This window comes from Comamonas sp. B21-038, from assembly GCF_022387135.1.
GTDB classification, from domain to species: domain Bacteria; phylum Pseudomonadota; class Gammaproteobacteria; order Burkholderiales; family Burkholderiaceae_C; genus Comamonas; species Comamonas sediminis.
In genome coordinates this window covers 1440343-1495567 of sequence record NZ_CP092462.1, presented here as the reverse complement: position 1 = coordinate 1495567, position 55225 = coordinate 1440343, and the positions used below count along the sequence as shown (strand labels likewise).

54 protein-coding genes and 1 pseudogene (1 of these 55 cut by a window edge) are annotated in these 55225 nt (G+C 63.7%); 13 read left to right on the top strand and 42 right to left on the bottom strand.

Going from position 1 to position 55225, the window contains the following annotated elements; translation table 11 throughout:
• Positions 1-65: 65 nt before the first annotated feature.
• Complete coding sequence (locus tag MJ205_RS06720; RefSeq protein ID WP_239811747.1) at positions 66-803, top strand: SDR family oxidoreductase; 738 nt, start codon at positions 66-68, stop codon at positions 801-803.
• 60 nt (positions 804-863) lie between these two features.
• Here the strand turns inward: MJ205_RS06720 and dgoD are convergent, their stop codons facing one another.
• The 11 genes from dgoD to MJ205_RS06665 all read right to left on the bottom strand — a co-directional run bounded on the left by dgoD (position 864) and on the right by MJ205_RS06665 (position 11862).
• Positions 864-2012: a galactonate dehydratase gene (gene dgoD, locus MJ205_RS06715; protein WP_239811746.1), complete on the bottom strand. Its 1149-nt coding sequence runs from the start codon at positions 2010-2012 to the stop codon at positions 864-866.
• A gap of 48 nt (positions 2013-2060) precedes the next feature.
• Positions 2061-3098 carry an L-idonate 5-dehydrogenase gene (locus MJ205_RS06710; protein WP_239811745.1) on the bottom strand — a complete coding sequence of 346 codons (1038 nt, stop codon included), beginning with the start codon at positions 3096-3098 and terminating at the stop codon, positions 2061-2063.
• Between the two features lie 37 nt (positions 3099-3135).
• On the bottom strand, positions 3136-4161 hold the full coding sequence (locus tag MJ205_RS06705; protein WP_239811744.1) for a DctP family TRAP transporter solute-binding subunit: 1026 nt from the start codon (positions 4159-4161) through the stop codon (positions 3136-3138).
• Positions 4162-4273: 112 nt separating this feature from the next.
• Positions 4274-5554 carry a TRAP transporter large permease gene (locus MJ205_RS06700; RefSeq protein ID WP_239811743.1) on the bottom strand — a complete coding sequence of 427 codons (1281 nt, stop codon included), beginning with the start codon at positions 5552-5554 and terminating at the stop codon, positions 4274-4276.
• Entirely contained in the window at positions 5551-6132 is a 582-nt protein-coding gene (locus MJ205_RS06695; protein WP_239811742.1) for a TRAP transporter small permease, read from the bottom strand. The genes MJ205_RS06700 and MJ205_RS06695 overlap by 4 nt, the downstream gene beginning before the upstream one ends.
• A 147-nt stretch (positions 6133-6279) precedes the next feature.
• Positions 6280-7293: a TRAP transporter substrate-binding protein gene (locus MJ205_RS06690; protein WP_239811741.1), complete on the bottom strand. Its 1014-nt coding sequence runs from the start codon at positions 7291-7293 to the stop codon at positions 6280-6282.
• A gap of 65 nt (positions 7294-7358) precedes the next feature.
• Complete coding sequence (locus MJ205_RS06685) at positions 7359-8606, bottom strand: enolase C-terminal domain-like protein (protein ID WP_239811740.1); 1248 nt, start codon at positions 8604-8606, stop codon at positions 7359-7361.
• Between the two features lie 14 nt (positions 8607-8620).
• A complete protein-coding gene (locus MJ205_RS06680) occupies positions 8621-9391 on the bottom strand; it encodes an SDR family oxidoreductase (RefSeq protein WP_239811739.1) in 771 nt (256 codons plus the stop codon).
• Between the two features lie 135 nt (positions 9392-9526).
• Entirely contained in the window at positions 9527-10228 is a 702-nt protein-coding gene (locus MJ205_RS06675) for a FadR/GntR family transcriptional regulator (protein WP_239811738.1), read from the bottom strand.
• A 194-nt stretch (positions 10229-10422) separates the two neighbouring features.
• On the bottom strand, positions 10423-10881 hold the full coding sequence (locus MJ205_RS06670) for a carboxymuconolactone decarboxylase family protein (RefSeq protein WP_239811737.1): 459 nt from the start codon (positions 10879-10881) through the stop codon (positions 10423-10425).
• 54 nt (positions 10882-10935) lie between these two features.
• Positions 10936-11862 carry a VOC family protein gene (locus MJ205_RS06665; protein WP_239811736.1) on the bottom strand — a complete coding sequence of 309 codons (927 nt, stop codon included), beginning with the start codon at positions 11860-11862 and terminating at the stop codon, positions 10936-10938.
• Between the two features lie 132 nt (positions 11863-11994).
• Between MJ205_RS06665 and MJ205_RS06660 the strand changes: the two genes are divergently transcribed.
• A complete protein-coding gene (locus MJ205_RS06660) occupies positions 11995-12738 on the top strand; it encodes a GntR family transcriptional regulator (RefSeq protein ID WP_239811735.1) in 744 nt (247 codons plus the stop codon).
• 435 nt (positions 12739-13173) lie between these two features.
• Here the strand turns inward: MJ205_RS06660 and MJ205_RS06655 are convergent, their stop codons facing one another.
• Positions 13174-14307, bottom strand: coding sequence for a thiolase family protein (locus MJ205_RS06655; RefSeq protein WP_239811734.1), 1134 nt, complete (start codon positions 14305-14307; stop codon positions 13174-13176).
• A gap of 21 nt (positions 14308-14328) precedes the next feature.
• The gene (locus MJ205_RS06650) at positions 14329-15126 is read right to left on the bottom strand and encodes an SDR family NAD(P)-dependent oxidoreductase (protein ID WP_239811733.1); all 798 of its coding nucleotides are present in this window, start codon (positions 15124-15126) and stop codon (positions 14329-14331) included.
• 118 nt (positions 15127-15244) lie between these two features.
• Here MJ205_RS06650 and MJ205_RS06645 point away from each other — a divergent pair, with 118 nt between their 5' ends.
• Complete coding sequence (locus MJ205_RS06645) at positions 15245-16189, top strand: GlxA family transcriptional regulator (protein ID WP_239811732.1); 945 nt, start codon at positions 15245-15247, stop codon at positions 16187-16189.
• Here the strand turns inward: MJ205_RS06645 and MJ205_RS06640 are convergent.
• Complete coding sequence (locus MJ205_RS06640) at positions 16186-17517, bottom strand: aminotransferase-like domain-containing protein (RefSeq protein ID WP_239811731.1); 1332 nt, start codon at positions 17515-17517, stop codon at positions 16186-16188. The genes MJ205_RS06645 and MJ205_RS06640 overlap by 4 nt on opposite strands.
• 60 nt (positions 17518-17577) lie before the next feature.
• On the opposite strand from MJ205_RS06640, the gene MJ205_RS06635 reads away from it, so the two are divergent.
• A complete protein-coding gene (locus tag MJ205_RS06635; RefSeq protein ID WP_239811730.1) occupies positions 17578-18297 on the top strand; it encodes a TSUP family transporter in 720 nt (239 codons plus the stop codon).
• A gap of 338 nt (positions 18298-18635) precedes the next feature.
• Here the strand turns inward: MJ205_RS06635 and guaA are convergent, their stop codons facing one another.
• From guaA to guaB, 5 genes are all read right to left on the bottom strand, one after another.
• Positions 18636-20252: a glutamine-hydrolyzing GMP synthase gene (gene guaA, locus MJ205_RS06630; RefSeq protein ID WP_239811729.1), complete on the bottom strand. Its 1617-nt coding sequence runs from the start codon at positions 20250-20252 to the stop codon at positions 18636-18638.
• A gap of 46 nt (positions 20253-20298) precedes the next feature.
• A complete protein-coding gene (locus MJ205_RS06625; protein ID WP_239811728.1) occupies positions 20299-20745 on the bottom strand; it encodes a type II toxin-antitoxin system VapC family toxin in 447 nt (148 codons plus the stop codon).
• A complete protein-coding gene (locus MJ205_RS06620) occupies positions 20742-21002 on the bottom strand; it encodes a type II toxin-antitoxin system Phd/YefM family antitoxin (RefSeq protein ID WP_230777299.1) in 261 nt (86 codons plus the stop codon). Before MJ205_RS06620 ends, MJ205_RS06625 begins: the two co-directional genes overlap by 4 nt.
• Before the next feature lie 381 nt (positions 21003-21383).
• Entirely contained in the window at positions 21384-21842 is a 459-nt protein-coding gene (locus MJ205_RS06615; protein WP_239811727.1) for a DIP1984 family protein, read from the bottom strand.
• 59 nt (positions 21843-21901) lie between these two features.
• On the bottom strand, positions 21902-23377 hold the full coding sequence (gene guaB, locus MJ205_RS06610) for an IMP dehydrogenase (protein WP_239811726.1): 1476 nt from the start codon (positions 23375-23377) through the stop codon (positions 21902-21904).
• 144 nt (positions 23378-23521) lie between these two features.
• Between guaB and MJ205_RS06605 the strand changes: the two genes are divergently transcribed.
• Entirely contained in the window at positions 23522-24082 is a 561-nt protein-coding gene (locus MJ205_RS06605) for a DUF4124 domain-containing protein (RefSeq protein ID WP_239811725.1), read from the top strand.
• Between the two features lie 65 nt (positions 24083-24147).
• On the opposite strand, the gene MJ205_RS06600 is transcribed toward MJ205_RS06605, so the two are convergent.
• Positions 24148-24528 carry an RnfH family protein gene (locus MJ205_RS06600; protein WP_446715062.1) on the bottom strand — a complete coding sequence of 127 codons (381 nt, stop codon included), beginning with the start codon at positions 24526-24528 and terminating at the stop codon, positions 24148-24150.
• Positions 24521-24961: a type II toxin-antitoxin system RatA family toxin gene (locus tag MJ205_RS06595; RefSeq protein WP_239811724.1), complete on the bottom strand. Its 441-nt coding sequence runs from the start codon at positions 24959-24961 to the stop codon at positions 24521-24523. The genes MJ205_RS06600 and MJ205_RS06595 overlap by 8 nt, the downstream gene beginning before the upstream one ends.
• 137 nt (positions 24962-25098) lie before the next feature.
• Between MJ205_RS06595 and smpB the strand changes: the two genes are divergently transcribed.
• The 3 genes from smpB (at position 25099) to MJ205_RS06580 (ending at position 26536) form a co-directional block, all read left to right on the top strand.
• Positions 25099-25572 carry an SsrA-binding protein SmpB gene (gene smpB / locus MJ205_RS06590; RefSeq protein WP_021027262.1) on the top strand — a complete coding sequence of 158 codons (474 nt, stop codon included), beginning with the start codon at positions 25099-25101 and terminating at the stop codon, positions 25570-25572.
• Between the two features lie 86 nt (positions 25573-25658).
• Positions 25659-26036, top strand: coding sequence for a DUF4259 domain-containing protein (locus MJ205_RS06585; RefSeq protein WP_239811723.1), 378 nt, complete (start codon positions 25659-25661; stop codon positions 26034-26036).
• Positions 26037-26125: 89 nt separating this feature from the next.
• Positions 26126-26536 carry a COG4315 family predicted lipoprotein gene (locus tag MJ205_RS06580; RefSeq protein WP_239811722.1) on the top strand — a complete coding sequence of 137 codons (411 nt, stop codon included), beginning with the start codon at positions 26126-26128 and terminating at the stop codon, positions 26534-26536.
• Positions 26537-26626: 90 nt separating this feature from the next.
• On the opposite strand, the gene MJ205_RS06575 is transcribed toward MJ205_RS06580, so the two are convergent.
• The 7 genes from MJ205_RS06575 to MJ205_RS06545 all read right to left on the bottom strand — a co-directional run bounded on the left by MJ205_RS06575 (position 26627) and on the right by MJ205_RS06545 (position 34859).
• Positions 26627-28591, bottom strand: coding sequence for an oleate hydratase (locus MJ205_RS06575; protein WP_239811721.1), 1965 nt, complete (start codon positions 28589-28591; stop codon positions 26627-26629).
• Positions 28592-28714: 123 nt separating this feature from the next.
• Complete coding sequence (locus tag MJ205_RS06570; protein WP_239811720.1) at positions 28715-29809, bottom strand: enoyl-CoA hydratase/isomerase family protein; 1095 nt, start codon at positions 29807-29809, stop codon at positions 28715-28717.
• 82 nt (positions 29810-29891) lie between these two features.
• Positions 29892-30923: an acyl-CoA dehydrogenase gene (locus tag MJ205_RS06565; protein ID WP_239811719.1), complete on the bottom strand. Its 1032-nt coding sequence runs from the start codon at positions 30921-30923 to the stop codon at positions 29892-29894.
• 16 nt (positions 30924-30939) lie between these two features.
• Positions 30940-32097 (bottom strand): acyl-CoA dehydrogenase family protein, encoded by a 1158-nt coding sequence (locus MJ205_RS06560; RefSeq protein WP_239811718.1) that lies wholly within the window; start codon positions 32095-32097, stop codon positions 30940-30942.
• Between the two features lie 15 nt (positions 32098-32112).
• Positions 32113-33090 (bottom strand): Bug family tripartite tricarboxylate transporter substrate binding protein, encoded by a 978-nt coding sequence (locus MJ205_RS06555; RefSeq protein WP_239811717.1) that lies wholly within the window; start codon positions 33088-33090, stop codon positions 32113-32115.
• 66 nt (positions 33091-33156) lie between these two features.
• Positions 33157-33594: a MaoC family dehydratase gene (locus MJ205_RS06550; protein WP_446715078.1), complete on the bottom strand. Its 438-nt coding sequence runs from the start codon at positions 33592-33594 to the stop codon at positions 33157-33159.
• Between the two features lie 62 nt (positions 33595-33656).
• On the bottom strand, positions 33657-34859 hold the full coding sequence (locus MJ205_RS06545; protein ID WP_239811715.1) for a CaiB/BaiF CoA transferase family protein: 1203 nt from the start codon (positions 34857-34859) through the stop codon (positions 33657-33659).
• Positions 34860-34965: 106 nt separating this feature from the next.
• On the opposite strand from MJ205_RS06545, the gene MJ205_RS06540 reads away from it, so the two are divergent.
• Entirely contained in the window at positions 34966-35862 is an 897-nt protein-coding gene (locus tag MJ205_RS06540; protein ID WP_239811714.1) for a LysR family transcriptional regulator, read from the top strand.
• A gap of 68 nt (positions 35863-35930) precedes the next feature.
• Here MJ205_RS06540 and typA read toward each other — a convergent pair whose 3' ends face one another.
• The 7 genes from typA to MJ205_RS06505 form a co-directional block, all read right to left on the bottom strand.
• Positions 35931-37760: a translational GTPase TypA gene (gene typA, locus MJ205_RS06535; RefSeq protein WP_239811713.1), complete on the bottom strand. Its 1830-nt coding sequence runs from the start codon at positions 37758-37760 to the stop codon at positions 35931-35933.
• Positions 37757-38749, bottom strand: a complete 993-nt coding sequence (gene truB, locus MJ205_RS06530) for a tRNA pseudouridine(55) synthase TruB (RefSeq protein WP_239811712.1) — start codon at positions 38747-38749, stop codon at positions 37757-37759. The genes typA and truB overlap by 4 nt, the downstream gene beginning before the upstream one ends.
• A gap of 4 nt (positions 38750-38753) precedes the next feature.
• Positions 38754-39131, bottom strand: a complete 378-nt coding sequence (gene rbfA / locus MJ205_RS06525; RefSeq protein WP_021027862.1) for a 30S ribosome-binding factor RbfA — start codon at positions 39129-39131, stop codon at positions 38754-38756.
• Between the two features lie 6 nt (positions 39132-39137).
• Positions 39138-41996, bottom strand: coding sequence for a translation initiation factor IF-2 (infB, locus tag MJ205_RS06520; RefSeq protein ID WP_239811711.1), 2859 nt, complete (start codon positions 41994-41996; stop codon positions 39138-39140).
• Between the two features lie 23 nt (positions 41997-42019).
• Positions 42020-43504 carry a transcription termination factor NusA gene (nusA, locus tag MJ205_RS06515; protein ID WP_230776252.1) on the bottom strand — a complete coding sequence of 495 codons (1485 nt, stop codon included), beginning with the start codon at positions 43502-43504 and terminating at the stop codon, positions 42020-42022.
• Positions 43505-43573: 69 nt separating this feature from the next.
• Positions 43574-44173 carry a ribosome maturation factor RimP gene (gene rimP / locus MJ205_RS06510; protein ID WP_239811710.1) on the bottom strand — a complete coding sequence of 200 codons (600 nt, stop codon included), beginning with the start codon at positions 44171-44173 and terminating at the stop codon, positions 43574-43576.
• Between the two features lie 195 nt (positions 44174-44368).
• Positions 44369-44743, bottom strand: a complete 375-nt coding sequence (locus tag MJ205_RS06505) for a thioredoxin family protein (protein ID WP_239811709.1) — start codon at positions 44741-44743, stop codon at positions 44369-44371.
• Positions 44744-44930: 187 nt separating this feature from the next.
• On the opposite strand from MJ205_RS06505, the pseudogene MJ205_RS06500 reads away from it, so the two are divergent.
• Positions 44931-45892, top strand: a pseudogene (locus MJ205_RS06500) (DnaJ C-terminal domain-containing protein).
• 2 nt (positions 45893-45894) lie between these two features.
• Complete coding sequence (locus MJ205_RS06495) at positions 45895-46215, top strand: MerR family transcriptional regulator (RefSeq protein WP_239811708.1); 321 nt, start codon at positions 45895-45897, stop codon at positions 46213-46215.
• A 128-nt stretch (positions 46216-46343) separates the two neighbouring features.
• Here the strand turns inward: MJ205_RS06495 and MJ205_RS06490 are convergent, their stop codons facing one another.
• On the bottom strand, positions 46344-46514 hold the full coding sequence (locus MJ205_RS06490; protein ID WP_239811707.1) for a hypothetical protein: 171 nt from the start codon (positions 46512-46514) through the stop codon (positions 46344-46346).
• A gap of 221 nt (positions 46515-46735) precedes the next feature.
• Here MJ205_RS06490 and MJ205_RS06485 point away from each other — a divergent pair, with 221 nt between their 5' ends.
• Positions 46736-47338, top strand: a complete 603-nt coding sequence (locus MJ205_RS06485) for a lipocalin family protein (protein ID WP_239811706.1) — start codon at positions 46736-46738, stop codon at positions 47336-47338.
• A 232-nt stretch (positions 47339-47570) separates the two neighbouring features.
• Here the strand turns inward: MJ205_RS06485 and MJ205_RS06480 are convergent, their stop codons facing one another.
• The 4 genes from MJ205_RS06480 to MJ205_RS06465 all read right to left on the bottom strand — a co-directional run bounded on the left by MJ205_RS06480 (position 47571) and on the right by MJ205_RS06465 (position 51951).
• A complete protein-coding gene (locus MJ205_RS06480; RefSeq protein ID WP_239811705.1) occupies positions 47571-48323 on the bottom strand; it encodes an ABC transporter ATP-binding protein in 753 nt (250 codons plus the stop codon).
• Positions 48320-49105 carry an ABC transporter ATP-binding protein gene (locus tag MJ205_RS06475; RefSeq protein ID WP_239811704.1) on the bottom strand — a complete coding sequence of 262 codons (786 nt, stop codon included), beginning with the start codon at positions 49103-49105 and terminating at the stop codon, positions 48320-48322. Before MJ205_RS06475 ends, MJ205_RS06480 begins: the two co-directional genes overlap by 4 nt.
• 70 nt (positions 49106-49175) lie before the next feature.
• Positions 49176-50813 (bottom strand): ABC transporter ATP-binding protein, encoded by a 1638-nt coding sequence (locus tag MJ205_RS06470; RefSeq protein ID WP_239811703.1) that lies wholly within the window; start codon positions 50811-50813, stop codon positions 49176-49178.
• A complete protein-coding gene (locus MJ205_RS06465) occupies positions 50806-51951 on the bottom strand; it encodes an ABC transporter permease (protein WP_446715077.1) in 1146 nt (381 codons plus the stop codon). Before MJ205_RS06465 ends, MJ205_RS06470 begins: the two co-directional genes overlap by 8 nt.
• 164 nt (positions 51952-52115) lie before the next feature.
• On the opposite strand from MJ205_RS06465, the gene MJ205_RS06460 reads away from it, so the two are divergent.
• Entirely contained in the window at positions 52116-52589 is a 474-nt protein-coding gene (locus tag MJ205_RS06460) for a DUF2127 domain-containing protein (protein WP_239811702.1), read from the top strand.
• A 52-nt stretch (positions 52590-52641) separates the two neighbouring features.
• On the opposite strand, the gene MJ205_RS06455 is transcribed toward MJ205_RS06460, so the two are convergent.
• Positions 52642-53667, bottom strand: a complete 1026-nt coding sequence (locus tag MJ205_RS06455; RefSeq protein ID WP_239811701.1) for a microcin C ABC transporter permease YejB — start codon at positions 53665-53667, stop codon at positions 52642-52644.
• Between the two features lie 134 nt (positions 53668-53801).
• Positions 53802-55225, bottom strand: partial view of an extracellular solute-binding protein gene (locus tag MJ205_RS06450; RefSeq protein WP_239811700.1) — the 3' portion only. The gene runs 415 nt beyond the window's last position; the window shows 1424 of its 1839 coding nt (coding positions 416-1839); the start codon falls outside the window, past its right edge; it ends in the stop codon at positions 53802-53804.

The window sequence follows — 55225 nt, the reverse complement described above, 5'->3', positions numbered from 1 at the left end:
GGCAATGATATTTTGAATGGAATAGTGAAAAATCCAGCCATTCCATCAACGACAGGAAAACAGACATGACGAAGCCCACATCCATCGCCCTGATCACTGGCGCATCGCGCGGCATCGGCGCCACCATTGCCCGCCGCCTGGCCCAAGAGGGCCATGCCATCGCCATCAACTACGCCAGCAACGCGCAAGCGGCCGAGGCACTGGCCCAGGCGCTGGTGCAAGAAGGTGGCCAGGCGATGGCCATCCGTGCCGATATCTCGCAGGCAGAGCAGATGCAGGCTATGTTCAGCGCCGTCGAGCAACAACTAGGCAAGATTGATGTGCTCGTCAACAACGCCGGCGTGCTGACCACCAGCCCCCTGGCCGAAACCAGCGACGCGCTGTTTGCCAAAACCTTTGCAATCAACACCCAAGGCGTGTTCAACACCCTGCGCGAGGCAGCCACGCGCCTCAACGACGGCGGGCGCATCATCAACCTCTCGACCACCGCACTAGCGCTGAACATGCCCGGCTACGCCATCTACAACGGCAGCAAGGCAGCGGTAGAGGCTTTTACCCGCGTGTTTGCCAAAGAGCTGCGCGGCCGCCAGATCACCGTCAACGCGGTGGCCCCGGGCCCGGTCGCGACCGAGCTGTTCTTTGCCGGCAAGAGCGAGGCCCAGATCGAACACTTTGCCAAGATGCCCCCGCTGGAGCGCCTGGGCGAGCCCGAAGACATCGCCGCCGTGGTCGCATTTCTGGCCAGCAAGAACGCCGGCTGGATCAACGGCCAGGTGCTGCGCGCCAATGGCGGTATTGCTTAAGCCCCAGCGCCCGCACTCACTGCCGGCCGGTCAGCACGCCCGTGGCTGGGGCAGCGCAGATCACCACTCCGCCACACTGCCATCCGCATGGCGCCAGACCGGGTTGCGCCAGCGGTGGCCTTCCTTTGCGCGCTCCACCACATAGGCCTCGTTCACCTCGATGCCCAGGCCGGGGCCACCGGGCATGGCCACATAGCCGTCCTGGTAGTCAAAGGCATCGCGGTTGTGCACATAGTCGAGCAGGTCATTGCCCTGGTTGTAGTGGATGCCCAGGCTTTGCTCCTGGATGAAGGCGTTGTAGCAGACCGCATCGATCTGCAGGTTGGCGGCCAGTGCAATCGGGCCCAGCGGGCAATGCAGCGCGACGGCAACATCGTAGGCCTCGGCCATCGCGGCGATCTTGCAGGTCTCGGTGATGCCGCCGGCGTGCGAGGGGTCGGGCTGGATGATGTCGACACCGCCCTGCGCAAACACGCGCTTGAAATCCCAGCGCGAGTAGAGGCGCTCACCCAACGCGATGGGTGCGGCGCCGATGGCGGCCAGCTCGGGGATCACCTCCAGGTGCTCGCTGAGCACCGGCTCCTCGATGAACATCAGGTTGAAATCGCGCAGCTCGCGCATCAGCACCTTGGCCATGGGCTTGTGCACCCGGCCGTGGAAGTCCACACCAATGCCGATGTGCTTGCCCACCGATTCGCGGATCATCGCCACATTGGCGACGGCCTGCTCCACCTTGGCGTGGCTGTCGATGTACTGCATCTCTTCGGTGCCGTTCATCTTCACGGCGGTAAAGCCGCGCGCCACCGCCGCTTGCGCCTGGGCCGCCGTGTCTGCCGGGCGGTCACCCCCTATCCAGGAGTAGACGCGGATGCGGTCACGCACCTTGCCGCCCAGCAGCCCATGCACAGGCACGCCCAACGCCTTGCCCTTGATGTCCCACAGCGCCTGATCCACGCCGGCGATGGCGCTCATCATCACCGGGCCGCCCCGGTAGAAGCCGGCGCGGTACATCACATTCCACAGGTCCTGCACATTGCGCGGGTCGCGGCCCACCAGGTAGTCGGACAGCTCCTCAACCGCAGCGGCTACGGTGTGGGCACGGCCTTCGACGACCGGCTCGCCCCAGCCGACGACACCTTCGTCGGTGTCGATCTTGAGAAAGCACCAGCGCGGGGGCACGATAAAGGTGGTGAGCTTGACGATTTTCATGGGAAGAAAGAAGAAGAATGGGTGGGGATCAGCGGATGCGGCGGGAGTTCATTCGAAGTCCAGCAGCACCTTCATCGCCTGCGAGCGGTCGGCCGCCAGCGCAAAGGCGCGGGCTGAATCGCGGTAGGACAAGGTGGCCGATATCAGCGGCTTCACATCGACCAGGCCCTTGTTGAGCAGCGCCACGGCAGTGGCGAACTCCTCATGGAAGCGGAAGGAGCCACGCCAGTCGAACTCCTTGGCCACCAGCGTGTTGATCGGCAAGCTCATCTCGGCACCGGCCAGGCCCAGCTGCACGATGGTGGCGCGCGGGCGCAGCACATCGAAGGCCCCGCGCAACGCGTGCGGGTTGCCGCTGGCCTCGAACAGCACATCGAACTGGCCCTTGTCGGCCGCGTAACGCGCCAGGCCATCGGGCGATTCGCCCACATGCACGACCTCATCAGCGCCCACCTGCAAGGCCTTGGCCAACGGATGCGCGCTCATGTCGGTGGCCACAATGTGCTCGGCGCCTGCGCGGCGTGCCGCGATGATGGCCAGTGCGCCAATTGGCCCACATCCGGTCACCAGCACCTTGCGGCCCAGCAAGGGCCCCGCCCGCTGCACACCATGCAGGGCCACGGCCAGCGGCTCGGCCATCGCGCCCTCGGCATCGCTCACCTGGGGGGCGATCAGATGGGCCTGGTGCGCCTCGATGACGATCTGCTGCCGAAACGCCCCTTGCACATGGGGGGTGCGCATGGCGCTGCCGTAGTAGCGCATGTCCAGGCAGTGGTTGTGCAGGCCCATCTGGCAAAAGCGGCACTGGCCGCAAGGCCAGCTGGGGCTGACTGCAATGCGCTGGCCCGCAGCGAAGCCCGTCACACCAGCACCCACGGATTCGATGACGCCCGAGACCTCATGGCCCAGCACCATCGGCTCCTGGATGCGCACGGTGCCAAAACCGCCGTGCTGGTAGTAATGCAGGTCAGAGCCGCAGATGCCGCCGCAGCGCACCCGCACCTGCAATTGGCCAGGCCCGGGCGCAGGCGTGGGGACGGATTGCACCCGCAAATCGCCGGGTGCGTGGATTACAAGCGCTTCCATGTCAGAAGTTCCTAATTGGCTTGGATAAGGGAGGGGCTCAAGGCTTGGTCTTGCGGTAGCTGGCCAGCGCCGCATAAAACGACTGGGCAAACTCCGCGCCCACCGTCGCCTGGTTCTTGTCGATCACTGGCTGCACCGCCGCGCGGATCTTCTCCAGCTCGGCCGGCGGCATCTCGCCCACCTGCATGCCATGCGACCTGAGCTGGGCGACCACCTCGCCGGCCTGGCGCAGCTCTTCGCTGCGCTGCAGGCTGCGGGCCTTCTCGGCGGACTGCTGCACCGCATGCTGCTGCGCGGGTGTCAAGGCCGACCACCATTTGTCCGACGCAATCAATGCCACCGGCGTGTAGACGTGGTTGGTGATGGTCAGGTATTTCTGCACCTCATACATCTTGTTGGCATACATGTCGACCACCGGGTGCTCATAGCCGTCCAGCGCCTTGATCTCCAGCGCCGGGTAGACCTCGGAGAAGGCCATCGGCACGGCGTTCATGCCCATCGCATTGAAGCTGGCCAGCGCCATCGGGCTTTGCATCACGCGCACGCGCAGGCCCTTCATGTCCGCCAGCGAGGCCAGCGGGCGCTTGCTGTTGGACATATTGCGGAAGGCGCCGCCCGCCCAGACCAGACCGCGCATCTTCATGTCGGCAATGCCGTCCAGCATCTGGCGGCCGATGGGGCCATCGAGCACATGGGCGGCCTCGGCGTCGCTGGCAAACAGAAACGGAAAATCAAAAATCTGCAGCGCCTTCTTGCGCGCAGCGATGGGCGAGAGCGCGCCCATGTACAGGTCCTGCGTGCCGCTTTGCACCGCAATCAGCATCTTGTCTTCGCTGCCCAGGGTGGCGCTGCTGTACACATCGATCAGCACCTTGCCATCGGTCGCCTTGGCCACATCGGCGGCAAACTGCTTCATTGCGATGGCGCGCGGGTGCGAATCGGCAAAGGAATGGCCCAGGCGTGCACGCTTGCCCTCCTGGGCTTGCGCGGGCGCCAGGCCCAGCGCCGCCAAGGTGGCGAAGGCAAGGCCTGCAACGAGGCTTCGGCGTTGGATCAGTGTCATGGTTGGCTCCTTATTTTTTTTGGGCAAAGCCCAGCCCGGCGCTTGCAGGTACAGGGTATTTGCATGCGCCCAGGGCTCTTCAATGGATAGGGTTAGGGGGTAGCGGCTGGGGCTAGCGGCTCATCATCTCCAGCGGCCACATGACGATCTGCGGGAACACGACCAGCAGGAACATCACAATCGTCTGGGCGACCATGAACGGGATCACGCCCTTGATGGCACCGCTCATCGGTATCTTGGCGACCCCGCAGACGACATTGAGCACGGTACCCACCGGGGGCGTGACGAGGCCAATGGCGTTGTTCATGATGAACAGCACACCGAAGTAGACCGGGTCGATGCCTGCCTGCTTGAGCACCGGCATCAGCACGGGCGTCATGATCAGCACCGTGGGCGTGAAATCCAGCGCCGTGCCCACCAGCAGCACCAGCATCATCAGCGCAAAGGTCAGCAGCATCTTGTTGTCCATCAGCGGCTCGACCAGCGCGGCCAGCTGCTGCGGGATATTGGCCGTGGTGATGAGCCAGGCCGATACACCGGCAGCCGACACCAGAAACATGATGATCGCCGTGGTCTCGGCAGCGCGGTAGACCAGCGCAAACAGCTGGTTCAGCTTGATCTCGCGGTAGATGAACATGCCCACGACCAGCGAGTACATTGCGGCAATGACGGCAGCCTCGGTCGGGGTGAACCAGCCGAACTTCAGGCCACCGATGATGACCACCGGCAGCACCAGCGCCCACAGCGACTGGCGTGTGGCTCTCAGGCGCTCGGCCATCGTGCGCTTGGGCTCGGTGACGATCGGGTCGCGGCCAATGCACCAGCGCCAGGCCAGCAAGATCGCCAGCCCCATCAGCAGGCCCGGCACAATGCCGGCGATGAACAGCTTGGTGATGGAGACGCCGCCGGTCACGCCATACAGAATCATCGCGATCGATGGCGGAATCACCGGCGCAATGATGCCGCCGCTGGCAATCAGGCCGCAGGAGCGGTTCACGTCATAGCCGGCCTTGCGCATCATCGGCACCAGCACCGCAGCGAGCGCGGCGGTATCGGCCACGGCCGAACCCGACAGCGATGCCATGATGACCGCTGCACCCACGGCAACATAGCCCAGGCCGCCACGGATATGGCCAATCCAGGACATGGCCATCTGAATGATGCGGCGCGTCATGCCGCCGGCGTTCATGAACTCCCCCGCCAGCATGAAGAACGGCACGGCCAGCAGCGGGAAGCTGTTGGCGCCATCCCACATGTTCTGCACGACGATCTGCGGATCGGTAAAGCCCATGTAGTACATCAGCGCCAGGCCGCAGCCGATCAGCGCAAACGCAATGGGCATGCCCAGCGCCATCAGCCCCAGCAACGACGAGATGAAAATGAAGATGGTCATACGCGGCCTCCCTGGGGTCCGGACTGCGCCTGCATCGCATGCTCGGCTTCGCGCGCCTCTTCCATGCCCTCTTCCTGCACGTCGATCAGTTCGTCATCCGCTACCCTGCCCAGCACCAGGCGCACCAGGTTGGACAGGCAGATGATGCCGATGGCCGCGCCGGTGAAGTAGCTCACGCCATAGACCCAGACCATGCTCAGTTGCGCCACCGGCGAGGCGTTGCCGGCAATGATGTCGTGCTGCAGCCAGGTGCCGTAGACGATGTAGATGCAGCACAGCAGCATGATGGCCTGGCTCAGCCCCCAGCAAACGCGGCGGCCGGCCAGCGGCATCATCTGCACCATCAGGTCCACCCCCAGGTGGGCGCGCTTGCGCATGCCCACGATGGCGCCCAGAAAGGTCAGCCACACAAAGGCAAAGCGCGGCACCTCTTCCGACAGATCAATGCCGGTATTGAAAAACAGCCGCAGCATCACATTGCCGAACACCATCACCAGCATGACGAGCATGCACAGCACCATGACGATTTCCAGCGCGCGCGTCAGCCCGTCGGCGAGCATTTTGAGTACCTTGCCCATGGCAACACCTTTCCCGGCAGCATGGTCTCGTGCCGTGCCACCACCTGAAGCTTGTAGGTCGATGCCGGCAGCGCCGCGCGATGGGGCGCTGCCAGAACGTTGAAACGAAGGAAACGGGCCCGGCCTCACCGGGCAGGCCCGCTGCCGTTACTGGGCCTTGCGCGCCTGTTCGATCTCGGCAAAGAAGCCCTTGACGAACTCATCGCCGATCTGCGGTGCGAACTTGGCCAGCACCGGCTTGACCTTGTCCTGCATGCGCGCCAGCTCGGCCGCAGGCATGCTGTCCACCGTCACGCCCGCCTTCTTGAAGTTGTCGATCGCCTGGCTGTCGCCTTCATCGAGCAGCTTGCGCTGCAGCAGCCCGGCCTCCGTCGCCGCCTTTTGCACGCCGGCCTTGTCGGCGGCCGAGAGGCTGTCCCAGAACTTCTTCGAGGCCACCAGCGCCGACGGCGTGTACACATGGTTGGTGATGGTGATGTACTTCTGCACTTCCTGCATCTTGTTGGCCCACATGTGCTGCAGCGGGTTCTCCTGGCCGTCCAGCGCCTTGATCTCCAGCGCCGGGAACACCTCGGCAAAGGCCATCGGCGTGGCGTTGGCGCCCAGGGTCTTCCAGGTGTCCAGCGCGACCGGGTTGGTCATCACGCGGATCTTGAGCCCGCTCACATCCTCCGGCTTGGCCACGCGGTGCTTGCTGTTGGACAGGTTGCGGAAACCCATGCCGGTCCAGGTCAGGCCCACCAGGTTGGCCGGTGCGATCTTCTCGAAGATCTTCTTGGACGAGGCGCCATCGAGCACTGCATAGACCTCGGCCGAGTTGCGGAACATGAACGGCAGATCCCAGACCTGCACTTCCTTGACCCGCGAGGACAGCGGCGCCAAGGTGCCGATGTACAGATCCTGGGTGCCCGACTGCACGGCCTGCAGCTGCTTCTCATCGCTGCCCAGCACGGCGCTGTGGTAGGCCTGCACCTTGACATTGCCATTGGTGTAGGCCGAGGTCAGCTCGGCGAACTTGTTCATCGCCATCGCTTGCGGGTGGCTCTCGGGCATCGCATGGCCCACGCGTGCCTTGACTTCGGCATAGGCCGTGCCAGCGCCCATGGCCGATGCGGCCACCGTGGCCAGCAGGATGCGGCGCAGTTGGAATTGAGGGGTCATCTGTCTGTCTCCGTCTTTGTTGTGAGTGGAAAAAAGCCGGCGCCGCTGGCCCGGCACGCTGGGAATCAGGGGGTTTGCAGGCTCCCATCGGTCAGGCGGGTCTGCGTCCAGGTGGTGACGGCGCTGCTGCAGGGGTACTTGGCTGCCTCGCGCTCGTCAATGTCCACGCCAAGACCGGGCAGCTCATTGGCGTAGACATAGCCATTGCGGAACGTGGGCAAACCGGGGAACACGGCCAGCAAGGCATCGCGCGGGCCGTTGAGCGCCTGGATCACAAAATTAGGCGGCTCGGTGCCCGACCATTCCTGCACGCCAAAATTGCGCGAGGCCAGGTCGATATGGATATTGGCCGCATGTGCCAGCGGCGACATATCGCCCGGCCCGTGCCAGGCGGTGCGCACGCCGTACTGCTCGGCAAACAGCTGCAGCTTGCGCGCCGGGGTGATGCCACCCACCTGGCTCAGGTGCACGCGGATGAAATCGATCAGCCGCTCGGCGATGATGCCGCGCCATTCAAACGGGTGGTTGAACAGCTCGCCCTGGGCCAGCGGCACATTGGTCTTGCCGCGCAGCTGGCGCAGCCAGTCGCCCTCTTCCAGCGCAATCGCGTCTTCCAGAAAGAACAGCTCGTAGGGCTCGAGCGCCTGCGCAAAGCGGATCGCGTCTGCCGGCTTCAGGCGCTCATGCACATCGTGGCACAGCTCCACCTCAAAGCCGATGCGGCTGCGGAGGGTGTCGAACATCTTCAGCGTCTCGCGCATGTACTTGCGCGCATCGAGGTAAATGCCATTAGCAGCGCCTTGGGGGGCCGTACCGGGCGCCGCGCCAAAGCCGCCACCGCCATAACCACCGCTTTGACAGCGGATATGGGTGATGCCCTGCTCGCGGTACTTCTGGATGTTGTCGCAAAGCTCCTCCAGATCGCGCCCATCGGCATGGCGGTAGATGGGCACGCCCTCGCGCAGCTTGCCGCCCAGCAACTGGTACAGCGGCATGCCGGCCTGCTTGCCCTTCAGGTCCCACAGCGCCATGTCCACGCCCGAGATCGCATTGTTCTCGATGGGGCCGTTGCGCCAGTAGGCGTTCTGGTGCATCAGCTGCCACAGCTCTTCAATCTGGCTGGCATCGCGGCCGATCAGCAGCGGGCGCAGGTACTGCTCCACCAGACATTGCACCGCCAGATGGCGGTAGGCAAAGGTGGCGCAGCCCAGGCCGTAGAGGCCGGGCTGGTTGGTCTCGATCCTGACGACCAGGAGGTTGATGCCCTCTGGCGCCGTCGCGATGACTTTGACGTCGGTGATCAAGGTGGCCATGGTGACACGCCCGCCTACAGTACCGCCAGCCAGCCGCCATCCACATAGATGATCTGGCCGTTGACATAGTTGGAGGCGCCCGAGGCCAGGTAGATGGCGGTGCCCACCAGCTCATCGGGGCGGCCCCAGCGCTGCGTGGGGTTGCTGGCCTTGACCCAGGCGTCAAACGCCACGTTGTTGACCAGGGCCTCGTTCATGTCGGTAAGGATGTAGCCCGGGCCGATGGAGTTGGCCTGGATGCCGTGCATGGCCCACTCGGCCGCCATGGCTTTGGAGAGCATCTTGATGCCGCCCTTGGCCACCGTATAGGGCGCGACCGTGGCGCGTGCCGCCTCGCTGGTGAGCGAGCCGATGTTGATGATCTTGCCGCCGGTGCCGCGCTCGATCATGCGGCGCGCTGCCGTGCGGCCCACCACAAAGGCGGCCGTCAGGTTGGTGTTGATGACGCGGGTCCAGTCCTCCAGCGACACATCGAGCAAGGGCTGGCGGTGCTGGATGCCGGCATTGTTGACGACGATGTCGATCGCCAGGCCCTGGGCATCCCACGCAGCAAAGGCGGCCTCCACCGCGGCCTGATCCGCCACATCGAATGCTGCCCCCTGGGCCTGCAGGCCCATGCCCTGCAACTGCGCCACCGCCGCATCCACCGCAGCCTGCTGGCGGCTGTTGACCACCACGGTCGCCCCCGATTCCGCCAGGCCCTGGGCCAGCGCCAGCCCAATGCCGCGCGAGGAACCGGTAATCAGCGCTGTACGGCCCGACAGATCAAACAGGGAACGAGACATGGAATGGCGACCTGGAGAATTTCAGAAGTCGCCATCATCGGTTTATTTGTATGATGATTAAATCCGAGCAAACCCTAGACTTCCGCCGCCCCTGCGCTTTGCGTGACAGCCGTGCCATACCTGGATTGGCAGGCCTTAAGCGGGTGCGCCCCAGCGGGCAATCGTGTCTGCCAGCAGCGCCCGCATCCACAGCTGCGCATCATCGGCGCTGCGCCGCTCAATGGCCGCCAGCACCTTGCCATGCATGAGCAAGCCATCGTTGAACTGCCCGGCCTGCTGCGCGTTGACGGTGAGCAAGGATTCCAACGCCGACGCCACAATGCCGCCCAGCGAGATCAGCAAAGGGTTGCCCGTGGCCTGCAGAATGCTCTGGTGAAACGCCAGATCGGCGACGACCCACTCATCGATCGAGGTCGCCGCCTCCATCGCGGCGAAGGCCTGCTGCAGGCTGAGCAGCTGCGCCTCGGTGTGCATGCGCGCGGCCAATGACGCGGCGGCCGGCTCCAGAATGCCGCGCATCACCATCAGGTGCCGGCCCAGTTGCTGGTCCACCCCCTGGCTGCAGAGCCAGCCCAGCACATCGGCATCAAACAGGCTCCACTGCGCTTGCGGCCGCACGCGGGTACCGGTGCGGGGCCGCGCCTCTAGCATGCCCTTGGCGCTCAGCGCCTTGATCGCCTCGCGCACCGCAGTGCGGCTCACCCCCAGGCGCTCGCACAGCTCCTCCTCATTGGGCAAGGTGGCCCCTGGCCCATACTCGGGGCTGGCAATCAGCCGGCCCAGACTGTCCATCACCTGGTGGTGCAGACTGCTGCCGGGCTGTGACGATAAAGACATGGCAATCGGTGGTGGTGCAGATTCATTCATCATACAAAACAAAAGGGCTTGGGGCCAGCACCGGCGCTTTGCCGCTGCCCTGGGCCGATGATGCCCGCCTTCTGCAACCGAGCGCCGCACTCACCTTTGCTGCCGGGCGGGAACGCCTGCTGGGTACCTCAGGCTTTTTGCATGCTGCCCCCAGCGCCAAGGTGCTATGCCGCGTGGTCAGCCCCTGCCGCCCGGCTCTCGCGGCCAGCCACACGCACCAGAATATCGGCGCCCCGGTTGGCAGCGGGCAGTCCACGGAACAGAAAACACAGGTTGATGACCGCCTGCAACTCGGCCCAGCCAGCGCCGGCACGGCGTGAAGCGATCGCATGGGTTTCCGCCGCGTCGTTGCCATCCATCAGCAGCATGCCAAACAGCATCAACTGGACGGTCTTGGCATCGATATGCGGGGTGGTCATGGCATGGTTGCGCATGCGCTCTTGCAGGTTGAGCATCTGCGAATCCAGCCCTCCGGTGAAGTTGAGCCGGGACTCCACCCGGTGCGGCAGAAATCCCAGCAAATTGCGGTAGGTATGGGCATGGGTGCATACGGCCGTTTGTGATGCGAGAGAATCCAGGCCCGCAAATTTGGCCAGCGCAGCGGTGTCAAGACTTGAGTTCATATGCAACTGCTTTCAATGGGGAGAGATAAAGGCGGCATGGCGCGGTGCCGGCGGTCATGCCTTGCCGGTCTGCATGCCCTGGTAGCGCTGCACGCCATCCGGAAAAGCCCACTCCGCAAAGGCCTCGGCACTGGGGACAAACTGCCGGGCCACCCAGCTGTCATCGCAGATATCTGCGTCAAAGTCGTATTCAGCAGCGCCCCCGCAGGGGTTTTTGAAGTACCAGAAATAGGCGGAGGACACCGGATGCCGACCCGGCCCAATGTGGGTCTTCCAGCCCCGGGAGGTCATGAAGAGCCCGCCGCCGAAGACCTCATGGATGTCGCGTACATCGAATGCCAGATGGTGAAAGCCCACCGCATCACCGCGCTGGAGCAGAAACAGGCTGTGGTGGTCTGCCGAACCGGCGGGCCGCAGAAACACGCCGCTGCCGGTATACGAATCGGTGACCCGAAAGCCCAGGCGCTTTTCGTAGAACTCCGCCGTCTCCTGCAGGTTCTGCACCGCATACACCACATGGCTCATGTGGCTGGGGTAGGCACGCGGATAAATCTGCGCCGCAGCATTGATGCGCATCGCATGGCCCGGGGTGTTGAAGACGGTAGCCGGTTGCACCATGGGCTCAACACAGCTGAGCTCGAAGGCAATCGCGTGCCCGGCGGGGTCGGTGGCGAGCACCCGTCCGGCCTCATCGGTACGCATGCTGGCGTCCTGGCCGAGCTCTGCCGCGATGGCATCCAGCGCGCGCTGGTTTTGCACACCCCAGACCACCTGCCGCACCGTGGGGCCTGCCACCGGCGCGGGCGCCAGCATCGGATCTGCGAGGCGCCGCACATGCACCTGCGAGCCCTCCGGCGTGCAAAAGATGATCTGGTCGGGTGCATCCATCACGAGCTGCAGTCCGAAATCAGTCCAGTAGCGGCGCGCCACATCGAAGTCCTCCACACCGTACACCACAGAATTCAACCCAACGATATGCATCACAACACCTCCATCGATTGCAAATAATTATTATCGATATTTTGGCATTTCATCGACATTTCTTGAGATACCGATGGTGTCCATAAGTATCGGTATTGCTAGAATGCGGCCCTTCTTGTTCTGAGGATTCCCATGGAAAGCCTGCCCCTGCTGAAGACAGACAACGAAGGCAGCACCCTGGCCCATTCGCTGGCAGTCCGTTTGCGCACAGCCATATTGAACGGTGACATTGCGCCGGGTGAGCGTCTGCACCTGAGCGCGTTGAAAGCCCGCTTTGGCATCAGTTTCAGTCCGCTGCGTGAGGCGTTGACAGGCCTGGCGGCAGAAGGCCTGGTCGTGGCAGCAGGCCAGCGCGGCTTCCATGTGGCCCCGGTGTCTGCGGAGAACCTGGACGAGCTCATCCGCCTGCGCTGCATGGCCGAAACCACGGCCATCCGCGAATCGATCCGGTGGGGAGACGAGCAATGGGAAGAAGCCCTGGTCGCCGCGCACTACCGGCTTGGCCGCGTTGCCGCAGCGCCCGTCAATGCGCAAGCCCAGCAGACCTGGGAAGCCGCACACCGCAACTACCATGCGGCGCTGGTGTCCGCCTGCCGCATGCCGCTGCTGCTGAAGTTTTGCAGCACCTTGCATGACCTGAGTGACCGCTACCGGCGCCTGTTCCTCACCCAGGCGCCGCGCGACAACAAGGTGCCCACAGAGCACTTGCAGCTGTATGAAGCGGCCTTGGCCCGGGATGCAGACAAAGCCGCCGCCATCCTGGAAGCACACATCCGCCGAACGGGCGAGAACGTCAAGCGCGCCGTGGTGCCATCGCAGGCATCCGCCAGTCCTGCCGCAAGCAGCAAAGAGCTCCGCCTTTCGAGGGCCAGATAAGGACATGGATCAACGTCGTGGCTGACCGAGCGCGTTGCGGACTACAAAACTCTGCCGATGTGCCTGCCATGCATCCAGCCAGCTGGCCTCCGGCAGCCACCGGCCTCCGGGCAGTAGTGGCTTCCCGCGTCACCCGCGCCCCAAATATGGCCTGCCCCACCCCACGCGCAGCACGGTGGCCCCAACGATCGATACCTGCCCGGCGAACAGCTGCCGACCGCGAACGCCAGGAACGGGCGTTACCGCACCCTGCTGGTGTCGCTGGTGGCGGCGCCAAGATCGGATGTCATGCACGGCAAGGCCGGCAGGATGGCGCTGGCGGACACCACCCCCAACGCAGCCCGGCGAGCATGGCCAGCACAGGGCCGCTCAGTAGCTGGGCGTGGAGCCGACCGGCGAGATGGCCATGGAAGTGGGCGTGGGCGTGGTCATCGTTCAAGCTCTCTCCAGCACCGTAGCGATGCCCTGTCCCCCGCCTATGCATTGCGTGGCCAGCGCGTAGCGTCCTTGCTGGCGCGCCAGCAGGGCCGCAGCCTTGCCGGTGATGCGCGCGCCGGTGGCACCCAGCGGGTGGCCGATGGCCAGGCCTCCGCCGTCGATGTTCACGGTCGCCATGTCAAGGCCCAAGTCGCGGATGCAGGCCAGGGCCTGCGATGAGAAGGCCTCGTTGATTTCCACGACGTCCAGGTCGGTGACGGCAAGGCCGGCGCGCGCCAGTGCCTTGCGCGTGGCCGGGATCGGGCCAATGCCCATGATGGCCGGGTCCACCCCCACAGTGGCAAAGCTGCGGATGCGCGCCAGCATCTGCAGGCCGTGGCGTTCGGCAAAGTCATCGCTGGTGACCAGCAGCGCTGCCGCTCCATCGGTCAGTGGCGACGAAGTGCCCGCCGTGACCACGCCATCGGCCCGGAAGGCCGGCTTGAGCCCCGCCAGCGCCTCCAAGGTGGTACCAGGGCGGATGCAACCGTCGGCCTCCACCACCTCGCCATCGGGCAAACGGATGGGCACGATCTCCTCGGCCAGCAAACCTTGGTCGCGGGCAGTTGCGGCTTTCTGGTGGGACTGCAGTGCGAGCAGCTCCTGGTCGGCACGGTTCACGTTCCAGCGCTGCGCCACGTTCTCCGCCGTCTCTCCCATGGAGATGTAGGCATCGCTCGTCGCCTGCAGCTCGGGATGGGGCGAGAAGTTGAAGCCGCCCTGCGGCACCATCGTCATCGACTCCACGCCCACGCACAGGAAAGCATCGCCCATGCCAGCCTCGATCTGCGCCGCTGCGATGTGCACAGCCTGCATCGACGAGCCGCAGAAGCGGTTCACCGTCATACCGCCCACGGCCTGGGGCAGGCCGGCCAGCAGGCCGACGATGCGCGCCAGATTGTTGCCCTGCGCGGCTTCCGGGTAAGCGCAGCCGAGGATCACGTCCTCCAGCAGCACGGGATCCAGATCGGAGCGCCGGAGCAGGCCCTGCACGACCTGGGCGGCCAGCGTGTCGGGCCGCACTTCGGCCAGACGGCCCTTGCGGGCAAAGTGGAATGGCGAGCGCGTATAAGCGCTGATGACGGCTTTCATGGCGGAGGCTCCTTGCAGTGGTCAGTACACGGCATAGCGGGGCGCGACGGCACTGCTGGACAGTTGGCCTGCCATCGCCTGGCGTGCGGCCTCGTACGCATCCCATTTCTCGCCGGCATGCAGCGAGGGAATGCTGACCTTCTCGCCGCGCTCGAAGCCCAGCAGCGCGGCATCGACCAGATCCTCGGTGCGCATGACGATGCGCTGATCCAGATGCTCGACCGGTAACCCGCCAATGGCCCAGAAATCGGTGGCAGTGGCACCAGGCAGAACCGCCTGTACCTGCACGCCCTTGTCGGCCAGCTCATGCTGCAGCGACTGGCTGAAGGCCAGCACAAAGGCCTTGCTGCCACCGTATACGCCATTCAGCGTCTCTGGCGAGATGGCGACGATGGATGCGATGTTGATGATCGCTCCGTGTCCACGTTCCACGAAGCCCGGCACGGCGGCATAGGCCAGCCGCATCGGTGCGGTGACGTTCAATTCGACCATGCGCGTCATCTGTTCCACGTCGCTCTGCAGCAACGGCGTGTGCGTGCCGATGCCCGCGTTGTTCACCAGCAGGGTGATGCTGGCGTCCTGGCGCAGCTTCGCCTCGACCTGCGCCAGGGCGGTACGGTCGTTCAGGTCAGCGGGCAGCACTTCCACCGCGCGGCCTGTGCGAGCGCTGATGTCGCTCGCCAGCGCATTCAGCCGCTCGCGGTTGCGGGCGACAAGGATCAGGTCGTAGCCGCGCTGCGCGAGTCGCTGCGCGTACAGCGCACCGATTCCGCTGGATGCGCCGGTGATGAGGGCGGTGCCGAGATGGGTCTGTGCCATGGTGAAACTCCTGGAGGGTTGAGAGATGCTGTCCATGGCATGAATGGTCCTCTATGCAGACAATGTCGTAAATGACGTATATAGTTATAAAAAAGGACATATCCCCAGGACACCCTCTATGCACCGCATTGGCTACATACTGCCCGAAGGCTTTCAGGTCATGGCGCTGGCCACCCAGGCCGTGTTCGAGCTGGCCAATCTGCTGGTGGGCCAGCCCTTCTATGCCGTGGAAACCTATGCGCTGGACGGATCGGCACGCGCATCGACAGGCCTGGTGCTGCAAGCCAAGCCGCTCAGCGCGCACCGCAGTGCTGATACGTGGCTGGTAGCAGGCACCATCAAGCCCATGCCTTCGGCCCCTGAATTGATCCGGCTGCTGAGCAAGATCGCCGCGCGCGCGCGGCGCATCGCAGGCTTGTGCACGGGTGCCTTCATTCTGGCCGAGGCGGGTCTGCTCGACGGGCGTCGCGCCACGACGCACTGGTACTGGGCTGAAGTGCTGCAGGAGCGCTATCCCCATATCCAGGTCGAGGCCGACCGTATCTACATAGCCGATGGACCGGTGTGGACGTCAGCGGGCATGACGGCAGAGATGGACTTGGCCCTCGCCCTCGTCGAGAAAGATCTCGGTGCCGACATTGCGCGCTCCGTGGCACACCGCTTGGTCATGCACCAGCGCCGCTCGGGCGGGCAATCACAGCATTCCGAGATGCTCAAGCTCGCGCCAAAGTCCGACCGCATCCAGCAGGCGCTGGAACATGCGCGGCGCAACCTGGCGCAGCCATTGAGCGTCGAAGAGCTGGCCGAAGCCGCCAGCCTGAGCCCGCGCCAGTTCAGCCGCGTCTTCACCGCAGAGACCGGCCAGTCACCCGCCAAGGCCGTGGAAGGACTGCGGCTCGAGGCCGCGCGGCTGATGATCGAAGGCAGCCGGCATCCCCTTGAAGTCGTAGCGAGGGAAACGGGTTTTCGCGACCGGCGCCATATGCGCGAGGCCTTCCTGCGTGGCTTCGGCATGCCGCCACAGGCCTTGCGGCGTGAAGCGCGGATCGCACCACCGGCCTAATAGCTGAGACTGGCCACCGCACGGGCAACAGCCTCCAAGGCCAGCTTCAGCCTGGCATGGGAGATGGAGCCCAGGGCCAGCCGAATGGCATGCGGAGGCTGGCCCCCCATGGCATAGGGCGCCGCAGTCGATACCAAGATGCCTTCGCGTTCAAGCCGCATGGCAGCTGCATCCGCCCGCACTTCATCAGGCATGGGCAGCCAGACAAAGTAAGACGCCGGATGGCGGATGGTCCTGAATCCTGCGAGCGCCTTGGCCGCGATGGCCTGACGCGCGCCGGCATCGCGGCGCTTTTCCTGCTCCAGCCGCGCCACGGTGCCGTCCTGCAACCAGTTGCAGCACAGCGAGGTCACGAGAGTGGGCGTATTCCAGACCGTGGCACGTATGGCGCGGCTGATCCTGGGAACGAAGGCAACTGGCGCGCATAGGAATCCGAAACGCAAGCCTGCCGCCACGCTCTTGGACAGGCTGGAGACGTAGACGGTGATGTCGGGCGCCATCGCAGCCAGCGGTGGTGGCGCCTGCCTTTCCAGAAAGGCATAGGTGCCGTCCTCCAGCAGCAGCAGGCCATGGCGCCGGGCCACTTCTATCAGCGCAAGACGCTGATTCACCGTCATGACCCAACCCAACGGGTTATGCAGCGTGGGCATGCAGTACATCGCACGCACCTTCCGGGCAAGGCACAACGCTTGCAGTGCATCCAGGTCGGGGCCAGCGCCGCTTAGCGGGATGGCAACCAGTTCCAGCCGACACTGCTCGGCCACGACCTTGATGCCGGGGTAGCTCAAGGCATCAACGGCCACCACGTCGCCCGGTTGCAGCAAGGACATGGCTGCCGTGGCGAGCCCGTGGATGGCACCACTGACGATGAGCACGGCATCGGCAGACACCGGCAGGCCTCGGCTCTTCAGGTGCTCGGCCACAATGGCCCGTTCGTGGGGACGGCCTCCATGCGGCTGGTAGCGCAGAACCGACTCCAATTCACCTGCCGAGGCAAGCTGCTTGAGCGCCGTGCGCAACATCTCCGTCTGCGTGGGCAAGGCTGGATAGTTGAAGGTCAGATCCACCAGATCGTCGCTGGCCGCGTGCATCGCAACCTCCCCGCCCATCGAGATGGGCTCGCGAACAAAGGTCCCGCGGCCCACCTCACCAGCGACCAGCCCCATGGCCTGCAGTTCGGCATAGGCGCGCGTCGCCGTAGCCAGGGAAATGCCCTCCACAGCCGCCAGCTTGCGATGGGGTGGCAGCACCGTTCCGGGCCTCAACCGCCCTTGCCGGATGTCGTCAGCAAGCCGGTCCACCAGTTGCTTGTATCGCGCTTGCGGCATACGAAATTGTATCTATGACAATAATTTGATTGTACTGACAATTGTCCCTAGGATGCCGGCATGGAACTGACTGCCACCACCATCCTCATCAGCTTTGCCGGTGTCTTCTTGATCTGCTTCATGAAAGGTGCGTTTGGCGGCGGCTTTGCCATCATCGGTATCCCATTGCTGTCGCTTGTGATGGATCCGGTCACTGCAGGCGGCCTGCTGGCGCCGCTGTTCATCGCGATGGATCTGTACGGCCTGCGCTACTGGAAGCCGTCTACCTGGTCAAAGCCCGATCTGCTGATGCTGGTACCGGGGCTGGTGGTCGGTATCGGGACTGGCTATCTGCTGTTCCAGAACATGGCCACGCCGCGCGGCGCCCGCACGGTGCAGGACGAACGCGAGGCGTTCACTCGGATGATGTGGGACACCTGGGCGCCGGCCGGCTGGTACGACCGGGCCGATTTCGACGAGGCGGCACGTGCGTTCCAGGGGAAGGACTGGGCCGAGGTCGTGCTGCATTCTTACCGCCACCGCTGGGGCTTCGCCGAAGGCGATCCGGCCTATGCCGAGGACGAAGCGCGCCTCTACCCAGCACCGGTGCTGCAGGTGCCAACGCTGGTATTGCACGGCGGCGCCGACACCTGTAACCACCCCGATAGCTCAAAGGGGCGGGAAGCCTTCTTCCAGGGCGGCTACGAGCGGCAAGTGCTCGATGGCGTGGGGCATTTTCCGCAGCGCGAGGCGCCGCAGGCTGTGGCTGATGCGATTCTGCGGTTCTGCGGTTCTGCCTGAAGCAAGCAGCGGGCATCTAGGACGCGCAGCAGCCAAAGCCATTGAAACGGTAGTTGTACCGCAACGCTCCGGCTTCAGTTGGCAACACCGCTACGAACATGCCGTCGCGGTCCACCACGTGGAATATTCTTTTTGAGCGCCAAGGCCCCACGTGCTCGATCGGTCAGCAATCAGCATCTCATGTGATTTGCCGCCGCAAAAAGATACCGTCACGACAACCGTCAAATGCGCCGGCTTAGGCAAACTGGGTGAGACACCCAGAGACGCCTAAGCCTTTATTGCATTTGGAATTTCCGTGATTTTCAAGCCTGTTTGAGGCAGCGTGAGACGACGCTGTTTCACTCCCACTCGATCGTCGCAGGCGGCTTGCTGGACACATCATAAGTAACGCGATTGATCCCGCGCACTTCATTGATGATCCGGTTCGAGACACGCTTGAGCAGCCCGTAAGGCAGTTCCGCCCAGTCGGCGGTCATGAAGTCACTGGTCTGCACGGCGCGCAGCGCCACGACGTAGTCGTAGGTACGGCCATCGCCCATGACGCCCACGCTCTTGACCGGCAGGAAGACGGTGAAGGCCTGGCTGGTCAGGTGGTACCAGGTCTTGCCGGTGACGTCGTCTACCCAGTTGTTCAGCTCTTCGATGAAGATGGCGTCGGCGCGGCGCAGCAGGTCGGCGTATTCCTTTTTCACTTCACCGAGGATACGCACACCCAGGCCCGGGCCGGGGAACGGATGGCGGTAGACCATGCCACGGGGCAGGCCCAGGGCCACGCCCAACTCGCGCACTTCGTCCTTGAACAGGTCACGCAGCGGCTCCAGCAGCTTCAGGCCCAGTTGCTCTGGCAGGCCGCCCACGTTGTGGTGGCTCTTGATGGTGACGGCCTTCTTGCTCTTGGCACCGCCCGACTCGATCACGTCGGGGTAGATGGTGCCCTGGGCCAGGAAGGTGGCGCCCTTGTGGCCGCCGTCGCCAGCCTTGAGCTTGGCGGCCTCGGCCTTGAACACGTCGACAAACAGGCCGCCGATAATCTTGCGCTTGGCTTCGGGATCGCTCACCCCAGCGAGCTTGCCCAGGAACAGGTCGGAGGCATCGACGCGGATGACCTTGGCGTGGAGCTTGCCTTCGAACATCTCCATGACCATGTCGCCTTCGTTGAGGCGCAGCAGGCCGTGGTCCACAAACACGCAGGTCAGCTGGTCGCCAATGGCGCGGTGGATCAGCGCGGCAGCGACGGACGAATCCACGCCGCCGGACAGGCCCAGAATCACCTCTTCGTCACCGACCTGCTCGCGGATCTTGGCAACCGCTTCTTCGATGTAGTCACCCATGATCCAGTCGGCCTGGGTGGCGCAGATGTCGAGCACAAAACGGTTGAGCAAGGCCTGGCCTTGCACGGTGTGCGTTACCTCGGGGTGGAACTGCACCGCGTAGTAGCGGCGCGCTTCGTCGGCCATGCCGGCGATCGGGCAGGATGGCGTGGACGCCATGACCTTGAAGCCTGGGGGCAGTTCGGTGACCTTGTCGCCGTGGCTCATCCAGACCTTGAGCATGCCGTGGCCTTCGGGGGTGACGAAGTCCTCGATGCCCTTGAGCAGTTCGGTGTGGCCATGGGCGCGCACTTCGGCGTAGCCAAACTCGCGGCTGTTGGAGCCTTCAACCTTGCCGCCCAGTTGGGTGGCCATGGTCTGCATGCCGTAGCAGATGCCCAGCACGGGTATGCCCAGCTCGAAAACGGCATCCGGCGCGCGGTCGTCCACTTCGTAGACGCTGGCGTGGCTGCCGGACAGGATCACGCCCTTGAGCTTGCCGTCAGCGGCAAACTCGCGCACCCATTCGCTGCTCACATCGCAGGGATGCACTTCGCAGTAGACATGGGCTTCGCGCACGCGGCGGGCGATCAATTGGGTGACTTGGGAGCCAAAGTCAAGGATGAGGATCTTGTCGTGTTGCATAGCAGGATCGTTGGGTTTGGATGGAGAAAAAACGGGGGGTGATGGGTCAAAAATCGTCGGCGGCCAGCACGGTGATTCCGCATTGCCGGGCCGCTGCCACCTGCGCGGCATCAAAACTGGCCAATGGCAGGCGCAGCGACTGCGCGAGCCACAGATAGGCGGCATCGTAGACCGGCAGGCCAGTGGCCAGCGCAACATCGAGCACAGCCTTGTGCTGGGCAGGAGCCAGCTCATGCAGCTCCACTCTGTGGCGTATGGCGTCGAGCACGCCCCAGAGGCCTTCGACGCTGCCCAGCGGGATACGGCCGCTGTTGGCGCCGGTGGCGACCAGGTTGCTGCATTCCCAGAACCACAGGTTGGGCGCTTGCGGGTCGACCTCATGGCGGCGAATGCGGGCGTAGAGGCGCTGGGTATGGCTGCTCGCCGCTTCGGGCAGCAGCCAAGCTGCGGTGACCGAGGCATCGAGCACAAAGGCGCTGAAGGCGGCGCTCATGCAGCGCTCCTGCCGCGGCGGCGCAGTTGCGGCACCGAATCTGCCTCGGGCGGCGGCGCAATGCTGGCCTGCAAGGCCTCGATCTGCGCCAGCTCACGGGCGATCTGCTCGTCGGTGATCACCGGTTTGCGCCGCATCGGCAGCATGCGCACCACCTCTTTGCCGTGGCGTGTGATGCGCACTTCCTCGCCCTGCTCGACCAACTCGACCAGCGCTGAAAAACGGGTTTTGGCTTCGTAGATACCGACGCTGTGCATGGAAGTAGGTGACAAAAAAATCTGGCCTGATCATCAATTCAGACCAGATTCTATCATTCAGACCAGTTTTATGCCAACAGACCAGAATCAATGGGGTTTTGGCTGTGGCCTCTTGTGGCGCGACAGCGCAGCAAGGGCTGTTGTCACAACAGGGAGGAGCGCCGCGTCAGTGCAAGGTAGTGAGGTATACGCTGTCAAAGGTACAGGGTGCGTGGTTCCGGGCTGATGGGTAAGCCGTGTATTGAGCACGTTTGCGCTGCCCTCCGCGCATCCAGAGGGACCCAGTATGTTTTCAACCCCCTGGCTCCCGGCCGGGGTCTTTGCACTCGCCCGTGGCGCTCCAAAAACTAGCTAATCATCCCTTGTTGAATTCTTGAACGGTTAGGCCGCCACATCGACCTGCCAATTGGCCGATTGCAGCACCACATTGGTCTCGCGAATCCGGCGCGACAGGTCATCGGCCTGCTTTTGCAAGCTGGCCACGTTGATCTGCGGCAGCCATTTGATCTCGCGCTGGCTGTAGCGGTCCACATCCTTGTGGGTGGCGGCGATGGTGGCAACCAGCAGCGAATGCTGGGCCACCAGCGTATCGCGCTCGGCCAGGATATCGGCCAGCAGACGGCCATCGGCCAAGCGGGCCGTCTCATTGGCGGTGTTGATGGCGCGCACCAGCTGCTGCTGCGCCAGCAAGGTCGAGGTGGCCTCGGCCAGCAGGTCTTCGACCCGCTCCTTGGGCTGCTCGCCCTCCTGCACGATGGCATTGCGCGCAATGCGTTCGCGCAAGGAGAGCAGCTTTTTCTTGTGGTCGGCGCGGAGCAACAGGGCTTCGGCAAGCTTCATCGGCATTCCTTCGCAGGGTTCGAAAAAATGGCTGCCAGCGGCAGCCATTCTCTGGACCATCAGTCAGCGCGGTAGTTTGGCGCTTCCTTGGTGATCTGCACGTCGTGCACATGCGATTCACGGATACCGGCTGCGGTGATTTCCACAAACTCGGCCTTCTCGTTCATCTCGGCAATCGATGCGCAACCGCAGTAGCCCATCGACGCACGCACACCGCCTGCCATCTGGTAGACGATGGCTACCATCGAGCCCTTGTAAGGCACGCGGCCTTCAATGCCCTCGGGCACCAGCTTGTCGGCATTGGGGTTGCCGGTGCTCGATTCCTGGAAGTAGCGGTCGGCCGAGCCTTGCTGCATCGCACCGATCGAGCCCATGCCACGGTAGCTCTTGTACGAGCGGCCTTGGTAGAGGATCACTTCGCCAGGGGCTTCTTCGGTACCGGCAAACATGCCGCCCATCATGATGGTGGATGCGCCAGCAGCCAGGGCCTTGGAGATATCGCCGGAGAAGCGGATGCCGCCGTCAGCGATCAAGGGCACGCCGGTGCCTTGCAGCGCCTGGGCCACGCTGTCGACAGCCATGATCTGGGGCACGCCCACACCGGCCACGATACGGGTGGTGCAGATGGAGCCGGGGCCGATACCGACCTTGACGGCATCCGCGCCCGCCTCGACCAGTGCCAGTGCAGCTGCGCCGGTGGCGATGTTGCCGCCGATCACATCGACTTGCGGGTAGTTTTGCTTGACCCAGCGCACGCGCTCGATCACACCACGGCTGTGGCCGTGGGCCGTATCCACCACCAGGGCGTCGACACCGGCCTTGACCAGCAGGTCCACGCGCTCTTCGGTACCAGCGCCCACGCCCACGGCTGCAGCGACGCGCAGACGGCCCGCGCGGTCACGGGCGGCATTGGGGAAGGTGGTTTGCTTGGTGATGTCCTTGACGGTGATCAGACCCTTGAGTTCAAAGGCATCGTTCACCACCAGAATGCGCTCGAGCTTGTGCTTGTTGAGCAAGGCCTTGGCAGCGGCGGGCGTGGTGTCGTCCTTTTCGTTGACGGTCACCAGCTTCTCGCGCGGCGTCATGATGTCGCGCGCCTTGACGTCGTAGCGGGTCTCGAAGCGCAGATCGCGGCTGGTCACGATGCCAACCACCTTGCCGCCGTCGCAGACCGGGAAGCCGGAAATGCCCCGTTCGTCGGACAGCTGCATGATCTGCAGCACCGTGTGCTCCGGCGTGATGACCACCGGGTCGTGCACAACGCCCGATTCATGGCGCTTGACCTTGGAGACCTCGGCAGCCTGCTGCTCGGCGGTCATGTTCTTGTGGATCACACCAATACCGCCCTCCTGGGCGATGGCAATCGCCAGTCTGGCTTCCGTTACCGTGTCCATGGCGGCAGACACCAGGGGCAGGTTCAGGCGGATATTGCGGGTGAATTGGGTGGCGAGAGAGACGTCCTTGGGCAGGACTTGGGAGTATGCGGGCACCAGCAACACATCGTCGAAGGTGAGCGCTTTTCCGATCAGGCGCATTGTGAAGGCTCCAAAAAAAGGATTCTACCGTCTTTTGTAAGCAGCTTGCAGGGCGGCGGTATGACAGCCCCTCCAACGCAGGTTGTTATCTCCAACCAACAACTTCGCGCGGCACCGACAATCGGCACGCTACACTCGCCTTCTATGAAACTCATCAAGCTGCTCTTGCTCTCGGTAGCCATTGGCATTGGCGCGCCCGCCATGGCCCAGTGGCAGTGGATCGACAAAGATGGCCGCAAGGTCTTCAGCGACCGACCACCGGGGCTGGAGGTGCCGGAGAAGAACATTGTCAAGCGCCCCAAGGGTTATGGCGCGCTCAAGGGTGTGCAATCCTCGGGCACAGGCCCTGCACTGCGCGATGCCAGCCCTGCCCCGCAAGAGGGCGAGGCCAGCGATGCGGCAGCGGCACCAGCCCCTGCAGCGGCCGCCCCTGCTGCCAAGGCAGCCGCCGGCAAGGACAAGGAGCTGGAGGCGAAAAAAGCCGCAGACGCCAAGGCCAAGGCCGATGCCGAAGCTGCTGAGAGGGCCAAGCAAGCGGCGGCCAGGGCGGACAACTGCAAACGTGCGCAGCAGGCCAAGGCGATGTATGACACCGGCAAGGCCGTCCGTGCACCGAATGAAAAGGGAGAGATGGTGTTCCAGAATGCCGAACAGCGCGCCTCCGAGATCAAGCGCACCGATGAGGCCATCTTCAACAACTGCTGATCACCCGCGCCACCCGCCAAAAAGCCAAGCAGATGCTTGGCTTTTTTCATTCAAGGCGCGCGGCGTCAAGCGCCATAGCCGGCTTTGGACTGCGGCCTGCGCCGGGCAAACAGGCCTGTACCGCGGGCGCCCTGCTTGGCAAAGCGCTCAAGGCGGGCCTTTTTCGGATCGACCTTGAGTGGCTGGTACAGCTCCACCCGGTCGCCATCTGCCAGAAGCTGGCTGCGGGAGCGCAGCCGGCCCCAGATGCCAGCGTCCTGCGTATCGGCAAACACCTGGCCGGTTTGTGCGCTGGCAGCAACCAGGGCCTGGGCCAGGCTGGCACCGGCGGGCAGCCGCAGTTGCACGCTGTGGGGTTCACCATTCTCGGCCCAGACCACTTCGATCTGCATCAGGCCTGCAGCCGCCACAGCGGGCGCTGCTGCCGCCGTGTCTGCATCAGCCATAGATCTTCTCGGCACGCTGGATGAACGCGTCCATCATCGTCGCGGCGATCTTGTCGAAAATGGGGCCGACCACGGCGGCCAGCGCCATGCTGTCAAAGCCGTAGCTCAGGCTCAGCGATACCTTGCAGGCGCGCTGGCTGCCGTCGCCCACCGGCTCAAAGCGCCAATCACCCTGCAGTTGCGAGAACGGCCCTTTGACCAGCGCCATCTGCAGGCGCTTGCCCGGCTCGTAGGTGTTGCGGGTGACAAAGGATTTTTTGATGCCCGCCAACGCAATGCCTACCTCGGCGGTGACGCCATCGGCGTGCTGCTCCAGCACATGCGCGTGGTCACACCAGGGCAGAAAATCTGGGTAGCGTGGCACATCGGCCACGAGATCGAACATCTCCTGTGGGCTGTACCAGATCAGGACGGACTTGTTGACAGTTTTCATGCAGACAGGAGAGCGGGCTGCAGCAGCAAACCGGCTGCCGCCCAAAACATTCATAAAATCATAGACCAGAACAAAAAGCGCTGCATCCAGCAGCCCTAAGGGCTTGGGAAAGCCGTTTTGCCCCTAATATTGCAATTATGTCGAAGACGAACAACACCAACAGCCGCATAGCCGATAACAAGAAGGCTGCATTCAACTATTTCTTTGAGGAACGCTTCGAAGCGGGCATGGTGCTGCACGGCTGGGAAGTCAAGGCACTGCGCGAGGGCAAGGCCCAGCTGACCGATGGCTACGTGCTCGTCAAGAACGGCGAGCTCTTTCTGATGGGCTGCCAGATCAACCCGCTCAAGACTGCCTCGACCCATGTGAGCCCGGATGCCGCGCGCATTAAGAAGCTCTTGATGAAAAAGGATGAGATCAAGCGCCTGATCGGCAAGGTCGAGCAAAAGGGCTACACCTTGGTCCCCATCAACCTGCACTGGAAGAACGGCCTGGCCAAATGCGATATTGCACTGGCCAAGGGCAAGGCAGAGCACGACAAGCGCGACGTGATCAAGGACCGCGAAGGCAAACGCGAGGTCGAGCGCGCGATGAAGGTGCACAACCGCTGACAGGCTACCATTTCCGCGTAACCGTCAGGGGCCACCATCACTAGTGGCCCTGTTTTTTGCTCTCTATCTCTTGTAGCGAGGTCCGCATGGGAACTTGGTCACACGGCAATTTTGACAACGACGCAGCACTGGACTGGCTCGGCGGCACCACCGGCCAGCTGATTGCAGAGATCCAGGAAGCGATGGCATCGCCGGACAGCATGCAGGCCGATGAATGGGATGGCGATATCGTGCCGTGCCGCATCGAGCTGCTGTGCGTGATGGCAGAAAACGGCATGGCGCCGCGCTGGCCTGATCTGCAGGAGCTGCAGCAGTGGAAGCTTATCTATTTGCGCGAATGGGACGGCAGCATCGACGAGCTGGACCCGGATGAGGACTACCGCCAAAACCGCCGCGACACCCTTGCCGCCACCTTTGACCGCATACTGAAACTGGCTGCCGCCAGCGCTGACGCCGGGCGCTGAGGGCTGCGATATAGCGCGCCCGTCTGACACGGCACTACATCAGCGCGCACTATATTGGTCGGCACCATCAACCAACCTGGATGCTGTCTATGTTCTCCAAGCTCGCAGTACTGGCCATTCCGCTGTCGGCCGTCCTTTTGACCGCCTGTGGCTCGATGCACCACAAGGACCACAAGGAAGCCGCCACCAGCACCCCGGTGCGTTCCGCCGATGGCGTGCTCGTCGGCCCCGATGGCCGCACGCTCTACACCTTCACCAAGGACACTGCTGGCAGCGGTGCCTCCACCTGCTACCAGCAGTGCGCCACCAACTGGCCGCCACTGGGCGTGGCCCCAGGCGCCAAGCCGATTGGTGATTTCAGCATCATCACCCGCACCGACAACACCCAGCAGTGGGCCTACAAGGGCTGGCCGCTGTACTACTTCGCCAAGGACAGCCAGGCGGGCGACAAGCGTGGCGACGGCATGGGCGGCGGTGTGTGGAAGCTCGCCACGCCTTGATCGGCCAGCGGCCCTGACCGTCAGCGCATACAACAAGAGGTGGCCCTGCGGCCACCTCTTTGCATGGGGGCATGCCGCCCCGCACGCCAATTATTTGGATTTATCGCGCAGATTGCTGCTGTAGCGCTCCAGCCAGGCGGACAGCTTGCCGAAAGCCTGGCCGCCCTTGCCCAGCAGCTGCGCCAGCTCCGATTCAGCACGCTCGCGCAGGGTCTCGTCGTTGTCGGGCAACGGCGGCAGAATGTGGGCGAAATAGGTCTTGCCCAGCACGCGGTGCAGCAAACGTTCACCGACAAAGGGCTGGTTGCCATTCAGCGCCCGCGCACCCTTGATGATGTTGCGGATGTCGTATTGCGTGGGGCTGATGTCGGGCACCTGCTTGGGCAGGCCCAGCAGGGTGTAGACGCCGATGCGCGCCGTGCGCACCGAGCTCTCCATCGTGAAGATGACATCATTGCTGGTCTCGACAAACTGGCCCAGCAAGGCCAGGTTGGTGCAGCCCTCGGGCACCACACGGGGCCGGTCGCCGGCGGCGCGCGGCATGAACTGCGCGGTGATGTAGGGCATCAATGCCAGGCGTACCTTGGTATTGGCCGCCACCGCATCGATCTGGTCGGCAATGCCCAGGTGGTAGCACAGCTCGGCCAGAATCTCGCGGCCCGTGCATTCAGGCATGGTCTTGGGCACATGGTTGCCCTTCTTGTCCATCAGCAGTGCGTAGACCCACAGCACCAGCACGTCGCCGGGCTGGTCGGGGAAATGCGGCTGGCGGTTGCAGGTAAAGCTCATCACCCAGTTCGAATCGGTGAAGGTGATGACGCCGCCGGTCACCGTCTTGCCCGAGTAGGGATCGTTGACCGACAGTTCCTTGAGCTTGTCGATCAGTGGCGAGGGTTTGCAGGTCAACGTGGCCGACTCCCACATCGAGCCCTTCACATCGCCATAGAACTTTTCGGGCCGGCCAAACACCGGCGACTTGGCTGCCAGGCGCTTCCACAAGGTCCAGTCGCTGTCATCGCCCGGCTCCTCATTGCCTCGCGCCAGCACCGGCACCGTATCCAGATCACCATATGCCGTGCCCTCGGTCATCGAGCCGGTCAGCGCAAACACGACATCGTGGGGACCGACGTCAATCTGTACCTCCTGGCCCGCCGACCGGCAGCGGATCGCGGTGACCGTGCGGCTGCCCGCTTCTTCGCGCATGTCCAGGTCATAGGCGCGGGTGTTGAACTGCACCTTCACGCCCTTGTCCTTGAGCATGCGCGTCAGCGGTACGACGAAGCTGTCGTACTGGTTGTACTTGGGGAACACCAGCGCCGACATGTCGGTCAGCCCATCGATGGCATCGAGAAAGCGGTGCATGTAGAGCTTCATCTCCAGCAGGCTTTGCCAGTTCTCGAAGGCGAACATCGAACGCCACAGGTACCAGAAATTGGTCTCCAGAAAGCTCTTGCTGAAATAGGATTCGATGCTGATGTCGTCCAGCTCCTCCTTGCGCTTGAGCAGCAGCTTGACGATCTCCCACTGGTGCGCCTTGGTCAGGCCCAGGGTGGAGAAATCGCGGATCTTGCCTTGCTGGTGCATCAGCCGGGCCTTGGACCAGTTGGGGTCGTTGTCGTTAACGTAGCGGTACTCGTCGAGCACGCTGTAGCCCTCGGGCAGCTCCAGCGCCGGCACGTCCTGGAAAAGGTCCCAGAAGTTGTCGTAGTTCCAGTTCATCTCGCGGCCACCGCGCACGATATAGCCCTGCTCGGCATTGCCCGCACCATCGAGCGAGCCACCCGCCACATCCAGGGTATCCAGAATGGTGATGTCTTCGCCAGCCATGCCGCCGTCACGGATCAGGTAGAAAGCTGCGGCCAGGCCGGCGATGCCGCTGCCGATGATCCAGGCCTTGCGCCCCGCAACCGGCGCCCCCAGCACCGGCCGGTTGCGCATATAGGCGCCCGTCATATCGGGTGGCGGCAGGCTGTCTTGGGGGCCCTTGCGCCAAAAGCCTTCACCAATGTTCGCCTCAACGCGCAGCGAGGAGGTCCGGGAGTCTGCATGCTTCATGCTGTTGCCTTTCATGGATAGCTTGACGATCAGACGTCAAGGTATAGCACACCGGCTCCCACCCGCTATTGATGAGCGGCAAGCGCCTACGCATCCACTTAGCCGCTTGCGCTGTCCTGTCGCTCAGTTCAGCGCCAGCAGCGGGTGCGCCTCCACAGGCCAGGGGCTGGCAAACATCTGCGCCACTTCCTGCAGGTTCACGTCTTCGATGCGGGCGGGGCTCCACTGGGGGGCGTGGTCCTTGTCCACCGCCAGTGCGCGGATGCCTTCGAGCGTCTCGCTCTTGCGGTCGGGCCGCAGGTAGAAGCAGTGGCGCACCATGTCGCGCTCCATGCGCAGGTCGTCAGCCAGGCGCATGCCGCGAGCGCGGCGGATCTGCTCGAGCACGACAAACAGCATCAGCGGTGAGCGCTTGCGCAAGGTCTCGGCGGTGGCGCGGGCAAAGTCGCTGTTGCCGGCCTCCAGTGCGGCGACGATGGCCGGCACATCGGCCAGGCCAAAGTACTGGTTGATCTCTGCATCGGGGTTGGCTGCACGCTCTGGCGCAGGTGCCAGGCCGGCTTTGACAAAGGCCTGCACCGCGTCGCCGTTGGCAAAGCTGCCGCTGGCCAGCCCGTCCCACAGCGCCTGCTGCTGCGCGCTGGGCAGGTAGCCATCGGCCAGCCGGTAGGCCAGTGCATCGGCCGCGCCAATCATCTGGCCGGTCAGGCCCAGGTACTCGCCCACATGGCCGGGGCAGCGGGACAGGAAGTAGCCGCCGCCCACATCGGGGAACAGGCCAATGGCCGTCTCGGGCATCGCCATCTTCGTGCGCTCGGTGACGATGCGCAGGCTGCCACCCTGGCTGATGCCCATGCCGCCACCCATCACGATGCCATCCATGAAGGCGATATAGGGCTTGCCGAAATGGTGGATCAGGTGATTGAGCGCATACTCCTCGGTGAAGAAATCCTCCAGCTCGGGGTTGCCTGCCATGCCGGCGGCATGCAGAAAGCGGATATCGCCACCAGCGCAGAAGGCGCCAAACGCGCCCTCCTTGTTGCTGCCCCGGATGGCGACGGCCAGCACCTTGTCGTCCTGCTGCCAGCGCAGCAGCACATCACGCAGCTCGCGCACCATCGCCAGCGACAGCGCATTCAGCGCCTTGGGCCGGTTGAGCGTGATAAAGCCCAGCTGGCCACGCACTTCGCTTTGCACATCTTCGGTGTAGACCGACATAAGACTTGACTCCTTGTTCTTCTGAAAACAACCCCCACCATAGCCGAAAAACGGCGCTGACTGCGGTCAATCAGGTGCCAAATCAGGCTACGGGCGCACTGCTGTCCGTGATCTGGCGGATCACATCGAGCGCCATGCCATCGGCCGCCAACAGCGCTTGGCCCGCCTGCAGCTGCCAATAGCTTTCGCTGCCGGCCGTCTGGCGCCACAGGTGCAGGCGGCGGGTGGAGAGCTGCAGGTCAAACTCGGTGGTAAAACCGATGGCGCCGTGGACCGAGTGTGCGAGCGAGGCCACCTCGACAGCCGCCTCGCTGCTGCGCGCCTTGCCCACCGCCACCTTGAGCGGGTCCGCCACCACGCCATCGGCCTCGCAGGCGATCTGTGCGGCCATGCGCGCGGCGCTCACATGCTCGGCCATCACCGCCAGCTCATGCTGGATCGCCTGGAACTTGCCAATCGGGCGGCCGAACTGCTGGCGTTCGTTGGCAAAGTTCAGGCTGCTCTCCAACACCGCCAGCAGGCTGCCCGCCAGCAAGGCCGAGACCAGCCCCGCCTGCGCGACCAGCAAGGAGGCGAAGGCCGGCACGCGCGTTGCAGACGCCAGTGCTGCTTCGGGCCAGAGCAGATCCGCATCCAGCACAAAAATGCTGGCACTGGCCTGCGCCGCAGCCACCGGCAGCAGCAGCAGATCGGCGCCCTGCTGGCCCAGCACCCATTGCGCCACGCGGGCGCCGCGCACACCGGTGGCCCGCACGCCACCCGCCGCCACTGCCAGTTGCGGCGCCAATGCAATGGCGCCATGCGGCAATGGCACACCGGCGGTTGCCAGCCAGGCCCGCGCCAGCATGGTGTCTGCCAGCGGCAGCGGCATCGCATGCTGGCCCAGCACATCCCATACGCCAAAGGCATCGCGCAAGGCCAGGCCTGCGCCGCCAGCGGCCTCGGGCAGCAGCAGGTCGGCAAAGCCGGTATCTTCAATCTGCTGCCACAGGGCCGCAGCAGCCGGTGAGGCGCCAGAGCTTGCTGCCGCTTCGCTCTCTATTGCGCGTACTACAGCAGGCGTGCATTGGCCGGTCAGCAGATCGCGCAGGGCCTCGGTAATCAAATGGTCCATGTTTTTCTCCTTGCGCTCAACGCAGGCCCAGGCCGCGCGCGATCATGCCGCGCAAAATGCTGCGGGTGCCGCCGCGCAGCGTGTAGCAGGGCGAGACGAGTGTGAGGTAGTTCAGGGTCAGCAGCAGTTCATGCGGCACGGCCTCGCCATCCAGCGCCATCAGGTCATCGGCAATCGCGGCCGGAATGTACTGCTCCAGCACGGTGCCCTGGTCCTTGACCAGCGCGGCCTCGACGATGGGGCTCTGGCCCTGCACCAGCTTCTCTTGCACCGCTACCGACAGCGCGCGCAGCGGTGCCAGGCGTGTCAGGATCTGGCCGGCCAGCTTCAGCGATTCGGCGCGTGGCGCCGCCTGACTGCGCAAAAAGGCCAGCCACTGGTCCAACAGCACCACCGACGAGAACAGGCGCTCCGGGCCGCTGCGCTCATAGGCGAGCTCGGCGGTGACCTGCTCCCAGCCCTGCCCTTCGGCGCCCACCAGTGCATCGGGAGCGAGCTGCACGTTGTCAAAGAAGACCTCGCAGAAATGGCTATCACCTGACATGTCCTCAATGGGCCGCACGGTGACGCCCGGCAGGCTCAGGTCCACGATCAGCTGCGACAGACCTTTGTGGCGGTCAGCCGCCTCGCCCGAGGTGCGCACCAGCGCAATCATGTACTGGCAGTGCTGGGCGTTCGTCGTCCAGATCTTCTGCCCGTTCAATAGCCAGCCGCCCTCATGGGGCACGGCGCGGGTGCGCACGCTGGCCAGGTCGGAGCCGGCATTGGGCTCGCTCATGCCGATGCAGAAAAAACTCTCGCCCCGTGCCACCGGCGGTACATAGCGCTGCTTTTGCGCCTCGGTGCCGTATTTCAGGATCAAGGGCGCGCTCTGGCGCTCGGCAATCCAGTGCGAACCGACCGGGGCGCCGAAATTCAGCAGCTCCTCGACCACCACATAGCGCGCAAAAGCGCCCTGCTCATGGCCGCCATAGGCCTTGGGAAAGGTCATGCCCAGCCAGCCCTTCTCGCCCAACTTGCGGCTGAAGGCCGGGTCGTAGCCGCTCCAGGATTTGGCGCGGATATGGGCCGGAATGTCCTTGACCGCCTCCTGCAAAAAGGCACGCACTTCGGCGCGCAGCGCCTCACCCTCGGGCGGGATGCGCGTCAGCGCCAGTCCGTTGAGAATCGTCATCGTCTTCGCTTTCGTTCAGTCCAGGGATACGCCCGTGCTCTTGACCACGCCGGCCCAGCGCTTGATCTCGCTCTGGATGTAGTCGCCATAGGCCTGCGGGGTAGAGCCCAGCGGCTCGGTGCCCTGCACGCGCAGCTTCTCCAGCACGCCCGGGTCCTTCAATGCCTTCAGCAGTTCGGCGTTCAGGCGCTGCACCACCGCATCGGGCGTCTTGGCAGGCACCATCACACCCTGCCAGGCACCGGCCTCAAAGCCGGTCATGCCGCTTTCGGCCAACGTGGGGGCGTTGGGGAAATTGGGAATGCGCTGGGCCGTGCTCACCGCCAGCAGCCTGAGCTTGCCGTCCTTGATGAAGGGCGCCACCGAATTGATGGTGTCGGTCATGAACTCGATCTGGCCCGCGACCAGGTCCACATCGGCCGGCGCACTGCCCTTGTAGGGCACATGGCTGGCATCGATGCCATAGTGCTGCACCACCTGAAAGGCGGCCAGGTGGGTGACATTGCCATTGCCGGCCGAGCCGTAGGAGAGCTTGCCTTTGTTGTCCTGCGCGTGCTTCACCAACTCCTGCACCGTGTGGGCGGGCACCTTGGGGTTGACCACCAGGCCCAGCGGCACCACGGCCGTCAACGCGACCGGGCGCAGGTCCTTGGTCACGTCGTAGCTGAGCTTTTTGTACAGCGAGGGGCTGAGCGCAATCGACGAGGTGTTGTAGAGCACCGTATAGCCATCGGCCGCCGCCTTGGCCACTAGCGCGTTACCGATATTGCCGTTGGCGCCAGGCCGGTTGTCGACGATCACCGTCTGCCCCAGCTGCTGGCCCACCTGCTGTGCCAGCACCCGCGCCACCATGTCGGTAGGCCCGCCCGGCGGAAACGGCACGACAAGGGTGATCGGCTTGCTGGGCCATGGATCCTGCGCCTGCGCAGCCCCGCCAACAGCCACCAGCGCCAACGCAAGCAGGGCCGAACGGCGTACAAAACCATATTGCATCTTTGTCTCCTGTATTGGTTCTCTCATCTGACCCAGGCCATGGTGGCCACCCACCGGAAGGCCGCGCTAGCGCCCGGCCAGCAGGCGCACGGCGGTGTAGACCATCACCTGCTCCTGGCGCTGGTTATAGACCTCGATGCGCGAGGTCACCACCGCCCGGCCGCCTTTGCTGGTGGGCTGGATACCGGTTACCTCCACCAGCGCCTCGATCGTGTCGCCGACCAACACCGGGCCCAGAATCTTCTGGTGCAGCTCCAGCATGGCCAGGCCCGTGCCCTGGATCATGCTTTGCAGGATGAAGCCTTCGATCAAGGTGTAGGTGAGCGCACCGGGTACCGGCCGGCCCCGGATCGCGCCGCCGTCGTAGCCGTCCTCGATAAAGATGGCTTCAAGCATGCCGGTGGTGTTGATGAAGTTGACCAGGTCGGTCTCCGTCACCGTGCGGCGAAAGGTGCGCAGCTGCTGGCCGACCTGCAGGTCCTGCCAGACAAAGCCCTGGCCCATGCGTGCGGTGCCGGCCAGCGTGGCGGCGCGGTTCTCGGTGGAAGAAATCCAGTTAGGGGCGGTCATGGCGTTTTTTCTTTCAGCGGTTCATCAGCCACGGGGGGCTGCAAGGCGGCAATGCGGGCATCGCCCCACCCGGCCTCGCGCAGCAGCTGCTGCGTGTGCTCACCCAGGCGCGGTGGCATGCCGATGGGCGCCTGCGCCCCATCGATGCGCACCGAGGAGCGCGGAAAACGCACCGTGCCCATGGCGGGATCGTGCTTTTCGACAAAAAAGCCGGTGGCCTGCAGGTGCGGGTCGCGCGGCAGGTCGTCCATGCGCGCGACGGGGGCGGCGGGGATCTCCAGCGCCTCGCAGGTCTGCAGCCAGTAGGCGGTGTCCTTTTGCGCGACATAGCTGCTCATAATTTCCAGCAAGGTCGCGATATGGCGCGTGCGCTGGGCCTGGGTGGCAAAGCGCTCGTCCTGCGCCAGCTCTGGCTGGCCCACGGCGGCGAAGAAGCGGCGCCAGTGGCCATCGGTGTAGGGCATCATGCAGACATGGCCATCCAGGGTTTTATAGGGCTTGCGCCAGGGCGCCATCACGCGCGGGTAGCCGGCGCCGCTGAGTGCCGGCTCAAAATGCATGCCGTAGAAATGCTCGACCAGGTTGAAGCCCACCATGGTCTCGTACATCGGCACCTCGACAAAGCTGCCCTCTCCGGTGCGTTCACGCTGGAACAGGGCCGCCATCACCGCATGCGCTGCCACCAGGCCACAGGTCTTGTCAGCGGCAATGGTCGGCAGGTAGCGGGCCTCGCCAGTCTGGCGCTCCATCAAGTCGGCCAGGCCACTCATGCCCTGGATCACATCGTCATAGGCGGGCAGGCCGGCATAGGGGCCATCTTCACCAAAGCCATGCAGGCCCACGTAGACCAGGCGCGGGTACTGGCTGCGCAGCCGCACCGGGTCCAGCCCCAGCTTGGCCAGTTTTTGCGGGCGCATGCTGTGCATGAAGACATCGGTGGTCTTGAGCAGCGCATGCAGCGCCTCCTGGGCCTCGGGCGCCTTCAGGTCCAGCACCACGCTTTTCTTGCTGCGGTTGGAGCCCATGAACAGCGCCGACATGCCGGCCTCGGCAGCCGGCCCGGTGTAGCGCGTGGAGTCGCCGCCGGGCGGCTCGATCTTGATCACCTCGGCGCCGTAATCGGCCAGCACCTGGCTGGCCAGCGGCCCGAAAATCACGCTGGATAGGTCCAGCACCCGCAGGCCTGTCAATGCACTCAAGGCTTGTCTCCGTCTTTGTGGTGATAGCGATGAATGGCATTATTTGATATGTTTCACAACTGTGTCTATGTCGCAATTGACAGGTACTGATACACAGGAGATATCAATGGACTTGCGCCAACTGCGCCACTTTGTCACCCTGGCGCACACCCTGAACTACCGCCAGGCGGCCGAGCAGCTGCATATGTCGCAGCCGCCGCTGTCGCAGTCGATCCGCAAGCTCGAAGACGACCTGGGCGTGCAGCTGTTCGAGCGTGACCGGCGCGGCACCGTGCTGTCGGGCGCGGGCCGGGCTGCGCTGGAGAGCGCCAAGCTCGCGCTCTACCATGCGCGCCAGGTGCAGGCGGTATCACAGGCCACTGCCAGCGGCGAGCTGGGGCGCCTGCACATCGGCTTTATCGGCTCGGCCACGTTCTCGCTGATTCCCAAACTGGTGCAGGCCTTCCGGGCCGCCTACCCTGCGATCGACCTGGTGCTGACGGAATCGACCACGCGTGAGATTTGCGCCCAGGTCGCCAGCGGCGATTTCGATGCCGGCTTGCTGCGCTACCCGGTGACACAGGCCACCGAGCTGTCCATCACCCCGGTCGAGCCCGACCGCCTGATTGCCGCGCTGCCCGCTGGCAACCCGCTGCAGATCAAGGACCGTCTGCAACTGATCGACCTGGCCGACCAACCCTTTGTGAACTACCGCCCCAGCGAGGTGCCAGGCCTGCATGCGCTGGTGGTGCTGGCCTGCCAGAACGCCGGCTTCATGCCGCAGATCAAGCAGCATGCCGTGCAGGCACAGACCTTGGTGAGCCTGGTGGGCGCGGGCCTGGGCGTGGCCTTGGTGCCTGCCGTCGTCGCCAAGGCCGCCACGCCAGGCGTCGTCTTCCGCGAACTGACCGACACCCAGCACCTGCCCCAGATCGGCATTGCGCTGGCGTTGAACCAGCGCCAGCCGGTGGCCACGGCGCAGCGTTTGAAGGAACTGCTGCTCAAGCTCCAGCCTACGGGCTGACGCCTCCAATACGCAAAAAAGGCCGCAGATGCGGCCTTTGCTGGTGTGGGATCACGTCGCAACGCAGGTTATGCGTTTTCGCGCGATGCGCGCTTGCGGTCGTGTTCCTTCAGGTGGCGCTTGCGCACGCGCAGGCTGGTGGGGGTGATTTCCAGCAGTTCGTCTTCTTCGATGAACTCGACACCGTATTCCAGCGACAGCTCGATAGGAGGCGTGATCTTGATCGCGTCTTCCTTGCCGCTCACGCGGAAGTTGGTCAGCTGCTTGGTACGGGTGGCGTTCACGACCAGGTCGTTGTCACGGCTGTGGATACCAACGATCATGCCTTCGTACACGGGGTCGTTGGGCTTGACGAACATGCGGCCACGGTCGTCCAGCTTGCCCAGCGCGTAGGTGAAGATTTCACCGTCGTCCATCGAGATCAGCACGCCATTCTTGCGGCCGCCGATTTCGCCCTTGTGCGGCTCGTAGCTGTCGAAGATGTTGGCGATCAGGCCGGAACCACGGGTCAGGTTCAGGAATTCGTTGGTGAAACCGATCAGGCCACGGGCCGGAATGCGGTATTCCAGACGGACGCGGCCGCGGCCATCGGGTTCCATGTTCACCAGCTCGCCCTTGCGCTCGCCCAGCGCTTGCATCACGCCGCCTTGGTGGCCTTCTTCGATGTCGGCCGTCACCAGCTCGATAGGCTCGTGCTTGACGCCGTCGATCATCTGCATCACGACGCGTGGCTTGGACACGGCCAGCTCATAGCCTTCGCGGCGCATTTCTTCCAGCAGAATGGTCAGGTGCAGTTCACCACGGCCAGCCACTTCAAAGATACCGTCTTCGTCGGTTTCCTTGACGCGCAGGGCCACGTTGGAGCGCAGTTCCTTTTGCAGGCGGTCCCAGATCTGGCGGCTGGTCACGTACTTGCCTTCACGACCTGCCAGTGGCGAGGTGTTCACGCAGAAGTTCATCGTCAGCGTAGGCTCGTCAATCTTCAGCATCGGCAGAGGCTGTGGATTGGCCGGGTCGGTAACGGTTTCACCGATACCGATGTTTTCGATACCGCTGATCAGCACGATCTCGGAAGGACCAGCTTCGGTTGCCTGCACGCGGTCAATACCTTGGAAGGTGTGGACCTGGTTGATCTTGCCGGTGTAGCTCTTGCCGTCCAGGCCGGCCATCACGGCCACTTGCTGACCGGGCTTGAGCGTGCCCTGGGTGATACGGCCCACGCCAATACGGCCCACGAAGGTGGAGTAGTCCAGTGCGGAGACTTGCATCTGCAGCGGTGCAGTCGCATCGCCTTGCACCGATGGCACGTGTTCCAGAATGGTTTCGAACAGGGCCGACATGTCGGGACCCCATTGCGCGCCTGGCTCGCCTTCTTCCTTCGACGACCAGCCGTTGATGCCCGAGGCGTATACCACGGGGAAGTCCAGCTGTTCATCGGTCGCGCCCAGCTTGTCGAACAGGTCGAACGCAGCGTTGACGACCTTGTCGGGGTTGGCACCGGGCTTGTCGACCTTGTTCACCACGACGATGGGCTTGAGGCCCAGGGCCAGTGCCTTCTTGGTCACGAAACGCGTTTGGGGCATGGGGCCTTCTTGCGCGTCGATCAGCAGCACCACACCGTCCACCATGGACAGCGCGCGTTCCACTTCACCACCGAAGTCCGCGTGACCGGGGGTATCGAGAATGTTGATGTGGGTGCCGTTCCAGGACACGGCGCAGTTCTTGGCCAGAATGGTAATGCCGCGCTCACGCTCGATGGCGTGGTTGTCCATCACGGTGTCCACGACTTTTTCGTGTTCGGCGAAGGTACCAGACTGGCGCAGCAGCTGGTCCACCATGGTCGTCTTGCCATGGTCAACGTGGGCGATGATCGCAATATTGCGGATTTGTTTGCTCATGATGTTTCCAAAATGCCGCTGGCTTGTGGGCGCGGCGTTCCTTCCAAAATTTGTTGAATCTCGACGGGGCTCAGGAGGCGGTCGGGAATGAGCTCGCGCGCCCGGATGTGTGCCACACCCAAAAGCGCAGGAGGCTCTTCTCCATAAACGGCCACTGCATCGGCATCGGCCCATTCACCCCGCCGGCGCAAGCCGGACAAAAATCTGCCTGCATTATCACCATCGAGCGTGACACGGGTGTGCGCTGCAAGCAACGTGTCGACGGGCAACACGGTCTGCAGGCGCTCGGCGTCGGGCGTCGCTTCCAGGGTTTGCAGGCTGATGCAGCGGGACAGGTCGATCCCGCCGGTCTCTATGCGGCGCAGGCTGCGCAGATGCGCGCCATAGCCAAGCGCCTGGCCAATATCCTCGGCCAGCGTACGCACATAGGTGCCCTTGCTGCAGCGCACCGTCATCTTGAGCGCGACATACGCCTGCTCTTCTTCAACGCGGGAGAGCGTCAGATGCAAGATGGTCACGGCGCGCGGCTCACGCTCGAGCGTGATGCCGGCACGGGCATATTCGTAGAGGGCCTTGCCATCGCGCTTGAGCGCGCTGTACATCGGCGGCACCTGGCTGATGGGTCCGGTGAACCGGGCCGCCACAGCAGCCAGGTTTTCGGAGCTCAGCGCCTGTGTGTCCACCTTCCAGGTCTGCAGCACCTCTCCCTCGGCATCGCCGGTGGTGGTGGTGGCGCCCAGGTGCACCAGGGCCTCATAGGTCTTGGGGGCATCGAGCTGCAATTGGCTGAACTTGGTGGCCGCGCCAAAACACAGCGGCAGCACACCGGTGGCCAAAGGGTCGAGCGTGCCGGTATGGCCCGCTTTTTCGGCGCGCAGCAGCCACTTCACTTTTTGCAAAGCGTCGTTGCTGGACAGGCCAATGGGTTTATCAAGCAGAAACACCCCGTGCACAGGGCGCCGCTGCACCCGTGTGCGAGAGGCATTCATCGGGTCAGCCTTCCTCGGGACCGCGCGATGCCACTGCCTTGGCGATCAAGGCATTCATGTCGGCTGCACGCTCGGTGGTGCGGTCGTAGATGAAATGCAAGGTCGGCACGGTGTGGATGTGCAGGCGCTTGAACAGGCCATTGCGCAAAAAGCCAGCAGCCTGGTTCAATGCGTCCTGGGTCTGGTCAGGGTCACCGATCAGCAAGCTGAAATAGACCTTGGCGTGGGCATAGTCCGGCGTCACCTCAACGGCTTGCAGGGTCACCATGCCCACACGTGGGTCCTTCAACTCACGGGCGATCAGCTCCGACAGATCGCGCTGGATCTGGTCGGAGACTTTGAAGCTGCGGTTGGGCGCAGCAGTTTTCTTGCGAGTTGCCATCGGAAATTACAGCGTACGAGCGATTTCCTTGATCTCAAAGACTTCCAACATATCACCTTCTTTGATGTCGTTGTAGTTCTTGAGCTTGATACCGCATTCGAAGCCTTCCTTGACTTCCTTGACGTCGTCCTTCATACGGCGCAGCGAGTCGATCTCACCCGTGTAGATGACCACGTTGTCGCGCAGCAGACGGAAGTGTGCATTGCGGGTAACGTGACCCTGGGTGATGTACGAACCTGCCACGGTACCGATCTTCGAAGCCACGAACACGGTGCGGATCTCGGCCATACCGATGATCTCTTCGCGTTGCTCGGGAGCTAGCATGCCGGACATGGCCGCCTTCAACTCATCGACAGCGTCGTAAATGATGTTGTAGTAGCGGATATCGACATCGTTGCTCTCGGCGGTCTTGCGCGCCTGCGCATCGGCACGCACGTTGAAACCAATCACGATCGCCTTGGAGGCCAGCGCCAGATTCACATCCGACTCGCTGATACCACCCACGCCGGTGTAGACCATCTGCACCTTGACTTCGTCGGTCGACAGCTTGAGCAACGAGGCAGCCAATGCTTCCTGCGAACCCTGGGTGTCGGCCTTGATGATGATCGGCAGCGATTGCACGTTGCCTGCACCCATTTCGGCGAACATGTTCTCCAGCTTGGCAGCTTGCTGCTTGGCCAGCTTGGTGTTGCGGAACTTGCCTGCACGGTAGGTGGCGATTTCACGGGCGCGGCGCTCATCGGGCAGCACCATGAAGTCATCACCGGCTTGCGGCACATCCGACAGACCCTGGATTTCGACGGGCAGCGATGGGCCCGCTTCCTTGGCGACCTTGCCGTCTTCGTCGACCATGGCGCGCACGCGGCCATAGGTTTGACCTGCCAGCACGATATCGCCGACCTTCAGGGTACCGGACTGCACCAGCACCGTGGCCACCGGGCCGCGGCCCTTGTCCAGCTGGGCTTCGATCACCAGACCCTTGGCATTGGCTTCCACCGGTGCCTTGAGTTCCAGCACTTCGGCCTGCAGCAGCACTTGTTCGAGCAGCTCGTCAATGCCTTGGCCGGTCTTGGACGACACGGCCACGAAGGGCGAGTCACCACCGTACTCTTCAGGCACCACTTGCTCGACCACCAGCTCCTGCTTGACGCGTTCGGGGTTGGCATCGGGCTTGTCCGCCTTGGTGATGGCCACCACGATAGGAACACCAGCCGCCTTGGCGTGCTTGATGGCTTCCTTGGTCTGGGGCATCACGCCGTCGTCGGCAGCGGCCACCAGAATCACGATGTCGGTCGATTGTGCACCACGGGCACGCATGGCCGTGAAGGCCTCGTGACCGGGGGTGTCCAGGAAGGTGATCATGCCGCGTGGCGTTTCCACGTGGTAGGCACCAATGTGCTGCGTAATGCCGCCGGCTTCGCCCGCAGCCACCTTGCTGCGGCGGATGTAGTCCAGCAGCGAGGTCTTGCCGTGGTCGACGTGACCCATCACGGTCACCACCGGAGCGCGTGGCAGCGCTTCGGATTCGGCCTGGGATTCCTCTTCGGCGGTGAACGCTTCCGGATCATCCAGCGCAGCAATGTGCGCCTTGTGGCCCATTTCTTCCACGACGATCATCGCGGTGTCCTGGTCCAGCGGCTGGTTGATGGTGACCATCTGGCCCATCTTCATCAGCGACTTGATCACCTCGGAGGCCTTGATGGCCATCTTGTGGGCCAGCTCGGACACGGTAATGGTCTCGGGCACATAGACGTCGAGCACGCGCGCTTCCACCGGCGCAGCCGATTGCGCGCCACGGTTGTCGTTGCGATCGTTGCCACGGCGGCCACGGGGGCCGGAGCGCCAGTTGTTGCCACGGCCAGCCACGCCACCCGAGGAATCTCCACGGGTCTTGAGCTCTTTCTTCTTGCCATTGCTGTCGTTCTGGTTGCTCCAGCTCGACGACAGCTTGGCCGACTTGACTTCCTTGTTGCCAGGCGCTGCGCCAGCGGCAGGCTTGGCAGCGCCAGTCCCGGTGGTGGCAGGCTTGTGCAAGGTGCCCTTCTTGGCATCAGCGGCCTTGACATCCTTCTTCTCTTCCGAAGGCTTCTTGGCCACCAGCACCTTCTTGGGCGCATTCATCATCGCGCGAATGGCTTCCGCTTCGGCCAGGGCCTTGCGGCGGCGCTCGTCCAGATCGACAGCGCGCGCGGTTTCCTCCGCCTCGCGGGCCTTGGATTCGTCTTCAGCCTTTTTCTTGGCTTCAGCCTGCGCTTCGTTGCGGGCAGCCAGCTCCTGGGCATGGCGGCGGGCCGCTTCTTCCTGCTCGGCAGCTTCCTGGGCCTTGCGCTCCTGCGTCTTGGCCACATAGGCAGCGGCGCGCTCCTCGGCCTCGCGCTCCTTGCGCTCGCGGTCTTCGCGTTCGGTGCGATCGGCACGCTGCTGCACCAGGTCCGCTTCCTGCTTGCTGATCAGCTCAGCTTCGCGGCGGGCTTCCTCTTCGCGCTTGACCAGCTCAGCCTTGTGTTCGGCTTCCTTTTGCTTGGCTTCGGCGTGCTTGAGCGCTTCTTCGGTATCGGGCTCGGCAACCTCGTCACGTTTGACGAAGGTACGCTTCTTGCGCACTTCCACCTGGATGGTGCGTGCCCTGCCGGTGGCGTCGGCTTGTTTGATCTCGCTGGTAGATTTCTTGGTCAATGTGATCTTCTTGCGGTCGGCAGCGCCGTGGGCGGCCTGCAGATGGGACAACAGCGCTTGTTTGTCCGATTCGGTCAGTGCATCGGATGCATTTTGCTTGGACACACCCGCAGCTTGCAGTTGTTCCAGCAATGTATCCGGTGATTTCTTGAGTTCAACAGCGAACTCGGCGACAGTATTACTCGACATATCTTGTTCCGTGCCTCCTGACCTTATTCCTGTCCATCAAACCAATGTTCGCGGGCCTTCATGATCAAGGCTTTTGCGTCATCGGCAGACTGTCCGGTCAGCTCGGTCAATTCATCAATGGCCAAATCGGCCAGGTCGTCACGCGTGTGGATTCCACCAGCTTCCAGCTGGGCTACCAACTCAGGCGTCATCCCTTCCAGATCACGCAACTCTTGGGAAACACGGGCAACACTCTCTTCGTGGACAATTTCCATCGTCAGCAGCGCATCCTTGGCACGGGTGCGCAGCTCATTGACGGTCTCTTCATCGAAGCTCTCGATTTCCAGCATTTCCTGCAGTGGCACATAGGCCACTTCTTCCAGGCTGGAGAAACCTTCTTCGATCAGGATGTCAGCGATTTCCTCATCCACATCCAGCTTTTCCATGAACAGCTTGCGGGAAGTGCTGGTTTCCTCTTCCTGCTTCTGGGCCGACTCGGCCGCGTCCATGATGTTGATCTTCCACCCCGTCAGATCGGAGGCAAGACGCACATTCTGACCGCCACGGCCGATGGCGATCGCGAGGTTTTCCTCGTCCACCACCACATCCATGGCGTGCTTTTCTTCGTCCACGACGATCGAGGACACATTGGCCGGAGCCAGTGCACCGATGACGAACTGGGCGGGATCCTCGGACCACAGCACGATGTCCACGCGCTCGCCGGCGAGCTCATTGGTCACCACGTTCACGCGGCTGCCGCGTACACCCACGCAGGTGCCGATCGGGTCAATGCGCTTGTCGTGGCTCAGCACGGCAATCTTGGCGCGGCTGCCCGGGTCACGGGCGCAGCTCTTGATCTCCAGCAGGCCTTGCTCGATTTCGGGCACTTCGTTGCGGAACAGCTCGACCATGAACTCGGGCGCAGAGCGCGACAGCAGGATCGGCGCGCCGCGCAGGGTCAGGTCCACGTCCATGATCATGGCGCGGACACGGTCACCATTGCGCAGATTTTCCTTCGGAATCATTTCACCGCGCTTCAGGCGGCCTTCGACGCGGCCGGACTCGACGATGATGTCGCCTTTGTCCATGCGTTTGACGGTGCCGTTGAAGATCTTGTCGCCGCGCGCCATGAAGTCGTTGAGCAGCATTTCGCGCTCGGCATCACGGATCTTTTGCAAAATGACCTGCTTGGCCGCCATCGCACCGATACGGCCGATAGGCACGGATTCGATCTGCTCTTCGATGTAATCGCCGACCTGCACATCTTCCTTGCGGTCGACCGCGTCCATCAGCATTTCTTCGGCGTCTGGGTTTTGCAGGCCCGCATCATCGGGCACCACCAGCCAGCGGCGGAAAGTGTCGTAATCGCCGGTATCGAGATCGATAGCCACACGCACATCCACTTCGCCGGGATACAGCTTTTTCGTGGCCTGGGCCAGGGCAGATTCCACGGCGCCAAACACCACATCGCGCTCTACGTTCTTTTCGCGCGCGATGGCATCCACCAGCATCAACAATTCGCGATTCATGCGACGACTCTCCTATTTCAATCTTTAACCAGAAGGCAGCATCAGCAGCGCCACCATGTGCGGGGCCAATCAGGCCTGGGTATCGTCGGCGGCCTCTGCCGCCGCCCTGCCCTTGAAGCTCACGATGGGGGCCAGACGCGCTTCACGCAATTCATCGAGCGTAAAGCCCAGGCTTTGCAGCGGTGCGGGCGGGCGCTTCTTGCTCACGCGGGCACCAGGCTTGACGGGTGGCGCATCGCTCCAGACGATCTGCCAGCCACCGGCCTCGGTACGCTCGAGCGTGCCGCGAAACTTCTTGCGATTGGCGCTGATGGTCGTGCCTTCGGCAGCGGCACCGATGGACTCCTTCAGCGTCAGGTCCACCACCGCGCCGGTGAAGCGGATGAAATCCTGCTCATGGCGCAATGGGCGGTCGATACCGGGCGAGGACACTTCGAGGCGCTTGTACTCCACGCCATCGACTTCCAGCGCAAACTGCAGCTGGCGGGTGACTTTCTCGCAATCCTCCACCGTGACAAACTGTTCTGGCACGCCTTCCGGACGGACGTCATCCGCACTCCAAGGCAGGTCGATGGTGATGCGCAAAAGGCCGCTGGCAGAGCGTTCGATCTCCACCAAGTCGTAGCCCAGGCCGCTCACCGTTTGTAGGGTGGTTTCTTGCAAGCTCACGTGTGCTATTTATCCCGCAAATACAAAAAACCCGAGAACCACGGAATGTTACACATTCCGCAGCATCGAGCTGAAAAACATGCGACCAAAAAAAATGGGCGGTTGGCACCGCCCAGTTGGTCGTGTAGACATCAATTATAGGGGCAAACCAGTATCGATGCAATGAGGCAGGGTGGCTTTTAGGCGCAGTGGCGATCAAGCCTGCGCGCTGCGGGCCTGCACAATGGCCAGCGTTCGGTGCAGCAGCGCGTGGGCCTCATCGCCGCCGGGCAATGCGGGCGCATCGCCCTGCGAAAAGCGCTCAAGCATGCGCTGCAGCACACCGGCCTGGGGCAGGACCGGGCCCAGAAACAGCGCGTCGGAGCCCCGGCCCAGCAGGACGGTGGGAAACGTCGTGATGTCCAACTCGCCCAAGGCCTCTTCCTCGTCCTCCACGTCGAGCCAGACAAAGTCCATGCCGGGCCAGGCCTTGGCCAGCGCATCGAACACCGGCTGGTACTGGCTGCAGGTACCACACCACTGCGCGCATAAACACACCACCAGCCAGCGCGCATTCGCAGCGTCGGTCATACCAAGCCCATCCCGCAAACAAAGGCGTATTTTTACCACCATTGCGGTATCCGACGGGCCCAACGTCTTTGTGAATACGCGCTTCTCTGACTTGCATCAGCGTCAAAAGCAACTAAGTTCTAGAAAGTGATTGACCAATGGGCAGTTGCAGGTACAACGGCAAACTGCCACATCTTCGGGAGCAGGCATGGATTCCAAAAACTACTACGAGGTTCTGGGCGTGGATAAAAGGCCAGCGCAGACGAGATCAAAAAGGCATTTCGCAAGCTGGCGCGCAAATACCACCCGGACCTGAGCAAGGAAAAAGACGCCCAGCAGCGCATGGCCGCAGTCAACGAGGCCAATGCCGTGCTGTCGGATGCGGAAAAGCGCGCTGAGTACGACGCGATGCTCGACGCTCCGCGCGGTTTTGCGTCCGGCGCGGGCAACCCCTTCCGGGGTGCCGAGGGCTTTGACAGCGGTGATTTCCAGTTTCGCCGCCAAAGCATGGGCGGGGATGCGGATTACAGCGATTTCTTTCGCCAGATGTTTGGCGACGCTGCACGGGGGCAACGCGGCGGCCCTGCGGGCGGGCCGCGTGCCACCATGCGGGGCGAAGACCAGCACGCCAGCATCGAGCTGGACCTGACGGACAGCTACCGCGGCAGCGAGCGCATGCTGACCCTGCACGGCCAGGAGATCACCGGCGAGGGCGAGGTGCGCAGCCAGGAACGCCAGCTGCAGGTCAAGATCCCCGCCGGCGTGCGCGAAGGGCAGATGATTCGTCTGGCCGGTCAGGGCGGACCCGGGTACCAGGGTGGCCCGGCGGGCGATCTGCTGCTGGAAGTGCACTTTCGCGCTGACAAGCGCTGGCGCGCCGAAGGCAAGGATGTCTATATGCCGATGGCCGTCAGCCCCTGGGAAGCGGCACTGGGCGGTAGCGCCGAGGTGCACACCCCCGCAGGCACGCTGGAGGTGCGCATTCCGGCGGGCTGGTCGGCCGGGCGCAAGCTGCGCATCAAGGGCAAGGGCCTGCCCGCTGCCACACCTGGCGACCTGTACCTGGAGCTGCAGCTGCACATCCCGCCAGCAACCACCGAGGAGGAACGCGCCGCCTATACCGCCTTTGCCCAGGCCTTTCCCCAGTTCCAGCCTCGCCAAGGAGCGTAACCATGCCCCACACCACCACCGTACACACCACCACTGTGCAGATCATCGACGACGACAGCCTGGATGCCGCCAGCCTGGCGCAGGCCTGCCAACGCAATCTGGACTGGGTGCAGGCCCGTGTCGTCGATGGCGTGCTGACGCCCAGCACGGGCACGCGCAACCCCGATGCGGTCACCAGCTGGCGCTTTGCCGCTACCTGCATCGTTCGCGCGCGCCGCGTTGCGATGCTGGAGCACACCTATGACGCCGACCCGCAATTGGCCGCATTGACTGTCGACCTGATGGAAGAGGTGCTGGAGCTGCGCCGCCGCCTGCAGCGCTGAAGTCCCTTTGCACAGACGCAAAAAAGCCCGCCAAAGCGGGCTCTTTCTTACCGAAAAGGCACCATCCGCATGCCGCGCCTGATCGTGGCAAGCGCGGCATGCGGACGGGGCAAAACCGGTATGCGGTATCAACCGCCCTTGTGCGTACGCTTGCCTGGGTTCTTCTTGGAACGGGTAGCGGTGCCACGGGCACGGCTGACCTGTTGGCCACGGCCAGCGGTAGGCAGGCTCTTGCCGTTAGGCAGGGCCGGTTGGGGGGTGAACTTGCGGTCAGCTTCCGTAACGATTTTGTTGCCCATCCTGGGACCTCGCGATAAACAAAACCGACATTAGGCCACAGATGCCAGGCGAGCAGATAAAAATACCTGCTAATTCCGATGGCTGGGTGCGAAATTAGGCATGCACGCCGCAAGCGGAGCCCGCAAATCAGGCGCTTTGCTTACATTTGGCCCGCTCTACCAGCTTGTAAATTACTGCTATCTGGTTAGGATTCATAAAACAAAACAAGGAATATTTGCTTATGCACGAGCTCGATCATCAACAACGACCGCAGCAGCGCTCCCTCTGGCTCCCCGTAGCAGCGGGTGTTGCAGCGTTGGCCGTTTACTGGTGGACCAGCAAGCGCTCCCGCAAAGTCGTGCCGGTCGACCTGATTGAGCCGGTGGCCGACTTTGATGTTGAGCGCTTTGTCGGCGACTGGTATGAGATCGCCCGCATCGAACGCGGTCTGGGCAAGCCGCTGACACGTTCACGCGTCGAATACGAACTGCTGAGCGACGGCAGCCTGGGCATCACCACCCGGGGCTTTCATGCAGGCACCCACCGCTGGGTGGAAGGCCATGGCATTGCCCGCTTTGTCGGCGCGCCCCACTTTGGCGCGATGAAAGCCTCGTTCATGGGACCCTTCCACGAGGGCTACCATGTGGTCGCGATCGATCCCGAATACCGCTGGGCCATGCTGATGGGCGACACCACCGACTCCTTCAAGCTGCTCTCGCGCAAGCCCGTGCTCGACGGCAAGACCACCGACATGCTGGTGCACCAGGCCGCACTGATGGGCGTGGAGACCTCACGCATCCATTGGGTGATGCAGGACGGCGTCAATCCCACGGGCCACTGGTAAGCGCCGCCAACACAAGCCTTGACACGTCGTTGCCTCGCCGGCCGCGCCAAGCCTGTTCGTACTGCTGTACTGCCAGCGGCTTGACGCGTTGTCGGGGGCGCCCAACTTCAATCGCAAACCTTCGGTTTGCTCGGTCGTGTTAACGGCTCCAGGCCGCAGCCCCCTTCAATCGCTGCAGCGGCACCCAAGCCTGCACGTGCCGCGTGCAGGCTTTGCTTTGCCGGATGGCGTTTCAGACGCCGATCCGCTTGGCGCCAGCACGCTCCTCATCGATCAGCGCCTGCATGCTGCCGGCAAACTGGATCGTCCCTTTCTCCAGCACATAGGCCCGGTCGCTCACCAGACGTGCAAAGTGCAGGTTTTGCTCACACAGCAGAATGCTCACGCCGCGCTGCTTGAGCTGCAGGATCATCTGTGCCATCTGCTCGACGATGACAGGCGCCACGCCCTCGGAGGGCTCGTCGAGCAGCACCATGTAGGGATTGCCCATGAGCGTGCGGGCAACGGTGAGCATCTGCTGCTCGCCGCCACTCATCTGCCCTCCTGGACGCTGCGGCATGGCTGCCAGATTGGGAAAGAACGCCAGCAACTCGTCGACCGTCCACGCACTGGCCTGGCTGCCATCGGCCCAGCGGCGGGCGGGCTGGCGGCCCACCTCCAGGTTTTCCAGCACCGTCAGACCGCTGAAGATGCGGCGCTCTTCGGGCACATAGCCTAGCCCGAGGCGCGCTATACGCCAAGAGTCGGCCTGCGCAATGTTCTGGCCCATGAACTGTACGCTGCCCTTGCGCCGCTCTACCAGGCCCATGATGGCCTTGAGCGTGGTGGACTTGCCCGCACCATTGCGGCCCATCAGGGCCACGACCTCGCCACGCCGCACCTCCAGGCCCACATCAAACAAAATGTGGGCCTCGCCGTACCAGGCGTTGAGCTGGCTCACCTGCAGCAGCAGTTCAGCTGTTGCATCGGGGGTCTGCGTGTTCATAAGGCGGACTCCTGGCGCATGCCGTCACTGTCGTAAGTGCTGCCCTTGCCCAGGTACACCGCTTGCACCTCGGGGTTGCGCCGCACCTCCTCCGGTTGGCCCTCGGCAATCAGCCGGCCCCGCGCCAGCACAATGATGCGGTCGGCATAGGCAAAGACGACATCCATGCTGTGCTCGGTAAACAGCACGGCCATGTCGCGCTCGCGGGCCAGTTGCCGGGTCAGCGCCATCAGTTGCAGGCGTTCGGCCTGCGCCATGCCGGCCGTGGGCTCGTCCATCAGCAGCAGCACCGGCTTGTGGGCCATCGCCAGCGCCAGTTCCACCCGTTTCACATCGCCATAGGCCAGCGCATTGCAGGCGCGGTCGGCCTGGTCCTGCATGCCCACCAGCGCCAGCAACGCCAGTGCTTCGTCACGCTGAAAGCCGGCAGCCTTCTGCCACAGGCCAAAAGTGCGGCCCGCAGCAGACAGCAAAGCCATCTGCACATTCTCGGCCACCGTCAGTGAGGCGAAGGTCTCGGCAATCTGGAAGGTGCGCCCTACTCCGAGGCGCCAGATCTCACGGGGCCGCTTGCCCCCCAGGGCGGTGCCGTTAAGCAGCATGCTGCCGGCATCGGGCACCAGCTGCCCGCCCAGCATGTTGAAGGTGGTCGTCTTGCCCGCGCCATTGGGGCCTATCAGCGCCAGCACCTCGCCGCGGCGCAGCGTAAAGCCCACGTCCGCCACGGCCTGCACGCCGCCAAAGCGCTTGCCCAAACCGGTCACTTGCAGTAGTTCTGTCATGGATGTCCAAGTGCTCGCGCAGGCGCCTCTGGGCGGCCTGCCGCTACATCAATCTGTGTCATGGGGAATGTCAGCTCAGCTCCAGGCTCGCCGCCATCAGCCGCTGTGTGTAGGGCTGGCGGGGTGCGTCCAGCACCTGCATGACGTCGCCGCTCTCGACCACTTCGCCATCCTTCATCACCAGCACCTCATGCGCCATGGCGCGGATCACCGCCACATCGTGCGTGATCAGCACGTAGCTCAGGCCGCGTTCACGCTGCAGGCGCTGCAGCAAGGCCAGCACCTGCTGCTGGATGGTGACATCCAGCGCGCTGGTAGGCTCGTCCAGCACCAGAATGTCAGGGTCTACGATCAGCGCACGGGCAATGGCCAGGCGCTGGCGCTGGCCACCCGAGAACTCATGCGGATAGCGGTCGAGCAGGCCCGGGAATTGGGCCTCGGTCATGCCCACCTCCTGCAGGAGCGCCCGCACCTGCTGCTGCAGCCCGGCAGCGGCCAGGTGGGGCTGCGCCAGTTGCAGGCCTTCGCCCACAATCTCCTGCACCGTCATGCGTGGCGACAACGACGAGAACGGGTCCTGGAACACCACCTGCACCTGGCGGCGCAGTTGCTGGTTGGCGGCACTGTTGCGCTGCGCCGGCAACTGCCAGGCCTGTTCGCCAATGCGCAGCTCACCCTCGCTGGGCAGCAGACCCAGGATCGCCTGGGCCAGGGTGGATTTGCCCGAGCCCGATTCGCCAATCACGCCCAGGGTCTGGCCCCGGGCCAGGCGAAGGCTGGCGCCGCGCACCGCCTCAAACCGGCCCTTGCGGAACCAGCCGGCAAAGCCCGGCAGCGGCGTCGCATAGGCTACATGCAGGTCACGTGCCTGCAGCACCGCCGGCGCCTCGGGCTGGCGGGCCACGACCTGGCGCTGGGGCGTGCTGGCCAGCAGCTTTTGGGTGTAGGCATGCTGGGGCGCGGCAAACACCTCGGCCACGGCGCCCTGCTCGACCAACCGGCCCTTCTCCATCACGGCCACCCGGTCGGCGAAATGGCGCACCAGCGGCAGGTCATGGGTGATCATCAGCACGGCCATGCCGGTCTGGCGTTGCAAGTCCCCCAGCAGCTCCAGGATCTGGCCGCGCAGGCTCACATCCAGCGCGGTGGTGGGTTCATCGGCGATCAGCAGCTTGGGCCGGCAGGCCAGCGCCATCGCAATCATCGCGCGCTGGCGCTGGCCACCGCTGAGCTGGTGCGGATAGCTGCCGGCGCGGCGCTGCGGCTCGGCAATGCCGGTGGTGGCCAGCAGCTGCACGGCCTGCTCCCAGGCCGCCTTGTCGCTCAGCCCCTGCTTGAGCTGCAGCACCTCGGCAATCTGCGCGCCGATGGTCATCAGCGGGTTCAGCGCCGTCATCGGCTCCTGAAAGATCACCGCAATCTCGTCGCCCCGCACCGCTTGAATCTCGCGCTCGGAGATCTGCAGCAGATTGCGCCCGCCCATCAGCGCTTCGCCGCGCAGCTGGGCCTCACCCACCAGGCGCAGCAGCGACAGCGCTGTGATCGTCTTGCCCGAGCCGGACTCTCCGACCAGCGCCAGCTTCTCGCCAGCCTGGATGCAAAAACTCAGGTCCTTGACCACATCCTGGCCGCCAAAGCCCACATGGAGGTGGTTGACCTGCAATAGCGGCGCGGGCACCGCCACCGGGGCTTGTGTTGGCTCAAGCATGGCGGGCCTCCTGGGCATCTGCGCCGGCTGGTGCGGCTGGCTGGGCTGGCACTGCCACCGGCGCTGCGCCCGCACGGGGCGCATTGAGCTGCTTGCGCGGGTCCAGCGCATCCCGCAGCGCATCGCCCATAAAGGTCAGCAGCAGCAAGGTGCCGACCAGCACCGCAAAGGTGGCCAGCGATATCCACCAGGCGTCGATGCTGTTCTTGCCCTGGCTCAGCAACTCGCCCAGACTCGGCGTGCCGGGCGGCACACCCAGGCCCAGGAAATCCAGCGAGGTCAAGGTCAGAATCGAGGCGCTCATCTGGAACGGCAGGAACGTGACCACCGGCGTCATGCTGTTGGGCAGAATGTGGCGCCACATGATTTTCCAGCTGGGAACGCCCAGCGCCCGCGCCGATTTCACATAGTCCATCTGGCGGTTGCGCAGAAACTCCACCCGCACATAGTCCGACAGCGCCATCCAGCCGAACAAGGCCAGCAGCACCAGCAGCAGCGCAGCGCTGGGGGCCAGCACGGCACTGAAGATGATCAGCAGGTACAGCACCGGCATGGCGCCCCATATCTCGGTAAAGCGCTGGAACATCAGGTCCACCTTGCCGCCGAAAAAGCCCTGTATGGCACCCGTCAGCACGCCGATCACCGTGCCCACCGCCGTCAGCGCCAAGCCAAACAGCACGCTGACCCGAAAACCGTAGATCAGTTGGGCCAGCAGATCACGCCCCCGGTCATCGGTGCCCAGCCAGTTGTCGGCCGATGGTGCCGACGGCGTGGGTGACTTGGCAAAGTAGTTGATGGTGTTGGGGCCATAACGGTTGAGCGGAAAGAGCGCCCAGTTGCCATCCTTGCCCAGTTGCTGCTGGATGAAGGGGTCCAGGTAGTCGGTGGCGGTGTGGAAATCGCCGCCAAACGTGGTCTCGGGGTAGTCCTTGGCGAGCGGAAAATAGGTCTGCCCCTCGTAGCGCACGACGAGCGGCTTGTCGTTGCTGATCAGCTCGGCAAACAGGCTGAGCACCACCAGCACCACAAACAGCAGCAGGCTGTAAAAGCCCAGCTTGTTGGACTTGAAACGGCGCCAGGCGCGGGCAGCGGGCGAGCGGCCCGGCGGGAGTGGGGAAACAGGCTCGGTCATCGTCATGGTCTGCAGAGGCGGTGTGGGCACCGTCCCCCTCCTGTCACTGAATAGGGGGGCCTGGGGCCTTGGGGGGCGACGGTAGCAACTGTGGCGGCGATGGCACTGGCAGCCCCGTTGTCGCTGTTGGCCGACAGCCAAACGGCGCGCCATCGGCCATGCTCTGCGCCATGCCAGCCAGCACCAGCCCCCCAGCCTTGCGCACCGCGCTCAAAAGCATTGCCATTTTTGAAGCGCTCAAAGGCGTTGCCGCGCTGCTGGGCCTGTTGGGGCTGCTGAGCCTGCTGCACCACGATCTGCACCGCCTGGCGCTGGAGCTGATCGGGCACTTCGGCCTCTCGCCCAACGCACGCTACCCGGCCGTACTGATCGGCTGGGTGGACAAGGTCAATGCCACCTCCATCCATACGCTGGTACTGCTGGGCGCGGCCTATATCGCGCTGCGCTGGCTGGAGGCCTGGGGCCTGTGGCATGACAAGGCCTGGGGCGAATGGCTGGGCGCGCTGTCCTCGGGGCTGTACATTCCCCTGGAAATACAGCACCTGCTGGCGCACCGCCACTGGCAAGGGGCGGTGGTGCTGCTGCTCAACATCGTGGTGGTGGCCGTGCTGCTGCGGCGCCTGTACCTGCGGCGCAAGCACTGAAGCACCACAGTATCCCGCTGCTGTCGGGTGGGCCAATGCGGGCATGCGCGCCTCAGTCAAACTTGACACGCGGATCCACCCAGACATAGCACAGGTCGCTCACCAGCTTGGTGAGCAGACCGATCAAGGTAAACAGGTACAGGGTGCCCAGCACGACGGGGTAGTCGCGCCGCAGCACGCTCTCGTAGCTGAGCAGGCCCAGACCATCGAGCGAGAACAAGGTTTCGATCAACAGCGAACCGGTGAAGAAAGCCCCGATGAAGGCTGCCGGAAAGCCCGTGACAATGGGCAGCAAGGCATTGCGGAACACATGGCGCCACAGCACCTGGCGCTCGCTCAGGCCCTTGGCCTTGGCGGTGACCACATACTGCTTGCGGATTTCTTCAAGAAAGGCGTTCTTCGTGAGCATGGCCGTCACCGCAAAGCTGCCAGCCACCATGGCGGTCACCGGCAAGGTGATGTGCCAGAGATAGTCCACCAGCTTGGCGGCCCAGCCCATCTCTTCCCAGCCCGAGGAGGTGAGGCCGCGCAGCGGAAACCACTGCAACTGCCCGCCAAAGATCACCAGCAGCGCCACGCCCAGCACAAAACCGGGTATCGCATAGCCGACCAGCACGATCACCGTGGTGACCATGTCGAAACGGCTGCCCGCGCGTACCGCCTTGGCAATGCCCAGCGGCACTGCAATCAGGTAGCTGATGAAAAAGGTCCACAGCCCCAGGCTGATGGAGACCGGCAGCTTGTCCTTGATCAGCTGCCAGACGCTCTTGTTCTGGAAAAAGCTGTTGCCCAGATCAAAGCGGGCGAACTGGCCCAGCATCTGCACAAAGCGCTCGACGGGCGGCTTGTCGAAGCCGTACAAGGCCTTGATCTCTTCGAGCCGTTTGGGGTCAATGCCCTGCGCGCCCCGGTAGCCCATGCTTGCGCCTTCAGCCCCCCGGTTACCGGCCTTGGCCTCCGCCAGGTACTGCTCGACCGGGCCGCCCGGCACGAACTGGATCACCACAAAGGTCAGCAGCAGGACCCCGAACAAGGTGGGAATCATCAGCAGCAGACGTTTGAGGATGTAGGCAAACATGCGGTGCGGGCTCCAATGTCAGCAGGGGCGGGCAAGCGCCGTGGCACTGTGGCAGAAAAGGCCTGGGCAGCGCGGCAGGCGCGCCGGGGCGGTGAGAGGGATCATATAACGGCTGGGCCCTGCGTCAGACCGGCTCATGGCTTGGCCGTGTCAGCGGTGATCGGCGGCATGCGCGCCCACCAGTAGTACATCACCCAGGTCTCGCCCGGCACATAGGCGGGCACCTGCGGCGGCTCCACCAGGCGCCAGGCGTCATACACCACCCGGTGGCTCGCCGCATACCACTGCGGGATGAGGTAGTGGCCCGCCACGATGATGCGCTCCAGCGCATGGCAGGCAGGCAGCAGCTCCTGCTCGCTCTTGGCGCTGGCCATCTTGGCAATCATCGCGTCGACGGCCGGGCTTTTAAGGCCAATGAAGTTGCCCGAGCTTTCCTGGTCCGCCGCCGCGCTGCCAAACAGTTCGGCATATTCCTGGCCGGGAATATTGGTGCCTGGGATGTTGACCGATATCAGGTCATAGTCGAACTTGTCGACCCGCTGCTGGTAGAGCGCATAATCGGCCACCCGCAGCCGCAGCTTGATGCCGAGCTTTTCCAGGTTGCGCATCCAGGTCGAGACGGTGCGCAAGCCGCCTTCGTTGCTGTCCAGAAACTCCAGCTCCAGCGCCTCGCCCTTGGCATTGCGCAGCACACCGTTGGCGTCCACCTTCCAGCCGGCTTCGGCCAACAGCGCCTGCGCCTTGCGCAGGTTGTCGCGCAGGCTGCTGCCCTGGTCGGTACGGGGTGGGCTTTGCATCGGGCCCAAGGTGCCGGCGGGCAGGTCCTTCTCAAAGGGCTTGAGCAGCGCCAGCTCGGCGTCGCTCGGGCTGCCGTGGGTCTCGCACACGGTATTGCCAAACAGGCCATGCACGCGCTCGTAGGCGCCGTAGAACAGCTGGCGCTGCATCCACTCGTAGTCAAAGGCCAGGCCCAGCGCCTCGCGCACGCGCACATCCTGCAGCACTGGGCGGCGCAGGTTCAGAAAATAGCTCTGAAAACCGGACGGCAGCTTGTTGGCAAATTCCCCCTTGCGCAGCTCACCCCGGTCAAAGCGTTTGCCGTACAGGCGCCGCGCCCAGTCACCGGCGCTGAAAAAGCGCATCACATCGAATTCACCGGCCTTGAGCGCCTCCAGCTTGGCGGTGTTGTCCTTGTAGATCTTGATCGTGATCCGGTCAAAATTGGCGCTGCCCACGCGCACCGGCAGGTCTTTGGCCCAGTAGCCGGGGTCGCGCACATAGGTGATGTCCCGGCCAAACACCACCGGGCCGATCTTGTAGGGGCCGCTGCCGATTGGCATATCGGTCACGATCTGGTCAAAGCGCTTGGGCTTGCCATCGGCGCCCAGGCCCCAGTCGCGGCTGAAGACCGGCAGGCTGCCCACGGTCAGCGGCAGATCGCGGTTGGGCTTCTTGAAGCGAAAGCGCACCGTGCGGTCATCGATGACATCGCAGCCTTCCACATCGGCCAGCAAGGTCTTGTAGCCGGGCGCAGCGTACTGGCTGATCAGCGCCTCGT

What these genes read in the sequence shown, in the direction of transcription:
- MJ205_RS06720 (WP_239811747.1), top strand. Translation starts at nt 66, where the DNA reads ATGACGAAGCCCACATCCATCGCCCTGATCACTGGCGCATCGCGCGGC.
- dgoD (WP_239811746.1), bottom strand. Translation starts at nt 2,012, where the DNA reads ATGAAAATCGTCAAGCTCACCACCTTTATCGTGCCCCCGCGCTGGTGC.
- MJ205_RS06710 (WP_239811745.1), bottom strand. Translation starts at nt 3,098, where the DNA reads ATGGAAGCGCTTGTAATCCACGCACCCGGCGATTTGCGGGTGCAATCC.
- MJ205_RS06705 (WP_239811744.1), bottom strand. Translation starts at nt 4,161, where the DNA reads ATGACACTGATCCAACGCCGAAGCCTCGTTGCAGGCCTTGCCTTCGCC.
- MJ205_RS06700 (WP_239811743.1), bottom strand. Translation starts at nt 5,554, where the DNA reads ATGACCATCTTCATTTTCATCTCGTCGTTGCTGGGGCTGATGGCGCTG.
- MJ205_RS06695 (WP_239811742.1), bottom strand. Translation starts at nt 6,132, where the DNA reads ATGGGCAAGGTACTCAAAATGCTCGCCGACGGGCTGACGCGCGCGCTG.
- MJ205_RS06690 (WP_239811741.1), bottom strand. Translation starts at nt 7,293, where the DNA reads ATGACCCCTCAATTCCAACTGCGCCGCATCCTGCTGGCCACGGTGGCC.
- MJ205_RS06685 (WP_239811740.1), bottom strand. Translation starts at nt 8,606, where the DNA reads ATGGCCACCTTGATCACCGACGTCAAAGTCATCGCGACGGCGCCAGAG.
- MJ205_RS06680 (WP_239811739.1), bottom strand. Translation starts at nt 9,391, where the DNA reads ATGTCTCGTTCCCTGTTTGATCTGTCGGGCCGTACAGCGCTGATTACC.
- MJ205_RS06675 (WP_239811738.1), bottom strand. Translation starts at nt 10,228, where the DNA reads ATGTCTTTATCGTCACAGCCCGGCAGCAGTCTGCACCACCAGGTGATG.
- MJ205_RS06670 (WP_239811737.1), bottom strand. Translation starts at nt 10,881, where the DNA reads ATGAACTCAAGTCTTGACACCGCTGCGCTGGCCAAATTTGCGGGCCTG.
- MJ205_RS06665 (WP_239811736.1), bottom strand. Translation starts at nt 11,862, where the DNA reads ATGCATATCGTTGGGTTGAATTCTGTGGTGTACGGTGTGGAGGACTTC.
- MJ205_RS06660 (WP_239811735.1), top strand. Translation starts at nt 11,995, where the DNA reads ATGGAAAGCCTGCCCCTGCTGAAGACAGACAACGAAGGCAGCACCCTG.
- MJ205_RS06655 (WP_239811734.1), bottom strand. Translation starts at nt 14,307, where the DNA reads ATGAAAGCCGTCATCAGCGCTTATACGCGCTCGCCATTCCACTTTGCC.
- MJ205_RS06650 (WP_239811733.1), bottom strand. Translation starts at nt 15,126, where the DNA reads ATGGCACAGACCCATCTCGGCACCGCCCTCATCACCGGCGCATCCAGC.
- MJ205_RS06645 (WP_239811732.1), top strand. Translation starts at nt 15,245, where the DNA reads ATGCACCGCATTGGCTACATACTGCCCGAAGGCTTTCAGGTCATGGCG.
- MJ205_RS06640 (WP_239811731.1), bottom strand. Translation starts at nt 17,517, where the DNA reads ATGCCGCAAGCGCGATACAAGCAACTGGTGGACCGGCTTGCTGACGAC.
- MJ205_RS06635 (WP_239811730.1), top strand. Translation starts at nt 17,578, where the DNA reads ATGGAACTGACTGCCACCACCATCCTCATCAGCTTTGCCGGTGTCTTC.
- guaA (WP_239811729.1), bottom strand. Translation starts at nt 20,252, where the DNA reads ATGCAACACGACAAGATCCTCATCCTTGACTTTGGCTCCCAAGTCACC.
- MJ205_RS06625 (WP_239811728.1), bottom strand. Translation starts at nt 20,745, where the DNA reads ATGAGCGCCGCCTTCAGCGCCTTTGTGCTCGATGCCTCGGTCACCGCA.
- MJ205_RS06620 (WP_230777299.1), bottom strand. Translation starts at nt 21,002, where the DNA reads ATGCACAGCGTCGGTATCTACGAAGCCAAAACCCGTTTTTCAGCGCTG.
- MJ205_RS06615 (WP_239811727.1), bottom strand. Translation starts at nt 21,842, where the DNA reads ATGAAGCTTGCCGAAGCCCTGTTGCTCCGCGCCGACCACAAGAAAAAG.
- guaB (WP_239811726.1), bottom strand. Translation starts at nt 23,377, where the DNA reads ATGCGCCTGATCGGAAAAGCGCTCACCTTCGACGATGTGTTGCTGGTG.
- MJ205_RS06605 (WP_239811725.1), top strand. Translation starts at nt 23,522, where the DNA reads ATGAAACTCATCAAGCTGCTCTTGCTCTCGGTAGCCATTGGCATTGGC.
- MJ205_RS06600 (WP_446715062.1), bottom strand. Translation starts at nt 24,528, where the DNA reads ATGGCTGATGCAGACACGGCGGCAGCAGCGCCCGCTGTGGCGGCTGCA.
- MJ205_RS06595 (WP_239811724.1), bottom strand. Translation starts at nt 24,961, where the DNA reads ATGAAAACTGTCAACAAGTCCGTCCTGATCTGGTACAGCCCACAGGAG.
- smpB (WP_021027262.1), top strand. Translation starts at nt 25,099, where the DNA reads ATGTCGAAGACGAACAACACCAACAGCCGCATAGCCGATAACAAGAAG.
- MJ205_RS06585 (WP_239811723.1), top strand. Translation starts at nt 25,659, where the DNA reads ATGGGAACTTGGTCACACGGCAATTTTGACAACGACGCAGCACTGGAC.
- MJ205_RS06580 (WP_239811722.1), top strand. Translation starts at nt 26,126, where the DNA reads ATGTTCTCCAAGCTCGCAGTACTGGCCATTCCGCTGTCGGCCGTCCTT.
- MJ205_RS06575 (WP_239811721.1), bottom strand. Translation starts at nt 28,591, where the DNA reads ATGAAGCATGCAGACTCCCGGACCTCCTCGCTGCGCGTTGAGGCGAAC.
- MJ205_RS06570 (WP_239811720.1), bottom strand. Translation starts at nt 29,809, where the DNA reads ATGTCGGTCTACACCGAAGATGTGCAAAGCGAAGTGCGTGGCCAGCTG.
- MJ205_RS06565 (WP_239811719.1), bottom strand. Translation starts at nt 30,923, where the DNA reads ATGGACCATTTGATTACCGAGGCCCTGCGCGATCTGCTGACCGGCCAA.
- MJ205_RS06560 (WP_239811718.1), bottom strand. Translation starts at nt 32,097, where the DNA reads ATGACGATTCTCAACGGACTGGCGCTGACGCGCATCCCGCCCGAGGGT.
- MJ205_RS06555 (WP_239811717.1), bottom strand. Translation starts at nt 33,090, where the DNA reads ATGCAATATGGTTTTGTACGCCGTTCGGCCCTGCTTGCGTTGGCGCTG.
- MJ205_RS06550 (WP_446715078.1), bottom strand. Translation starts at nt 33,594, where the DNA reads ATGGGCCAGGGCTTTGTCTGGCAGGACCTGCAGGTCGGCCAGCAGCTG.
- MJ205_RS06540 (WP_239811714.1), top strand. Translation starts at nt 34,966, where the DNA reads ATGGACTTGCGCCAACTGCGCCACTTTGTCACCCTGGCGCACACCCTG.
- typA (WP_239811713.1), bottom strand. Translation starts at nt 37,760, where the DNA reads ATGAGCAAACAAATCCGCAATATTGCGATCATCGCCCACGTTGACCAT.
- truB (WP_239811712.1), bottom strand. Translation starts at nt 38,749, where the DNA reads ATGAATGCCTCTCGCACACGGGTGCAGCGGCGCCCTGTGCACGGGGTG.
- rbfA (WP_021027862.1), bottom strand. Translation starts at nt 39,131, where the DNA reads ATGGCAACTCGCAAGAAAACTGCTGCGCCCAACCGCAGCTTCAAAGTC.
- infB (WP_239811711.1), bottom strand. Translation starts at nt 41,996, where the DNA reads ATGTCGAGTAATACTGTCGCCGAGTTCGCTGTTGAACTCAAGAAATCA.
- nusA (WP_230776252.1), bottom strand. Translation starts at nt 43,504, where the DNA reads ATGAATCGCGAATTGTTGATGCTGGTGGATGCCATCGCGCGCGAAAAG.
- MJ205_RS06505 (WP_239811709.1), bottom strand. Translation starts at nt 44,743, where the DNA reads ATGACCGACGCTGCGAATGCGCGCTGGCTGGTGGTGTGTTTATGCGCG.
- MJ205_RS06495 (WP_239811708.1), top strand. Translation starts at nt 45,895, where the DNA reads ATGCCCCACACCACCACCGTACACACCACCACTGTGCAGATCATCGAC.
- MJ205_RS06490 (WP_239811707.1), bottom strand. Translation starts at nt 46,514, where the DNA reads ATGGGCAACAAAATCGTTACGGAAGCTGACCGCAAGTTCACCCCCCAA.
- MJ205_RS06485 (WP_239811706.1), top strand. Translation starts at nt 46,736, where the DNA reads ATGCACGAGCTCGATCATCAACAACGACCGCAGCAGCGCTCCCTCTGG.
- MJ205_RS06480 (WP_239811705.1), bottom strand. Translation starts at nt 48,323, where the DNA reads ATGAACACGCAGACCCCCGATGCAACAGCTGAACTGCTGCTGCAGGTG.
- MJ205_RS06475 (WP_239811704.1), bottom strand. Translation starts at nt 49,105, where the DNA reads ATGACAGAACTACTGCAAGTGACCGGTTTGGGCAAGCGCTTTGGCGGC.
- MJ205_RS06470 (WP_239811703.1), bottom strand. Translation starts at nt 50,813, where the DNA reads ATGCTTGAGCCAACACAAGCCCCGGTGGCGGTGCCCGCGCCGCTATTG.
- MJ205_RS06465 (WP_446715077.1), bottom strand. Translation starts at nt 51,951, where the DNA reads ATGACGATGACCGAGCCTGTTTCCCCACTCCCGCCGGGCCGCTCGCCC.
- MJ205_RS06460 (WP_239811702.1), top strand. Translation starts at nt 52,116, where the DNA reads ATGCCAGCCAGCACCAGCCCCCCAGCCTTGCGCACCGCGCTCAAAAGC.
- MJ205_RS06455 (WP_239811701.1), bottom strand. Translation starts at nt 53,667, where the DNA reads ATGTTTGCCTACATCCTCAAACGTCTGCTGCTGATGATTCCCACCTTG.